This window comes from Aliivibrio kagoshimensis, from assembly GCF_050337105.1.
In the GTDB taxonomy this organism is placed as follows: Bacteria; Pseudomonadota; Gammaproteobacteria; order Enterobacterales; family Vibrionaceae; genus Aliivibrio_A; species Aliivibrio_A kagoshimensis.
In genome coordinates this window covers 1-57,671 of the sequence record NZ_JAKJSQ010000009.1, presented here as the reverse complement: position 1 = coordinate 57,671, position 57,671 = coordinate 1, and the positions used below count along the sequence as shown (strand labels likewise).

Here is a 57,671-nt window from a genome sequence, read left to right as displayed (position 1 = left end):
GCGAATTGGGGTTTAATTTTACCTTTGGTGCACAATATTTTGATGTTAGTGGGCACCTGTATATCAGTAATAATGGTAATGGTTACCTCTATCGGATCACTTTAGATGGAGCGGCATCAGTGGCACAATTTTTCTCTTATGGTCCCTCAAGTAACTCGAATGATGGCGCGCGTTGTGCTTTAGCGGCGATTGAAGTCAGTGATGATGTGGATTTTGGCGATGCACCAGACAGTTATGGCACCAGCATAGAGTCTTCAGGAGCTCGTCATGGGATCACCACTCTTTATTTAGGCTCGCACGTTGACCCTGAATCTACCAGTTATACCTACCCACTTTCGGATGATACTAGTGATGCAAGTAATGATGACGACGGCGTTAATTTCGCGACCGGATTGGAGGTGGGAGAGAGCGCCATTTTAAGCATTGAAGTCACCGGTTCAGGAGGGTATCTCAATGGATGGATTGACTGGGATCTAGACGGTGAGTTTGATAATGATGAACAAGTGATTACCGCATCTCAGGTCGCTAATGGCTACAGCACTTATTACATTACGGTACCTGCTTGGGCGACGGCGGGTGACAGTTGGTCGAGATTCAGAATCAGTAGCGTGCAAAACTTGGGGCCTACTGGCGGGGTGAGTGATGGTGAGGTGGAGGATTATCCGGTAACAATTACCGAATTAAATGTATCTCCGCGCTTCTATCCGTCGGCTTCTGAGTACACCACTTTTGCTTATGAAGATCTCTACCCTGAACTGGGTGACTTTGATATGAATGATGTTTTGATGAATGTGAAGTATACGGAATACGTTAAAGATGAAGAGGTCATCCGTCTTAAAATTGAAGGAAAGTTAGCGGCATTAGGAGCCAGTTACCATAATGGATTTGCGATTCGTTTACCGGGTATTTCAGCGTCAATGGTGAAAGGGGATTCAGTGATGTTAATCATTGATAATGTAGTACAGAATATTGCAGTTCTCGAAGCGAACCAATCTGATGCGGTGCTGATTATCAGTTCGGATCTGTGGCAGATGGTGCAAGCGGGTGAAGGGGAGTGTCAATATTTTCGTACTGAGGCGGATTGTGGTACCTCAAGTCGACCCGCTTGGAGTTTGATTGTGCCCTTTAGTAGCGCCATCCCATTAGCTATGATGCCTGCAATGCCGTATGACCCATTCATCTTTGCGGCGCCCGGTTCTTATCACGGTGATGCCACACAATCACTACTTGGAATTCATCCTGGAAGAAAACATGAAATCCACCTAAAGAACCGTGCTCATACCGATACCTTTGATACCCAACTGTTTGGCAGCTTTGATGATGATTCTGTTATTGGGTCAGAGCACTGTTTTCAAAACAGTAATGGATTGCCATGGGCGTTAGAGATCCCAACGGATTGGAAGCACCCCAAAGAGCGAGTCACTATCTTAGAAGCGTATCCTCAATTTGCAGGTTTTGCCCAAGACAGCAGTGGTGCAACCAATCCTAACTGGTATTTAAGCAGTAATGCTATCAGTGACAACCTATACAATGATTAGGAGAATGACGATGAAAATAGTTATTATGTTAATAATCATGCTGTTAAACGGATGTGGCGGAGGAGGCGGAGGATCGACAGCAGCAAGTCCAGCAACCCCTGCCGCCTCTTCTGAAAGCATTTATGATCTGGTGATTGCCGCTGAAAACAGTTTAGAAGCGGTATATACCTTAACTCTAGATATTGATGTATCGGCTCTATCGACTCAAAAATCGGTGGTTTCTATTTGTGATGACAGCAGCAGTCAGGGGGAATATCGAGAAATTAATTATCAAACTTGCCTGTTTCAAGCATCGTTCCATGATGGGGAAAAAGCGTTACAGCTACGTATTCCTAATCACGTTCAGCAATTGATCGCGGTAATATGGTTTCTAGATGGCAATCAAGAGCCAGTAGTTGCCCAGAGAGTGAATAACGAAGTGTATGGAAGTCACTGGAGCATCAGCTATTAATGTAAATAAATTGTTGATCAGTTGATAAATTCACCCTGAAGAGATAGGGTGAATTGTCGATTTATAAAAAGGTCAGTTATGGATTATCAACATATTAGACTCCCAGTTGGTGGGGAAAAAATAACGTTTGATGAGCAGGGTTCGCTTGATGTTCCTCTTTTTCCTATTATCTCTTTTATTGAGGGGGACGGGGTGGGTGTCGATATCACCCCTGTGATGCTTGATGTGGTGAATGCTGCGGTTGAAAAAGCGTATGGCAATAGCCGTAAAATTAAATGGATGGAAGTTTTTAATGGTGAAAAAGCGGCAGAAATGTACGACGGTGATTGGTTCCCACAAGAGACTCTTACCGCTGTGCGTGACCATGTTGTGGCGATTAAAGGGCCATTAACTACCCCCATTGGTGGTGGGTTTCGATCACTGAATGTGGCACTAAGACAAGAGATGGATCTCTATGTCAATATGAGACCAGTACGTTGGTTTACTGGCGTGCCATCACCACTTCGTGAGCCGGAAAAGACTGACATGGTGGTTTTTAGAGATAACTCCGAAGATGTCTATTCTGGTATTGAGTGGCGTGCTGATTCAGCTGACGCAGAGCGGATAATCGAATTTTTACAGCAAGAGATGGGAGTGACCCGGCTGCGTTTTGAAGAGAATTGTGCCATTGGGATCAAAAATATCTCTGAACAAGGGTCAAAAAGGCTGATTCGACAAGCCATCAAATACGCAATAGACAACCGTCGCTCTTCCGTCACTTTAGTTCACAAAGGCAACATCTTAAAGTTTACCGAAGGGGCATTTAAACAGTGGGGCTATCAGGTGGCCAAACAGGAGTTTAATGCGTTTGCGCACACGAATGGTCGATGGTTAGTGATTGAAGATAAGGCAAATGACCACCAAATTATTATCAAAGATATGATTGCCGATACGATGCTGCAACAGATCATATTAAAACCAGAAGCGTATGATGTGATTGCCACTATGAATCAAAATGGTGACTATCTTTCTGATGCGTTAGCAGCGCAAGTTGGGGGAGTTGGGATCGCACCGGGTGCAAACTTGAACGATGAAGTGGCTTTTTTTGAACCGACTCATGGAACCGCACCAAACCTAGCAGGTTTGGATAAAGTGAACCCAAGTTCGATCATTTTGTGTGCAGAGATGATGCTGCGTCATATTGGTTGGTTAGAGGCGGCAGAGAATATTAATAACGGAATGAAAGGGGCGTTTGAGAGTAAGCGCCTAACCTATGATTTTGCAGATAAAGTAGAGGGAGCAAGCGTTGTCAGCTGCTCCCAGTTTGGTGATATTGTAATAGATAATATGTGAGACTCGGTAATGGAACTCCGTAACTGAACCTTAAGCATAGTTAAGCTGTGGGGCGGCCACTATCTCGGTATCATGTTCAGTCAGAGCAATCTTTACAGTACCTGTTGGGATGTTTAATAACATCTCAATACGACGGAACAGTGATTGATAAAATGAAGACTCAACGGCACTGTGCATTTCTGGCGTTAGGTGATAAATACGATGAATAGCATGATTCGCCTTTGCTGAATGGTTTGACATGGTCGAGATGGTCGCAATCATCAAGGTGTCTAACAGTGTATCTGGAATTTCACAACAGTATTCATCCAGCACCGCCTCGGTAGTGGTATTGATGGTATTGATCCACTCGTCCGCTTCAAAATGGGCATCGTCCCCCGTTAACAGCTCTTTAGTAAATACGCGGCGGTATAACTCAAGTTTCTGGTTGGTGCTAGCTGTGCCGGAGATAGATTGCTGTTTTTGAGTCATCATTTTTCGATGTTTACCACCAAACTCAGCAATAATGGTTGATAACACTTCATAAAAGCTCTCAGCAGTAATTTGAGTTTTCGGTAACAGCTCGTCTTCAAAAAAATGCAACAGTGGCGTATCAATAAAAATAGTGTGGCGACGTTTGAAACCTTGGTCTGCGTTAATTTGTGGAGTCATAGTCTTATTCCTTTTCAGAGTCTAAATAGTGTTATCAGAGAGCGGTGTCTTTTTCGCTTCGCTCTGTCTACGTTTTTAATTTAGAGTGAATCAGAACATAAATGAAATAGTTGTTTTCTATTTTTGCTATTGATTAAATCAATAATGCTAGGTCAACTACTGAGTGACTAACGGTCTGCCACCGTTTTTGAGAACTCAATGAGTGCACGTCGCAGCCACTGGTGCGCTTTTGAGTGGTGTAAAAGAGGGCTCCAAATCATTTTGATCTCAATCGGAACAATCTGAAACGGTACGCGAACAGTGGTAAGGTTCGGCTCGTTTTTGTAGAGCATTGCTTGACGACGTGGAATGGTTGCGATCAACTGCGGCTGTGCTTGCAGTAACCCACTCATCATATAGTGGCGAGTAAACAAGCGAATATTTCGAGTTTGATCAAGTTGCCATAGCGCCTCATCGACCCAACCAAGCTTGTGGGATCCAGATTTATTGGAGACAGCAGTTTCAGCCCCCCAGCCCGCACGGTTGATCCATACGTGGTCAGACTCTAAATAGGTCTCTAAGTCTGTTTGAGTCACGTAGGGGTGCTCCTTGTGAGTGAGGCAGCAGAAGTTGTCACGCCATAAGGTGCTCTGGTGGAATGATTTCGGCATTGAAGTGAATCGGTTAATGGCCAAGTCAATGCTGCCCTTTTCCATGTCCTGTAATTTCACATCACCAGGAGGCAGAATATCAAAATTAATATTAGGGGCAGTGGATAGCATACTTTGAATAAACGGGATCAGTAGGGTTGCTTCCATGTAATCATTAGCCATAATGCGAAACGTTGCTTCACTGGTCTCAAAGTCAAAATCTTTGTCTGGTTGGGTGATCTGCTCCGCCATGGTGAGCAGTGAGACAATATCCGCTTTGAGTGAGTTCGCTTTGTCGGTTGGAGTCATGCCTTCACCCGTACGTACCAGTAATGGGTCATTAAACAGCTCACGTAATCGCTTTAAGGCATTACTCATTGCCGGTTGCGTCAGGGCCAATTTATTCGCCGCTTTGGATACGCTTTTCTCTTCGATAAGGACATTCAAATAGACTAATAAATTAAGGTCAACATTTCTAATATTCATATCATCAATACCCAGCAAAAAAATCATCAATTGTTTTTATTTAACTATGGATGATAGCTTGAGTAAATATTCAGAGTGTTTTAGTGTGAGATAAGTAACGCAACCGCTTACCGGAGTATATGCAGCAATGAGCAGTCTACAAAATGACCAGTTAAAAGCCATGATCGCCGCGAAACTAGCCCGTGCCATTTTAGCGGGCTTTGATTCGATGTTATCTGAGTTTTTATCCATTACCTTAAGTGCTCAATCTCGATTTGAACAAGCAGCATGGCACGATGTACATCAGGCTATGCGCGACCGTTTGAAGGTGTATGAAAAGAAAGTCGAGATAGCCAGCCAAACTGCACATCGCGTGGCTTATCATGAAATTGATGATATCCAACTTTGGCACTTGGCCAAGGATGCCTATGCCAATCTAGTGGTTGATCATGAAAATGCATTGATTGCGCAGACTTTTTTTAACTCGGTGTTTGGATCGATACGGGGCCACAAAAAGATTCGTGATGTACACCTATTTATTTTGCAAAAGCACTATATTCCACCTAGACGTGACACCAAAGAGATCCTTAACTTTATCGATAGCAAATCTGGACTGATCCCTGCTTTTTCTAAGCTGCTTAACTCATTTGTATTTCGTTTGCCTTATGAAGATCTAGAGCGTGATATCGCCTCTATTGACCGAGTGTTGCATAAAATTGACCCGGGCATGTTACAGATTGAAAAGTGTCATATTGAATTTGGGCGTTCGTTGTTTTTTCGTAATAAAGCGGCCTACATTATTGGTCGATTAATTGATGCCGAAACAGGAGTCAGTGCGCCGTTTGCAATTGCTCTGCTTAACAATGAAAAAGGGGCAATTTATGTCGATGCGATTGCCGTGGGAGAGGAGCAGCTGAGTATGTTGCTCGGTTTTGCCCGTTCCTATTTTATGGTTGATACCGATCAGCCCGTTCGTTATGTCGATTATCTCTGCGATTTATTGCCAAAAAAAGAGCGCTTTGAACTGTTTAACGCCATCGGTTTTATTAAACATGCGAAAACTGAGTTCTATCGCACAACGGTAGATGCGACAAGGCGAATGCCGAAAGAGGAGAAGTACATTGCCGCACCGGGAATTAAAGGCATGGTAATGTTGGTATTTACCACCGACTCTTCCGAGTATGTGTATAAGGTGATTAAAGACCGAGTGACGCCGCCCAAAGAGGCGTCTCGTGAAGATGTCATGGAGAAATACGATTATGTAAAAAATGCGGATCGTGTAGGCCGACTTGCCGATACGCATGAATTTCGATATCTGGCATTTGATCTTTCACGCTTCTCTGGTGAGCTTCTTAAGGAGATGAAACAGCAGGTAGGCGACAGCATTCGAATTTCAGGCAATGCATTGATTCTAAAGCACGTCTATGTAGAGCGAAAGATGACGCCATTGAACCTGTTTATTAAAGAAGCAGAGGACGCTCAATTACAACCGGTCATGGAAGAGTATGGAAATGCAATCAAACAGTTGGCAGCAGCAAATATATTCCCCGGTGATATGTTGATGAAGAATTTTGGCGTGACGCGTTGGGGCAGAGTGATTTTTTATGATTATGATGAGATCTGTCCGCTAGTTGATTGTCAATTCAGAGCGATACCTCAAGCAGAAGATGAGCTGGATGAGATGTCAGCTCAGCCATGGTTTGATGTCGAAGAGAATGACGTCTTCCCAGAGCAGTTTTCAGTCTTTTTTGCCGGCCACCGACAAGCTAGGTACTACTTTGAGCAGCAGCATCGTGATATCTACACGGTCGCGTACTGGAGACAGGCACAACAACAGATCAACGCAGGAGTGATTGCCGACGTCTTCCCCTATAAGCAGAAATGGCGTTTATAGACGTTTAACGCTATCTCTTATGACTAAGGTCGGTTCAAGTTGAATGACTCTATTTGACTCCTCTTTGGTCTGGATTCTTTCTAAGAGGGTATCTACTGCCATCTGGCCTAAACGGTGCTTAGGCTGATGAATAGTGGTGAGAGATGGTGTTATGAATTTGGCTATTTTGACATCATCATAACCGACGATAGAGAGGTCATCGGGTACATGAATGCCCTGTTTATGTGCTTGGTTAATCACACCCATGGCCATCATGTCATTGCTAATAAATAGCGCGGTTGGTAATCTACTTTGCAGCAAGGTTTTAAAGGCGCTGACGCCACCTTCACAATCGAAATCACCTTCACAAATCCACTCTTTATTAATGGTTAGTTCTGACTCCTCCATCGCTTGCACAAAACCAGACAGACGCTGCTGTGCGGGAAGTTTATCTAGGGGGCCAGTTAGGCAGCCTATTTCAGTATGGCCTTGCTCAATTAGGTGTTTAGTAGCCAGATAGCCGCCATGGTGTGAGTTATCTTGAATTTTATCACTTGAAAAGCCGATAGGGCCCCAATCCATCACCACTGTTGGGACTTGCTGGTGGCGAGCAAACAGGTCAAAGGACTCCTCTTTAAAGTCACTGCACATTAACAGTAATCCATCGACTCTCTTTTGCAATAAGGTATCGAGATTCGACTTCATTCTCTCAGAGTCACCCTCGGTATTACACAAAATCAGAGTATAGCCTTTCTCATAACAACGCCTTTCTACACCTTTTACCACTTCACCAAAAAAAGGGTTAGTAGAGGTCGTAACGAGCATGCCGAAAGTACGAGTGTGATTGACTTTTAAACTACGGGCTAGGGCAGAGGGAGCGTAGTTCAGTGACTGAGCAGCGGCATTAACCCTCTCGGTAATCTCGGGGCTGACAAATCGAGTTTTGTTGAGCACATGGCTGACCGTAGAGGTGGATGCTTTTGCCAGTTTTGCAATATCTTTTATGGTCGCCATGCGTGCCCTTTATTATTTAACTTGCTGTTATTATTAGTTAATTGATTGTATCTTGTTCATTGGTGTTTTTCAAAAATTGTTCCACTTCATGCAGGCTGGGAATTGAGGTTTGTGCGCCCATTCTTGTGACAGAAATAGCAGCGGCAGCGTGGGCAAATAGTATCGATGAGTGAGTGTCTTTGCCTGATTGAAGGGCGGTAATAAACGCCCCATTAAAAGTATCACCCGCAGCCGTAGTGTCGGTGGCTTTAACTTTAAAGCCTTTGATCTGTTCGCCATGACCACACTGACTTAACCAAACACCTTGACTGCCTAAGGTGATCAACACGGTATCGATCCCTTTTTGATGCAGTGAGGTAGCGGCGAGATTCGCTGAAGCCATGTCAGTGACAGCAATACCTGTTAACAGCTCCGCTTCAGTTTCGTTCGGGGTAATAATATTAACCAGTGAAAGCAGCGTATCAGAGAGTGGTTGAGCTGGTGCCGGATTAAGAACCACATTAGTCCCAGCTTGATGGGCAATCAACGCCGCAGCTTCAATGGTCTCTAGTGGGTTTTCGAGTTGCATCAATAAGGTATCGGCATTACGGATTAAATCATGATGGGGTAGTAGTTTCTCTGGAGTTAAGTGCCCATTCGCTTCAGCAGAAATACAGATACTATTTTCGCCGGTGTCGGCGACTTGGATCATCGCAATACCTGTTGGTGTCTCAGGCACAACCATGACTGCTTGGTTGTTGATCCCTTCAGCAGCGAAATTAGATTTAATATCGATACCAAAATGGTCATCCCCTACACAAGCGATGAAGGCGACATCTGCGTGTAAACGAGCTGCTGCGACGGCTTGGTTCGCGCCTTTACCACCAGGAATAATCTGGTAACTGTGGCCATGAAGCGTCTCTCCTGGGCGAGGAAATGAGGAAACTTGCAACACATGGTCGGCGTTAACACTACCAAGCACGACTAATTTATTCATAGGATATCCATTGAGTTAGATGAAAAGAGCATGCCCGAAAGGGAGACGGACATGCTAAGCTCAAACAGAAAAATGTGCGAGCATAAGTTTTTACTTTGTGACAACTTGTAGTGGAACTGGGATGTATTTCTCTACGCTATCGCCTTTAAGTACTTTAACCGCAGTTGCAACACCCAACGAACCAATTAATTCAGGCTGTTGAGCGACTGTTGCGCCCAGAAGGCCGCGCTCTACCGCTGCAAGTCCATCATCTGTGCCATCAAAGCCCACAATGAGGATCTCTTTGCCTGAAGCTTGTACTGCGCGAAGTGCACCCAATGCCATTTCATCATTTTGAGCAAAAACGGCTTGTACATCAGGGTTAGCTGCAAGCATGTTTTCCATGACATTAAGACCTTTTGCGCGATCGAAATCAGCAGGCTGGCTTGAAAGCAGTGTCATTGAGCTGGCATTAACGGCATTCATGAAACCTTCACCACGCTCACGCGCTGCAGACGTTCCAGGGATACCTTCTAGCTGCATAACCAATGCTTTTGCACCAACTTTCTCCATGATGAATTTACCAGCGGCTTCACCACCAGCAACATTATCAGAGGCGATGTGGCTGACAACATCGCCTCGGCTAGCGCCGCGGTCTAGAGTCAAAACAGGGATGTTCGAACGGTTAGCAATACGAATAGCATTAGAAACCGCATCTGAGTCAGTTGGGTTGATTAAGATAGCTTTTACACCACGGATAGTAAGGTCTTCAACATTTGAAAGCTCTTTACTTGGGTCATTTTGTGAGTCCAATACAATAAGCTCATAACCCAGCTCTTTGGCTTTAGCCTCTGCACCCTCTTTCATTGATACGAAGAAAGGGTTATTCAGGGTTGATACAACCATTGCGAGTGTATCTTGTGCGGCAGCCGCTCCTGCAAAAGAAGCAGACAAAACAGCAGCAGAAAGTAGTGTAGTAATCTTTTTCATCTCTATCGTCCTTTAAGTTTACGTTGCTCAATGTATTAAGAGCATTATTGTTGGTTTGTGTAGGGTTATTTGTTTTTGTTGTCCACTAATACTGCTAGTAAAATCACCACCGCTTTGGCAATCATTTGGTAGTAAGAGGAGACATCTAATAGGTTAAGTGCGTTATTTAAAAATCCGATGATCAGCGCACCGATTAAGGTACCCATAATACGACCACGGCCACCAGCTAAGCTTGTTCCACCGACCACGACAGCGGCAATGGCATCAAGCTCGTAACCCATACCGGCAGTCGGTTGTGCAGAGGAGAGTCTTGATGCGACGATGATGCCAGCAAGCGCAGCTAAAAATCCGCAGATGGCGTAAACACCGATTTTAACTTTATCGACATCAATGCCTGATAATCGGGTTGCGGATTCATTTCCACCAAGCGCATAGACGTAACGACCAAAGCGAGTGTGATTGAGCATGTACCAAGCGGCAATGAAGACAACTGCCATAATCCAAACGGGAACTGGGATGCCGAATAGGTAACCCGTACCGAACCAAGCAAAGGCATCGGCGGTATCGGTAAAGCCGGTAGAGATAGGGCGCCCATCGGTGTATACCATGGTGACGCCACGCAGTAGAGTCATGGTGACTAAGGTGGCGATAAAGGCTTGGACTTTCCCCTTGGCAATAATGATTCCTGTTAACCCACCTAATACCGCACCGGCAATGAGCGAGGTAGGAACGGCGACCATTACTGGAACTTCAAGACCAACCATAGTGGCTGCAAAGGCGCCACATAGGGCTAGAATGGAACCGACACTAAGATCGATACCAGCAGTTAATATGACCAATGTCATGCCAACAGCAATGATCGCATTGACTGAAGTTTGACGTAAAATGTTTAAGATGTTGTCGACGGTAAAAAAGTTAGCGTTTAAAAAAGAGACAACGGTGATCAAAAGAATCAAAGCAATCAACGACTTTTGATCAATCAGCCACTCTTTAGTGAATAATTTTTTACTGGTTAAGGTACTCATGCTGCTTCCTCATTGACTTGTTTACCGACTGCGCAAGCCATTAGTTTCTCTTGGTTGGCATCTTTAATGTTAAATTCGCCACTGATGTGACCCTCATGCATGACAATAATTCGATCGCTCATACCAAGAACCTCGGGCATCTCAGAAGAGACAAGAATGATGCTCATCCCCTCTTGTTTGAATTGGTTAATCAGTTGGTAAATCTCTTTTTTAGCACCTACGTCAACACCACGGGTTGGTTCATCAAGGATCAATACCTTTGGTCGAGTCATTAGCCCTTTTGCAATTGCCACTTTCTGCTGGTTGCCACCGGATAAATTGCCAATCAGTTGCTCGCGGCTTGGTGTTTTTATGTTAAACAGGTTAATAAAGTCATCAACAGCAAGGGTTTCTGCCGTGCTGTCAATAGTGCCACTCGGATGACTGAACATCTGTAGCGCACACAGCGACATGTTCTCTTTGACGGATAAGCCTAAAATAAGCCCATCGCCTTTGCGATCTTCAGAGATATAGGCAATGCCATTTGCCAGACCATCTTGAGGGGAGAGTGGATTGATGGTTTTACCGTTGATTTTAATGTCACCCGAGTCACGGTGAAGTGCACCATAAATGATCTTCATTAGTTCAGTTCGACCGGCTCCCATTAATCCTGACACCCCTAGTATTTCGCCTTTGGTGAGACTAAAACTCACATTCTGTATTCCAGAGCCCGTTAAATTATTAACTTCCAGGCAAGTCTCTCCATGGTCCACATTAACGCGGGGATACTGCTCATCCAGTTTTCGACCTACCATCATCTCAATCAGGGAGTCTTCCACCAGTTCGGAGACGGGGCTTTCAGCAATAAACTGTCCGTCGCGCAGCACGGTAACGTCATCACAAATTTCAAAAATCTCTTTCAAACGATGGGAGATGTACACTACGCCACAGCCTTGGGCTCTTAATTCGTTAATAACGGCAAACAGCGATTGAGTCTCAGTATCTGTGAGCGCATCGGTAGGCTCATCCATGACAATCACTTTTGATTCAAAAGAGAGGGCTTTTGCAATTTCGACCATCTGTTGCTCGCCAATGCTTAACTCTCCAAGTAACTGACGAGAAGAGTGCTTTACATTTAGACGATGAAGCAGAGCGTCAGCATTATCAAACATGGTTGACCATGCGATCGCACCAAAACGGCTGGTGGTTTCACGGCCCAAGTAGATATTTTCAGCAATACTCAGCTCTGGAATTAGATTAAGCTCTTGATGGATGATGCTAATGCCTGCCTCTTGGGAGTGCTTAGGGCCATTGAACGTAGCAGCACTCCCTTGATAGTTAATATCACCTGCGTCACGCTGATAGATTCCTGTCAGTACTTTCATTAAGGTTGATTTTCCCGCACCATTTTCACCAACCAGTGCCATAACTTGTCCGGGATAGACATTTAAACTGGCATGGTCCAGTGCCTTCACTCCAGGAAAGGACTTATCAATATCTTTTAACTGTAAAATTGGTTGCTTCATATCGAGCCTCAAACTGTTAAAAAACCACGCCTGATTGGAATATCACATTGGCATAAGGGGTGAACTCGCCAGTGCGTACAACGACTTTACTGTTCGACGTCATCGGCTTGAAGTGCTCATGACTCACGTAAGTGATGGTAACTTTTTTGTTGGTTAGAGCCTCTTGGTGACAGAGTTCATTAATCAATGCTTGGTGAAGGTCTGGACTCACCTGCGAGAACTCTTCAGCAATCACAACGCCTTGAATCTGCATTTCAGACAGTACAGCTTTGACGGTATCGATAAACGATGGGATACCGGGAACTAATGCGAGGTCAATACGAATCGTAGAGCTAGGAATAGGCAGTCCAGCATCACAAATAGTTACCTCATCGGTGTGGCCCAATTTGGCTATCACATAGGAAAGCTCAGAATTTAATAGTGAATTTTTTTTCATAATGTTCCCTTGTGAACGATGAACCAATCGCCATCGAAACGTTTCGATGAGAATTTAGACCTGATTAAATCGGATTGCACACCACATGAGCTAAAAGTGTGAATAAGATCAAAAATAGATATTTCTTTGTTGATTAGAAAGTGAGGTGTTTCACAATAAATCTATATTGGGGCGGGGGCTATTTTAGGGCTAAATGTCAGGAAACTTTACATAACCACTCTGATAATGTGGTTATTATTCGTGTAAATCTTTATTAAACAGTGACTTAAAATTGTGGCTTGATGGTTGCTAACATGAAGAGGTAAAAATATTTCTATCAAATAAATCAATGTATTGAGGTAAAGGAATGAAACAATTTACTGCTCTGATTTTTGCTGTTTTTTTTACATTTTCAACCAATGCGCTAGAGATAAAAGGGGAATTTTCTGGCGCAGTTAATACTTTTTTTCCAAGCTCATTTGAAGTGGGTGAGATGGTCACAGGAAATATTTCTATCAACTTGGATAACGCACCTATCCCACAAGTAGGGTTTGGGAAGATATCTATGACAAGTAGAACTATTAATTGGATAGATATGAGCATTAATGTTGGTAAGGAGCTATTTGATTTTTCTTTAGATCCTACTGAGTATTTTTCAGATTCAATTACACTGAATAATCCTATGATACCTAGTCTAGAAGAGAGTATCGTTATTGAAGCTGCTGGAGGGGAGTTTTTTAAAGATATGGAAAGAGCTTCACTAGTATTAACGAATTGGTCTGATTATTTATTTGGTCCAAACGGAATGACATGCACCTCAGATTGTGGTGTTGGTGGCCTAATGAAGGGTAAATTTGCGTCATTTAATATTAACAATTTCACGATAGGACCTGTTAATCCAATTCCAGAGCCAAGCACATTACTGATGTTTGCCTTTGGTGTTTTGGGGTTGACTCGCTTAAGAAAACAGCGGTAGTAGAGATAAAAAACCTGCTCACTGAGCAGGTTTTTTAAAATATTGATAGGGAGTCTATACTCAGGCTTCACTCAACGTTTGTGAGTAACGCGCTAAACCTTGTTCTAAATCAGCAATCAATTCATCCACATTTTCTAAGCCAATATGCACCCGAATCAGTGTGCCAGAAAAGTTAGGGTTGGCTACGGTTCGTAAACTGTTAAAACTGCGAGGTTCGTTGGCCAGAATGAGACTTTCAAACCCTCCCCAAGAGTAGCCCATACTAAAGTGTTTCATCCCATCTAACAGGGCAGTGGTCGCTGCATTATCACTCTGTTTTAGGACAAATGAGAATAATCCGTTGCACCCTGTAAAATCTCGTTGGTAAAATTCATGGCCGGGGCAACTTGGTAATGCAGGGTGGCGTACGTGATCAACCAACGGATGCTGTGCTAACCAGTTTGCGACTTTTATACTGCTCTCTTGGTGTTGCTTTAAACGAACCCCCATGGTGCGTAGACCGCGCATGGCGAGGTAGACGTCGTCAGGAGAGACACACTGTCCCATCAAATAACTCTGTTCTTGCAATTGTGGCCAACATTTTTTATTGGCAACAGCGGTACCAAGCATGACATCAGAGTGCCCAACAATGTATTTTGTTGCCGCTTGAATGGAGATATCCACACCAAAGTCAAACGGTGAGAAGTTAACACCCGCCGCCCACGTATTGTCGAGCATCACCACGATATCCTGTTCATGGGCAATGCGAGCTAATGTAGGAACATCTTGCACTTCCATCGTAATAGAGCACGGCGACTCTGTGAAAAGAACAGTCGTATTGGGCTGAATAAGTTCTCTAATACCGTCACCAATGCTCGGATCATAATAGGTGGTCTCTACACCCATCTTTTTCAAAATCACATCACAAAAGTCACGAGTCGGTTCATAACAGGCATCCACCATTAAAATATGATCGCCGGTTTTGACAAAAGAGAGAATCGCATTACTGATAGCTGCCGTTCCGCATGGGTATAGTGCACAACCTACTCCGCCTTCAATCTCCACCATGGCATCTTGAAAAGCAAAATGGGTTTGAGTACCGCGACGGCCATAAAAGAGTGTTTTGCCTTTACGATCCATTGTGGCGTTGTTTTTCTCTTTCACACTATTAAATACAACGGTTGAAGCGCGTTGAACTGATGGGTTAACAACACCATTGGTCCATTTCTTAGCTCTGCCAGCGGTGACCAGTGTGGTCTCTAATTGCTGTTTGGTGTTCTTGCTCATCCATTCCATCCCTATGATATTGATTGTCACTATGCACTTATATAAACCATGTGTGGCGGGCTAAGGCAAGGGAGATAAGTAAAAAAAAGAAATTACGTCGTAAATAATTGCTAGAATGTCGCCATATTATCCAAGTAGGTTATGAAGTATGTTGAAAGATCAGTTTGAAGCGTTAGTACAGTCACTCAGTAAATTGGAGAATTTGCCGCAGGTGTTAGAAGCACTGAAAGCATCTGACAATCCAGAGGTTGTCGAAGCGGCTGAGTCACTGGCAGGTCAGTTCAGTTTAGCTCAGGTGGAAGGCGAAAAACGTATCTACCATGTTACGACACAATATTCAGAAGAGAATGGGTCGAGCGAAGAGTTTGCAGAATGGATCATGAACGAAGGTGATGATGTGATTAAGTTTATTGCTTGGTTTTTCTACGTCATGTTTGATGTCAAAGATAAAGAGAGTTATAAAGCGGCGGGTAAAACCTATACGCAACCTAAAAAGCGATAAGACAAACAGCCTAAGCAGATAACTTAGGCTGTTTTTGTTTAAAGAAGTGGGCTGAACATATAGAAAACGCGTTCAATGAAACGGTTAAGAATGGAGCGTTCCTGCCACAGTTCAGACTCTACTCGGGTTGAATGCTTGAGGTAATCTTGTTGTACCCAACTGAGTTCTCGGGTGAATTCGAGATCATCTATGGCCAGAGTGAGTTCAAAATTGAGCCACAAGCTTCTCATGTCGAGGTTTACCGTCCCAATCAAACAAAATTGCTCATCAATAACCACAGACTTGGTATGTAACAACCCACCAGTAAAGCGATAAATATTGACCCCAGCTTCAAGAAGATCACTAAAAAATGAACGAGAAGCCCAATCCACCATGATGGAATCATTTTTGGCTGGGATAATCAAATCCACCTTGATGCCACGGTATGCGGTCATTTTTATGGTTTGTAGAAGGTGTTCACTGGGAACAAAATAGGGAGTGGTAATACAAATACTCTGTTTCGCTTGGTTAAACGCAGTAATAAGCGTTTGTTGAATGATATCCTCCGGCATTCCTGGTCCGGAGGGAATCACTTGAACAGAACTTAGTACCTCCGCAGAATTATCGATGTCACAAAGGGGGAGTTGAGTGATGTTTCTATCGCCAGTTTCCACCTCCCAATCCCAAGAATGAATGGTATCTAAGACTGCGGCACTCGGCCCTGTAAGACGGACCATCACATCCACCCACTGCCCAACTCCTGCGTTTTGTTTGAAGTGCTGAGGATCGACCAAATTCATCGACCCCGTATAAGCAACATGGTTATCGATAATCACCAGTTTTCGGTGTTGGCGGAGATCGAGTCGCCTGAAGAACATTCTGATAGGGGAAACCGCTAAACCTTCAATTAACTCAATGCCTGCCGTTTGTAACATATCGGGCCAATGGCTCTTAAAAAAGCGCATGCTACCTGCAGAGTCAAGTTGGACTTTGACCTTAACCCCTCGCTTGGCTGCTTTTATTAGAGCGGTGCCTACCGAATCAGCCAATCCACCTGGATGCCAAATATAAAACTCAAGGTGAACAAAGTGCTGGGCATTAGAGATATCGTCAACCATAGAACGTAGAATTTCATGGGGCGAGTTTTGTAGTGAGAGAGTGTCACCGCACAAGGCTGGAATGCTTGAACGGTTTAAACAAAGATCATGAATAGGTGTTAAATGGGACGAGATGTGTTGAGGTTGATGCGCCGGGCAATCGTGCAGTTGATTAAACCAACGCTCATAAGGCTGAAACATCTCTTTGGCACGTGCCGCTCTTTTTTTTCCTAAGTTGAGTTCACCAAATAGGAAATAAAAAATAACACCCACAATGGGTAGAATATAGATAATCAGTAGCCAGGCTAGTGATACGCCAACAGCGCGACGTTTAAACACCACTCTTAACGTTACACCAACAACCATCACCCAGTAGGCAAGTAATGCTGCAAATGCAAAAGCTTGGTAGAGTTTATCCATATAAAGTTGTTATACCTTTTAAACGAAGACGTAATTACGAGTCATTATATTAGCGATATTGTTTAGATTAGCTACATTAATCGATGAGAATTGAATACAAAATCAACTGCGAACTTTATGCGCTTATTGTGCATAAGATTATTAATTCTCTTTTTTTATCATTAACGAACGAAAACACTTTTTTATTTGCCCCCTTATCACGAAAAGAATGATTAATTATGTACATTTATTGAGTTTTATTATTACTATTATGTTAATAGTTTGTTTTTCTCAATATTGATTCGTCATCTCTAGATGGGTGTTTTTTTAGATGAGCTCTCTGTTTCTCACGCAGTAATTGAATAAAAGCGTTAAAAAGGTGGTAGTTATGAGATTGAATTTTAGATGGAAGTGGAAGTTTACAATTAATCTGCAAAAGAAGTTGTATGCCTCTTTTTCTGTCATCATTCTGCTAATGAGTTTAACGGTTTTGACCAGTTGGTGGATCTTAAACCAGACATTGGTGCTATCTGAAAAAATTGAACATAAGAATGTACCAAGTACTGTGCTGTACCTGAGCTTGATCGATAAGCAAGGTGACATGATGCTCAATATCTATAAATTCCTCTCCGGTGGTTTAGAAAAAGCGGGAGCAGAGCAGAAGGATAACTTTCAAAAAAACTACAAAGAGTTTACTCAAATCCTCGATGAGTTAATTCCTCTCGAATCAGACAACGCAGTTGATAAGCAGCGTATGAACTTAATCAAAGCGACGGTAACGGAGTTTTATGATTTGGTTGATCTTGATGTGTTCAGTTTGATTGAAGATGGCGTCTATTATGAAGAGGATATTCCCTATGCTTATGAGAGTTTAGAATATATTGAAGATAGCCTGCTTAATACATTAGAAAAAGAACTCAATGAAGCTGCAGCAGAAGAAGTTGAGGGAGCAACCCTAGCATTGACAAAACTTCACAGTAAGTTAACCATGCTGAAAAAAACCTTGATTGGGTTAACCATTGTGGCTTCAATTTTGAGCTTACTTATCGCTTACCGCCTTTCAACTACCATCACACGACGTGTTTCTGCCGTCGCCAGTTTGGCTGAAAAAGTGGCTAGTGGTGATCTCTCATCACAACCGATAGAAGATAAGAGCAGTGATGAGTTAGCGGCACTGGCGGTATCGGTGAATACTATGCAGGTCTCATTACAAACGTTGCTATCATCTATCTCCTCGGTGAGTGATGAAGTGAAACAAGTGTCGGTTGAACTTGATAACTCCACAGAAAAAATGTTGGATGGTGCTCAACAGCAAGCCTCAAAAGCCAGTATGATTGCCACGGCTTCTGAAGAGCTAACACTGACGATTAACGAAGTCGCACAGCAAAGTGTACTGACCTCTGATATTGCGCAAGAAGCGGGTCAATCTGCTCAAGAAGGCGGAATGGTCATCAACGAGATGGTAACCAGTACTCAAGAAGTATCTCAGCAGATGAACAGTATGTCAGACAACATGCAGACGTTAGATCAGCGCAGTGATGAAATTGGTAGTGTTATTAAGGTGATCGGTAGTATCGCCGATCAAACCAACTTATTAGCATTAAATGCGGCAATCGAAGCGGCAAGGGCAGGAGAGTATGGACGAGGCTTTGCTGTGGTTGCCGATGAAGTCCGTGCATTAGCAGCCAGAACCAGTGATGCGACGAAAGAGGTGACAGATTTAGTGAACGCGATTCAGACAGGCACCTCAGATGTGATGGCTCAATCTCAAGCCAGTGCCTCTTTAGTGCAAGATGGCGTTTCATTGAGTGAGAATGCAGGCAATGCCCTTAAAGAGATAGTGTCGAGCTCAAACAATGTACAGTCAATGATTCAAACTATTGCCACAGCGACCGAAGAGCAAACGGCGGTGACGAAAGAGATCGCCCAAGATATTGCCATCATCAATGATATTGCGGCTCACTCTGTGACGTTAACGGAAAACAGTTCAGAACGGTCGCATGAGTTACGAGACAAAGTGACACAGCTTGAAGCCTTACTGGCTAAATTCAAATTAGCCTAATCACATAAAGCCACAGACCACTTCTGTTTTTGCCATAGAGTAGCTATACTCTGCGGCAAATACAGGAGCTTACATGTTTGACATCCTTCATCAAAATTCCGACTTCATTATTATCAACAAACACCCCAATGTGAGTGTTCATAAAGATGATGGTGAAACCTCTTTACTTCTTGAATTGGCCAAAGAGAGTGGAGATAAACAGCTCTATCTAGTGCATCGTTTAGACAAAATGACATCGGGTATATTGTTGATTGCTCGACATCAGTCGGCGGCTAGTGAGTTGTCTCAGGCGTTTGCTGAGCGTTTGGTGCAAAAATTTTATCTGGCTATTGGCACCAAAAAGCCTAAGAAAAAACAAGGTACAGTGATTGGCGATATGCAGCGCTCCCGTCGTTCCTCTTGGAAATTACTGAATAGCAAAGAGAATCCAGCGATTACCCAGTTTTTCTCTTTACCCGCTGGTGTTTCAACGGGTGATGGCAAAGCGCAACGACTTTTTCTATGTAAGCCTCATACGGGGAAAACCCATCAAATTCGAGTGGCTCTCAAAAGTGTCGGTTCGGCGATTTTAGGTGATCCTATTTATGGTGATCAGAGTGAAGCCGATCGTGGGTACCTGCACGCCTATCAACTGACGTTTGAGTATCAACATGAGACACATACCTTCCGCTGCTTGCCTGAGCAGGGTACAGAGTGGCTGCGAGACGAGGTACAACTAGGTCTTGAGCAGTGGCAACAGCCATTATCTTTGCCATGGCCAACCCTGTAATCTGAATGGCCCCTACACATAAAGAACCAATAGAGACGATGGAAACCATGGAAACAGTAGATAACCCAAACCGTGATGCTGAAGTGATGTCCCCTCAAGCCCTACCCATATTTTTTGAACACTTAACGCACGCTTTTGCGCATCGCCCTGATGAACTTCGTCGACTGTTTCATGGGCGAGGTCGCTGCTTCCCAGGCTTAGAGCAGCTCACAGCAGATTGGCTGCAGGGACAGTTACTGATCGGCTTATTTAAAGAGCCTAGTGATGAATTTTTACAAGTGTTAATTGCAGGGCTACAGGCTTTTGCTGACACCCCATTATGGCAAGAGTCTGAAGGGCAGTCGATTGTGATTCAGCACCGCACACGGGATCGCTCGCCAGTCGATGTGATCGTGGGTCAGCTTAATGATTTTCCCGTAGCGCAAGAGAGTGGCTTGAAGTATCAGTTAGACCTTGGAAAAAATCAGAACATGGGGCTGTTTTTAGACATGCGCTATGGCCGTCAGTGGGTTGAACAACACAGTGAAGGAAAGCGGGTGTTAAACCTGTTCGCTTACACGTGCGGTTTCTCGGTGGCTGCCATTGCGGGTGGCGCTGAGCATGTTGTGAATCTTGATATGGCCAAATCAGTATTAAGCCGAGGCCGTGATAACCACCGTTTAAATGAGCATGATTTACGTAAAGTGACTTTCTTAGGTCATGAACTCTTTAAGTCGTGGGGTAAGGTGAAAAAATTGGGTCAGTATGATCTGATTATTATCGACCCACCCTCTTTTCAAAAAGGGAGCTTTGCGTTAACCAAAGATTATCAGAAAATTCTACGTCGTCTGCCTGAGTTATTATCTGAAGAAGGGCAGGTGGTGGCCTGTGTCAATGATCCTTCGGTGACCTCAGACTTTCTTATTGAAGGCATGGCAGCCGATGCCCCAGAGCTAACCTTTATTAGACGTTTAGATAATGCCCCAGAATTTAACGATGTGGAGCAAGAGAGCGCACTAAAAGTGCTGTTGTTTGGTAGAGAATAAAAAGGGCTTTATAGCCCTTTCGCGATACAAGTCTGCTCACTGATATAGTGGTCAACTTTGAGTTGGCCGCGATTACTGCGCACCACAATTCGATAGTTCATCCCTTGGCTAAGGAGCGGCCTAATCTCACTGTCATTGCAATAGGTGGTTTCACTGTTATCCACCAGTTGTTGCAGTGAGAGAATCCCGTCGCTTGCTTCTAAGAAGTGCAGCTCAACCGTTTGCTGTTTAGATTTAGCCTGAATCATGGTGATCGGGCCCATCTCAATAGGCAGATCACTGGCCAAAATCCCAGCACGATATTTTGCTAAGGCTTCAAGGTGGTTGCGTTTCTCGGCATCAGCAGAGGCGCAGCCAATCAAGGTGGTGAGCAGTGAGGTGACGATAATCGCTTTTTTAAACACTAAGGCAATACCTTTTTAAAGGGTTTTACGGTGACGTTAGCGTAAACACCTGCAGCAATGTAAGGGTCGGCATCGGCCCAGGCTTGAGCGTCTTGCAGTGAGGCGAACTCAGCAATGACGGTAGAACCAGTAAAACCAGCCTCACCAGGGTTTTCTGAATCGATAGCGGGCATAGGGCCTGCAACCAGAAGACGGCCTTGATCTTTTAGCTCATTAAGACGAGCAAGGTGATGTTCACGAACGCTCATGCGTTTTTCTAAACTGTTTTCAACATCCTGCGAAAATATGACATACCACATAGGGACAAGTTCCTTTTTTTAATGCGAGATTATCGCGTTGATGTATCTGAGTTTTATATCATACAAAAAAGCCCTAGTGATCAACTAGGGCTTTTTTAAATTATTGCGTACAAACGCTATTAATCGTGCATTTTGATAGGGCGAGGCCTGCCTTCAGCATTGATCGCAACATAATTGAAGGTTGCTTCACATACTTGGAAGCGGCTGCGTACACCATCGACTTTGACGGGTTTAACCCAGACTTGTAGATTAATCGACATAGAGGATCGACCGATTTTTGTGCATTCGCCATAACAGCAAACCACATCACCTACCTTAACGGGCTTTTTAAACTCAATACTAGAAACCGATACCGTAACGATACGGCCACCTGAAATCTCTTTAGCTAAAATACCACCCGCTAAATCGAGCTGCGACATGATCCAGCCACCAAAAATATCACCATTGGCATTACAGTCGCTTGGCATGGAGAGGGTGCGGGTTAAAAGTTGACCATTAGGAATATCTGACATACAAATCTACTCAGCACTCTCTTTAGGCATCTTCTTATAAATATAGATGCCAGTAAGAAGGGTATAAGCAAACGTTAAGCCTAATAGGCCAAATACTTTAAAGTTAACCCATACATCTAAAGGCATACTGAAAGCCACATAGACATTCACTATCGCGCAGGCGATAAAGAAGAGTACCCAAGCGAGGTTGACCCGATTCCATACTGAATCTGGCAAAGTGATCTCTTTGCCTAACATCGTTTTAATCAATGGTTTTTTCATGAATTGGCTAACAAGAAGGCCAACCGCAAACAGACCGTAGATAAACGTCACTTTCCATTTAATAAAATTATCGTCATGGAAGAAAAGAGTCATGCCACCAAATACTGCAACCATAACAAAAGTCACTAATTGCATCTTCTCTACTTTTTTGTATAAGAAGTAAGTGACAATAATTTGAACCGCAGTAGCGGCGATCAATGCGGCGGTACCGACATAGATGTCATACATTTTATATAGAGCAAAGAATATGATCAGTGGAATAAAGTCTAAAATCTGTTTCATGAATACTACTAATTAAGTAAAAAGTGGTTAGCAGTTTAACCAAATCTGGCGGGCGGGTAAACGTTACAATACCTTTCGTTACAAAAAGCGTTATTTAGATAAAAAAAACCAACACATGGGGTGTTGGTTTTTAACCGGTTTGGCGATGTTACTTAATGGTGGCTGCTTTCATATTACGTACAAAGTCAGCTAAATTATCCAACATTTTAGGGGGGGCATCTAGATTTGTCTCAATGATTTTCACCACCGCCGAACCTGAGATAGCACCGGCAGCACCTGCTTGAATCGCCTCTTTTACTTGTGCAGGTTCAGAGATGCCAAAGCCCAACAAAGAAGGTGCCGCATCATGTTTGTTGAGACGTTCCAGCAGTTGACTGACTGGCATGCTTGCTTTGGTTTCAGCCCCAGTCACACCTGCACGCGATAGTAGGTAGGTGTAACCTCCCCCTAAACGAGCGACATCGGATAAAGTCTGATCGTCACCATTAGGTGGTGCGATGAAGATCTGATGCAGTCCATGCTTCTTAGCCGCTTGATTAAAATCGGCACTTTCCTCGGTAGGGACATCAGCAATTAAGATAGAGTCGACCCCAGCTTTCTGACATTTAGCATAGAAGTTATCAATACCGTTAGAGAAGACTAGGTTGGCGTATAACAACAGCCCAATTGGAATTTCCGGGTATTTTGCACGAATTTGGGTAAGCAGTTCAAAACAGCTATCTGGAGTGGCACCCGCGTCAAGGGCTCGAATATTAGCGCCTTGGATAGTTGGACCATCTGCCAACGGATCAGAAAACGGAATACCGAGTTCGAGCGCATCTGCACCCGCTTCAATCAAAGTCTCCATGATGGCCAGTGATTGCTGTGGATTTGGATCACCTATGGTAACAAAAGGGACAAAAGCACCCTGTTGTTGATCATTAAGCTTTTGAAACAGTGTTTGATAGCGATCCATTATATCACTCCTTTTTCGCTAAGAATGTCATGAACAGTGAAAATATCTTTATCACCACGACCGGATAGGTTAACCACCAATAGCTGCTCTTTTTCTGGGTTCTCTTCAATCATTTTCAGTGCGTGAGCAAGGGCGTGAGCGGATTCTAGAGCAGGAATGATCCCCTCTTTACGAGCCAATATTTGAAAAGCTTCTAGTGCTTCATCATCGGTAACAGAGTCGTACACTGCTCGTCCAGTTGAGGCTAAATATGCGTGTTGAGGGCCAACTGACGGGAAGTCGAGTCCAGCAGATACGGAATAGGACTCTTGAACTTGACCTTCAGCATTTTGCATCAATGGAGCTTTCATTCCAAAGAAGATGCCTGGTCTGCCATGTTTTAATGGAGCACCATGCATATCGGTGTCGATGCCTTTCCCTGCGGGTTCTACCCCAATCAGGCCTACACTTAAATCATCAATAAAATCTGCAAACATGCCAATGGCGTTTGAACCACCACCCACACAGGCGATTACTGCATCGGGTAAGCGACCTTCGCGGGCTAAAATTTGCATTTTAGTCTCTTCACTAATAATGCGCTGGAATTCACGTACGATGGTTGGGAACGGGTGAGGGCCCGCTGCTGTACCGAGCAGGTAGTGAGCAGTTTCATAGTTGGCAGACCAGTCACGCATCGCTTCATTACAGGCGTCTTTTAAGGTTGATGATCCCGAGTGTACAGGAATCACTTCAGCCCCCATTAATTTCATGCGAAAAACGTTAGGGCTTTGACGCTCCATATCTTTCGCGCCCATGTATACGCGGCATTTTAGGTTAAGGAGAGCACACGCTAATGCCGTGGCAACACCGTGTTGACCAGCGCCCGTTTCTGCGATGATCTCTTTTTTACCCATGCGCTTAGCCAATAGTGCTTGACCAATAACTTGGTTGGTTTTGTGCGCCCCGCCATGCAGCAGATCTTCTCGCTTTAGGTACAGTTTGGTTTTTGTGCCCGTTGTTAGGTTCTGGCACAAGGTTAAGGCCGTTGGGCGCCCCGCGTACTCCTGCAGTAGAGACATAAACTCGGCACGAAACTCAGGGTCTGCTTGTGCATCGATATAAGCATCTTCAAGTTGGTCAAGTGCTGGGACTAATATCTGTGGGACAAATTGCCCACCGAAATCTCCGAAATATGCGTCTAATTTTGCCATGATAATTCCTTAATAATCTCTAAGCGCTGTGAAAGCGGCCTGTAATTTCTGAATGTCCTTCTTACCCGGTGCAGACTCTACACCTGAGTTGAAATCAAGCCCAAGACAACCCAATTGACTGGCTTGTTGAGCGTTGTCAGGGGTAAGACCGCCCGCTAACATGATGTTCTTTTCATTATTGAGTAGATCAGAGATAACTCGCCAATCAAAGGTCTTCCCAGTGCCGCCTGATTGAGAGCCTACTTTAGCATCCAATAAGTGACGATCGATGTGAGTGTTATTGAGCTCAGGAATGGCCGAAGGCTCGCTGCTAGAGACGCCATAAGCATTCCAGATAGCACACTGTTCTGGCAGTGCGCGGCGAAGTTGCTCAATATAGTGCTGATCTTCGTCCCCATGCAGCTGAATCGAATTGAGCTTTAGAGCATTCGCTGTGGCCACAACCTGCTCAAGTGAGTGATTTTGAAATACACCCACATAGAGAAGTGGTGCGCCGCTCATGACGATTCTTGCTTGTTCAATATCCACAAAGCGGGGGGATTTTTCAACAAATATTAACCCGCCGTAAACCGATCCTGCCTGATAAACTGAGGCTGAATCTTCTGGGTGTGTTAACCCACATACCTTGTTTTCACCTAGAATCACTTTTCTTGCCGCGAGTTCAATATTATCTTCTGCCATTAGTGAACTACCAATTAAGAAGCCGTTAGCATATTGAGACAATACTTTTACTTGTTGGTGATTGTAGATACCCGATTCAGAAATAATGACCGTTCCTTTAGGAAGCTTCGGCGCGAGCTGTTTGGTTCTATCCAGGTCAATACTTAAATCGCGTAGGTTACGATTATTAATGCCGACGACTTTAGCGTTTAACGCAATGGCACGTTCTAACTCTTGCTCATTACTGACCTCGGTTAGTACACCGAGTTGTAGAGTGCCCGCGACTTCAGCCAGTTGTCGATACTCTTCATCATTCAATACAGAGAGCATCAGCAGAATCGCATCCGCTTGAAAGTGACGCGCCAGATAGACTTGATAAGGGTCTACCATAAAATCTTTACACAATATTGGTTGGCTTACTTGATTGCGTACCTGTGGAAGAAAATCAAAACTTCCTTGGAAATATTTCTCATCGGTCAGCACTGAGATGGCACTGGCGTGATTGTTATAGACGCTGGCAATGTAATCCAAATCAAAATCATCACGGATCAGTCCTTTCGATGGCGAGGCTTTTTTACACTCAAGAATAAAGGCTGTTTTATCGCTTGAGAGTGCCGCATAAAAATCACGGTCACTGTCGGTCAACGCATGTTGAAATGTGTCGAGAGGTTGAGCCTGTTTGCGTGCTTCAATCCAGAGGCGTTTGTCTGCAACAATTTTCGCTAATACCGTTTCCATCTTATCCTCTTTGTGCCAGTTGTTTTAATCGTTCAAAGGCTTGGCCTGAATTCATTACATCGATTGCTTGTTGAGTGTTTGCTTTGAGATCCTCATTACCAAATAACTTAAGCAGTAATGCGACATTGACGGCAACAGCTCCCACTTGAGCATCACTGCCTTTACCGGTCAAAATATTTTCAATGATGGTGCGATTCTCTTCCGGATCGCCCCCTTTAATGGCGGTTAACGGATAGGTTTCTAGGCCAAAATCTGCTGGCGTAAGGGTATATTCCGTAATGTTCCCCTCAATGATCTCTGCAACTGTGGTCTCACCGTGAATGGCTACTTCATCTAAGCCAGAGCCGTGCACAACAGCCGCACGTTTCATGCCCATGTTCGCCATCGCTTCAGCAATAGGACGTACTAGGGCCTTGTCATACACCCCCATAAGCTCGATGTTGGGTCTGGCTGGGTTGATCAGTGGACCTAACACATTAAAGATGGTGCGTGTTTTCATGGTTTGGCGAACCGGGCCAGCATGTTTAAATCCGCTGTGGTATTCCGGCGCAAAGAGAAAACATAAGTTGAGGTCATCCAATGCTGCACGCGCCGCTTCAGGGCTCATGGCGAGATTGATACCAAATGCAGCCAGCAGATCGGACGATCCCGATTTGCTTGAGACGCTTCGATTGCCATGCTTAGCCACTTTCACACCGCACGCTGAAGCAACAAAGGCGGCCGTGGTGGAGATGTTGATGGTATCAGCACCGTCTCCACCTGTTCCGACAATGTCCGCGAAGTCATAATCGGGACGAGGGAAAGGCTTAGCGTTCTCCCTTAATGCAGTAGCGGCACCTGCAATCTCTTCTGGTGTTTCACCTTTTAGTTTCAATGCAGTTAATGCACTACCGAGTAGTACTGGGTCTAACTCACCTTTGATGATGGTATCAAACAGGGTGTGACTCTCCTCTTTTGTGAGTGAGAGCGACTGATAAAGTTTGGTGAACACATTGGCTATTTTCTCATTCATATAACCGTTCCTTCTGTTTGATGAGTGACGTCGTTATGGTTGGTTGCCATGGCCCAGTTGAGTGTGTTGACTAAAAGCTGAGCACCTTGTGTCGTTAAGATAGACTCTGGATGAAATTGGAAACCGCAAACACGATCCGTTTGATTCATCACAGCCATGGTTAATCCCTCTACGTCTGCTATGCAGGCTAAAGTATCAGGAACCTGAGTGGCAACCAGAGAGTGATATCGGGCTATGGAGACCGGGTTGGGTAGCGCGTTGAAAATAGGATGATTGTTATGGTTCATCATTGAGGCTTTACCATGCACAATTTCGCCAGCAATTTCGACGGTACCACCATAAGCTTCAACAATAGCTTGATGACCAAGACAGATACCAATAATGGGGATTTTACCTTTCAAGTTCTGTATTAACTGTGGCATACAACCCGCGTCTGAAGGAGCACCTGGGCCTGGTGACAGTACCACTACTGGATTGCTGAGTTCGCTTAACGACTGCTCAATCACTTGAGGTGAAATACTGTTACGATATATTGTGACCGGGTAACCTAGTGAGCGAAACTGATCCACTAAGTTATAGGTAAAGGAGTCAAAGTTATCTATTAAAACGATATGAGCCATTATACGTTCTCCTTCGCAGATTGAGAGGTCAAATGAGCGGTTTGAATCGCACTGATGACGGCTTGGGCTTTTCCACGGGTCTCATCAGCTTCAGCTTGCGGAATAGAATCATAAACGACGCCAGCGCCAGCTTGAACTTGTGCTACTCCATCTTCGACATAAGCAGAGCGGATAACAATACAGGTATCCATGTCGCCTTGACCGGTTAAGTAACCAACAGCCCCGCCATAACTTCCGCGACGAGTCTTCTCAACATCACGTATTAACTGCATGGCTCTGATTTTTGGCGCTCCCGTTAAGGTGCCCATATTCATACATGCTTGGTAGGCATGCAGTGCATCAAGATCGTCTCGTAACTGACCGACCACTCGAGAAACCAGGTGCATTACGTGGCTGTAACGGTCCACTTTTAATAGGTCAGCGACATGACGAGTGCCGGCTTGGCTAATTCGAGCAACATCATTACGCGCCAGATCCACCAACATCATGTGTTCGGCTTGCTCTTTAACGTCGCAACGAAGGTCGAGTTCTAAGCGGCCATCAAGATCCTTATTGATTGAACCATCACTGTTTTTACCTCTATGGCGAGTACCTGCAATAGGGTATATCTCAACTTGATTGGTGTTCACGCCATATTTAAGCGCACTCTCTGGCGAGGCGCCAAATAGGCTAAATTCGCTGTCTTTTAGGTAGAACATGTAAGGACTAGGGTTGCCAATCTTGAGTGCTTTATAAGCGGCAAGTGGGGAGGGACAAGGCAACGTAAAGCGACGAGAAGGCACGACTTGGAAAATGTCACCGCTGACAACGTATTTTTTGAGGTCAACAACGGTTTGACAAAAGTCACTGTCACTGACACTGGCCACTGGCTCACAAGCGCTCAGTTGTTCTGCAGCAGGTAAGCTTAGTGGAGTCATGCAGGACTCTTTAATCTCTTGCAGTCGTTGACACAGTTGAGCGTAATTATCCGCGTAATTATCCCCACCAAACAGGGTTCCTTGCAGATGGCCTTGCTCTTTCTGGTGGTCAATCACCAGTAGTGTTTCAGCAATATAGAATAGGTAGTCAGGGCAGCGATTAGTTGCTTGCGCGTCACCTAAATTCTCAAAACCAGCCACTAAGTCATAAGCAAATAAACCACCGAAAAAGAGCGCTTCATTGGGAAGACCAGACACATCGAATGCGCGTTGAATCATCCGCAATGCGTCAAAGGTGCTTGGCTGTTTAAGACGGCTGTCTTCATCTAACTCTTGATTAATTTCAGGGAAAACCAGCGTGAGAGTGTCTGCTGTTTCTCGGTAACTTAATGGCTCGATAATCTGTGGTTTAATGGTGTCGAGAACATGCTGACCATTACTGGTTAACGCTTCTAATGTCACACTCTTATCAAAACAGACGATTCGAACAGCGGCATCAACGAGCATCCAACTCTGTAGGTTCTGTTTTGATTCTACTTCTGCAGACTCAAGTAATAGGCTATAGGGTTTCTCGCCACACACCGTATGATAGAGATCGGTGGGATCGGAGACATAAGGAACTTCTAGGCTATGAACTTCAAGTTGGCCAATATCTAATTTTGCACTCTTCACAACGTTCCTCGATACATATTGTTGTTAATTAAACACAGATTTCCATATAAAAATAATCGCATATTCTGTTTGTTGAGCCTAAGATTTCGATTATCTGCTTCGTTGTAATGTGTTGTTACGACGAAGTTGTTGGTTTTTTGTACGACTTATTTCAATCATAAAAAAACCCGCAAAGTAAGCGGGCTTGAGTTTATGCGGTATATTACAATCACACTAACCCAAGCGGCAGTGCCACCAACGAATTACAGAGATAATATCATTAAGAGCAATAGTTGCGTGTTGTTGTTTCAGTAGTGTTAACATACAGTATCCTCAAAATATTATCCGTTGATTTATGTACTAGTAAACTGATACGCGGAGTGAAAGTCAAGAAAAATTATGAAAATTGATCTACATAGCCACACAACCGCCTCTGATGGCAGACTTTCTCCACAGCAGTTGGTTGAGAGAGCGGTTGAATTTGATATTGATATTTTAGCAATTACGGACCATGACACGATTAATGGATTAGCCGCTGCGCGCCAAGAAATAGTGGATAAGGACTATTCGCTTGAATTGATTAATGGCATCGAACTCTCCACGCTATGGAGCAATAAAGATATTCATATCGTTGGTTTGAATATTGACCCTGAGCATCCGGCCTTAGTTCAGCTGATTGATGCACAAAATGAGAAGCGTAGAGCGCGTGCCGAATTGATGGCTCAGAGATTAGAAAAAGCAGGTTGTGAGGGAGCATTGGCGGGAGCGTTGACGGTGGCTAATGGCGCTTCGATCACTCGGGCTCACTTTGCTAAGTGGCTAGTTGATCAAGGGTATGCGAAAACCATACAGGCGGTTTTTAAGAACTATCTAACCCGTAACAACCCAGGCTACGTGCCACCAATGTGGTGCTCGATGAGTGAGGCTGTATCGGCAATACACCAAGCAGGTGGACAAGCGGTACTCGCGCACCCAGGACGTTATCAATTAACCGCAAAATGGATAAAGCGATTAATTGCTGCTTTTGTAGAAGCGAAAGGGGATGCCATGGAGATTGCGCTGCCGCAACAATCTCAGCAAGAGAGGCGAACCCTAGCGGATTATGCGATATACTATCAATTACTTGTTTCACAAGGCTCTGATTTTCATTATCCATCTCCATGGACAGAACTTGGCAGGAACTTATGGCTACCATCTGGTGTAGAACCGGTATGGAAAGAGTGGCCACTATCCCAATTAAATACAGAGTTAGCTGAGTCTTAACTGAAGGGTTACCTTTGTCGTCACAGGAGGACGAATGAGCCAATTTTTTTACGTACACCCGGAAAACCCTCAAGCGCGGTTAATTAATCAAGCGGTTGCCATAATTCGTAATGGAGGAGTGGTTATCTATCCAACTGATTCTGGTTATGCTTTAGGTTGTCAGTTAGAGAACAAACAAGCGTTAGAGCGTATTTGTCGTATCCGTAAGTTAGATGAAAAACATAACTTTACTTTACTGTGCCGAGATCTTTCTGAAATAGCCGTTTACGCCCGTGTAGATAATAGTGCTTTCCGACTGTTGAAGCAGAATACGCCAGGGCCATACACCTTTATCTTTAAAGGGACCAAAGAGGTGCCGCGTCGTTTAATGAATCCAAAGCGTAAAACCATTGGCTTTCGTGTACCCGATAACCGTATTGCATTAGATTTACTCGAAGCGATGGGCGAGCCTTTGATGTCCACCACTCTGATCCTTCCTAATAATGAGATGGCAGAGTCCGACCCAGAAGTGATTCGAGATGAGCTTGAACATGCTGTTGATGTGATTTTAAACGGCGGGTATTTAGGTGAACAACCGACCACAGTGATTGATTTTAGTGATGATGAAGTGGTCGTACGTCGTGTCGGTTCTGGTGACCCGGCTCCTTTTGAATAAATCATGAAAATAAGTATTCATTTCGGCTACTTTTTGCGATAATTAGCGGCTGCTCTTGATTTTGTAACTCTACAATCAATGGCATTTCAATATTCTATATATCGTGCCAAGTGCACCCGACGCCTGTGAAGGCGACAAAGGAAAAAAATGAGCGAAAAGTTACAGAAAGTTTTAGCGAGAGCGGGTCACGGTTCTCGTCGTGAATTAGAAGGTTTAATTCAAGCCAAGCGAATCAGTGTTAATGGTCAAGTCGCTACATTAGGTGACCGCTTTGAAGACCTGAATGCAGTGATTCGTATTGATGGCCACACTGTTTCTGTAAAAGCCTCTGAAGAGGTTGTCTGTCGAGTTCTGGCATACCATAAACCTGAAGGTGAATTATGTACTCGTCATGACCCTGAAGGTCGTCGTACGGTATTTGATCGACTACCAAAAGTGAATGATTCGCGTTGGGTTTCTGTGGGTCGTCTAGATGCCAATACAGCGGGCCTACTGTTATTTACTACCGATGGTGAATTAGCAAACCGTTTAATGCACCCGAGCCGTATGGTTCAACGTGAATATATGGTTCGCGTATTTGGTGAAATTAACGAGCAGATGATTCGTAACGTCACTCAAGGTGTTAAGCTTGAAGATGGTATGGCACGTTTTGAAGACGTTGTTTATGCTGGTGGTGAAGGGATGAATCACACCTTCTATGTTGTGATTAATGAAGGCCGTAACCGTGAAGTTAGACGTTTATGGGAATCACAAGATGTCGTGGTTAGCCGTTTAAAGCGTGTACGTTATGGTGAAATCTATCTAGAGAAAAAACTGCCTCGTGGCGGTTGGATGGAGCTGGAACTTAAAGAAGTTAACTATCTACGTGAATTGGTAGAGTTGGCCCCAGAAAAAGAGACCATGATCGCTTTGGATGCAGAATCAAGAAAACGTGAAAAAGCGCGTGGTCAGAAGATTCGTCGTGCAGTTAAACGTCACGAAGATCGTGTTGCGGAAGACAGTAAAGGTCGTCGTGGCCGTAATCGTCGTAGTACTGCGGGCAACTTGGTTGCTAAAGGTAAGAAACCAGGTACCTCGGCATCTGGAAAGCCTGCAGCAGGAAAACCAAGCGGTTCTCGTGGTAAATCCTCCGCAGGGAAGCCTACGAATAAGCGCAGTTCTGGTGTGACTAAAACACGTCAACGTTAATATTGTGTTTTAAGCATTAAAAAAAAGAGCGCTTAGGCGCTCTTTTTTATGTTTAGAATTTAATTACTTTGGTTGGGCATCAATACATTCGCCATTAACCGCAATGCCTTCCGGTGCCATTAAATAGACATAGAGTGGCATGATATCCGCCGCACTTTTTAATTGACGTGCATCTTCTGCTGGAAAAGCTTGAGCTCGCATTCTAGTGCGGGTACCACCAGGATTAATTGCATTCACCCTTACCTTGCTATTACTCAGCTCATCAGCAAGAATCTGCATCATGCCTTCAGTGGCGAATTTAGACATGGAGTATGCCCCCCAAAATGCACGCCCTTGATGTCCCACACCAGAAGAGGTGAAAATAAGACGGGCATCATCAGACTTATGAAGAACAGGAAGCAGTGCTTGTGTCATCAAAAATTGTGCTTTGACATTAATTTGCATCACTTCATCAAACATGTTTTCTTCGAGTTGGTCAAAAGGACTGATAATGCCCAGTGCACCTGCGTTGTGTAGTAGCCCATCTAGCTTGCCAAATTGACCTTCGATAGTTTCGGCCATATCGATGTAGTTCTTCTTGGTTGCCCCTTTTAAATCCAAAGGTACGATAGCAGGTTCAGGGTAACCCGCTGCAACGATCTCGTCATATACTGTTTCTAGTTTTGATACCGTTCGACCAAGTAAGATAACTGTTGCACCGTGCTGTGCGTAGCTGATCGCAGCTTGTTTACCAATACCATCACCTGCGCCGGTGACTAAAATAGTGCGATCTTTGAGTGTATTTGTGGCAACTTGATAATCCACTTAACATTTCCTTGTAAATATTTATTAGAATAACAACCGAATTGGGTACAATACACTAATTCGAGTAATAGAGGATACGACATTGGAATTTTTGTTTGATTACGGTCTCTTTTTGGCCAAGGTAGCAACGGTAGTTATCGCTATCGTCGCAGTGTTGGTTTTGGCAAAATTGGCAAATGGGAAAGGCGGCGCAGCAAAGGGTGAGTTAGAAGTCACCGATTTGAGTGTGCAGTACAAAGAGACGGTGTCGCAATTCGAAACTCATCTGTTTGATGAGTCGTTATTAAAAGCCAAACATAAATCTGAGAAAAAAGCGGCGAAAGAGAAAGAGAAAGCGAATCAAAAAGCGCTGAAGAAATCGCTTAAGGCTGGCAACAAAATTGAAACCAAACGAGAGCCTAGACTGTTTGTGTTGGACTTCAATGGTAGCATTGATGCTAAAGAGGTAGCCTCTCTACGTGAAGAGGTAACTGCCATCTTAGCGATCGCTGTTGATGGCGATGAAATTCTACTGAGATTGGAAACTGGCGGTGGCATGGTACACGGTTATGGACTGGCCTCCTCACAGCTAGATCGCATCAAAGCTGCAGGAATTAAACTGACTATTTCCGTGGACAAAGTCGCGGCCAGTGGCGGTTACATGATGGCTTGTATTGCTGACGCCATTATTGCAGCACCTTTCGCTATTGTCGGTTCTATTGGGGTGGTGGCTCAACTGCCAAATTTCAATAAACTATTGAAAAATAATCATATTGAATTTGAACAGTTAACGGCAGGCGAATACAAGCGCACCTTAACCATGTTTGGTGAAAACAGCGATAAAGCCCGAGAAAAGTTTCAGCAGGAGCTTGAAGAGACCCATGGATTGTTCAAAGACTTTATCCATGAGCGTCGCCCTGAACTTGATTTGGAAAAAGTGGCAACGGGTGAACACTGGTTCGGAAAACAAGCGTTAGAGTTAGGCTTGATTGACTGCATCAGTACCAGTGATGAGTATGTAACAAATGCTTGTAAGAATAGAGAAGTCTTGGCAGTTCATTACGTTAAAAAGAAAAAACTGTCGGATAAATTGGCGGGTGCCGCTGCGCAATCGGCGGACAGTGTGTTGATGAAGATGATCAGTCGTGGTCAACGACCGATTGTATAATCGTTCCGTATACAATGATGAAAAGGTCGCTTTTGATGCGGCCTTTTTTGCACTTAAAATACAATGAGGTTGATAATGATTCGTGTTTGATTTATTGTTATGTTAATTCATTTTAATGGTTGAACGACTATGTACGTGTGTATTTGTCATGCTGTTACTGACAAAAATATTGAAAATGCGGTAGATAATGGTGCAGTAACCATGAAACAACTAACCAAAGAGCTTAAAGTCGGTTCGCAGTGCGGTCAGTGCTGTTCATGCGTTAAGACACGATTAAGTAAACGTCTGTATCAAATTGCAGAAGCTCAACCGGCTGTGGCATAAACCGTCGCTAAATACCTTCCACAGAATTACTACCTATACCTTGTTGCTTTATTCAACGCCGACTACCTTTAATGAGACTACAGTCTGATAATAAGGATAAGGAATGAAAGGCAAGACAAGGGTACTCACCGCGTTAAATCAAATACTCATGTTAGAGTTAACCTCAATAAATCAATTTTTCCTACATGCTCGGATGTTTAAAAACTGGGCTTTACAAAGACTTGACGAAAAAGCCTACAAAAAATCTATTAAAGACATGAAACAAGCCGATAAAATAATTGAAAGAATACTGTTTCTTGAAGGGTTACCAAACTTACAGCAGTTGGGACGATTACGTATCGGCGAGCATACCGCAGAGATGCTTGAATGTGATTTAGACTTTGAAACAGAGCAAGTTGCAGCGCTTCGAGCGGCAATTGCGTTATGTGAAAGCGAAGAAGATTATGTGAGCCGCGACCTGTTAGAAAAAATTCTTATCGTAGAAGAGGATCATATTGATTGGATTGAAGCCCAACAGTACCTTATCGCAAATACCGGTATTGAGAATTATCAGCAATCGATGATGGAGAGTTAACATGCAAGGCAAACAATTGGTGATAGATAAATTGAACAAGCAGTTGACGTTAGAGTTAACCTCCATGGATCAATACCTTGCTCACTCTAAAATGTATGAAGATTGGGGAATTGAAAAGCTGCATGAAAAGTTAGCACATGAATATGAAGAGGAACTCGACCACGCAAAGCGTCTAGTTGAAAGAATTCTTTTTTTAGAAGGTAAGGCTGATACCGTCTCACGAGCAGATGTTCATGTTGGTGATAATGTGAAACAGATGCTTGAAAATGATCTCAATGCTGAACGTATTGTCGCAGCCAGTTTGAGAGAGATCATTGGCATCTGTGAACAAGAGAAAGACTACGTAAGTAGAGGGATTCTTGAAGATTTATTAGATGACACTGAAATGGATCACATCTATTGGCTAGAGCAGCATTTAGGCTTGATTGATAGGGTTGGGTTGCAAAACTATATTCAATCGCAGATGGGGACTAAATAAGACTGTTCTTTAAAGCAAGCCAGTTAGTGCTAACTGGCTTGCTGTTGATTAGTCTAGCGTAAACTCTTTAGATAAGTGGTGAGCTAAGTATTTAAACATATTAAAAACGGCGGTGGTTTTTTCTGTAGGTATCCCTTGTTCGGATAGAAAATAATCCCCTTTAAAAATCAAAACATCATCTCGCTCTTCAACACTGGTTGCGCGCATTCCTTCTAAATAGTTCTCATGCTCTTGTATGATTTGATTAGCGACCATAAGAAGGTCGAATTCCGATATGTTTTTTTTAGTCGTCATGGTAGCTTCATTCTTTAATAGGATGTCTGTTAGCGATGAGTGTAAACAGGCGAGTGCGCAACTTCAAACAGATTTGCTGTTTTTAAAAGCAAAAAGCCATCAAAAATCAAAAATAGTGTGATGGAATGCAAAGTTCATACACATTTAGTGGTTTAGCGACTATTGCCGTGACTAAGATACCGCTCTATTTTAATCAATTATTAGCCTAAATATGTTGCATTTCGGTTAATGAAGCAGTTAAAAGCTATTCTATTTATCTCTTTTCTTGAAAAATTAGTTGATCTTGAGTTAGAGTCGCACGATATTGAATTAAGGTTACTGCGTCATTCAGACGGCAGTAAAGAAATTATTGCGTTGTTGAAAGCACGAGGACGTCAGCGAATTTATGGGTAAATCTCTAGTTATAGTGGAGTCACCAGCCAAGGCAAAAACAATTAATAAATACTTGGGCAAGGACTTCATTGTTAAATCCAGTGTCGGTCATGTTCGTGATTTACCGGTTGGTGCAAGTAATAATGGAAAGAAAGCGACGCCAATCTCTACCAAAGGGATGAGCCCTGAAGAGAAGGCTAAAATAAAAGCCAAGAAAGATCGTAAATCACTTATCAATAAAATGGGTGTAGACCCATACAATAGCTGGGAAGCGAATTACCAAATTCTTCCAGGCAAAGAGAAAGTGGTTGCCGAGCTACAAAAATTGGCCAAAGACGCAGATTATGTCTATCTCGCAACCGATTTGGACCGCGAAGGGGAAGCCATTGCTTGGCACCTGCGGGAGATCATTGGTGGTGATGAGCAGAGATACAAACGAGTTGTTTTTAATGAAATTACCCAAAATGCTATCCAACAAGCATTTGAAACACCGGGTGAGTTAAATATCGATGGTGTAAATGCGCAGCAAGCACGACGTTTCTTAGACCGAGTTGTTGGTTTCATGGTCTCTCCACTGCTGTGGAAAAAAGTGGCACGCGGTCTTTCTGCTGGACGAGTTCAATCTGTAGCAGTAAAAGTATTGGTAGAGCGCGAGCGCCAAATCAATGCATTTATTCCAGAAGAGTTCTGGGATATTCATGCAGATACACTCACCGCTGGTAAAGAGAACTTCCGAATTCAGGTTGCTCAAAAAGAGGGCTTACCATTTAAGCCGCTTAACCAAACTGAAGCGGATAGTGCGGTATCGGTGCTTGAGAATGCCCAATATGAAGTGTGTAAGCGTGAAGACCGCCCAACCAAGAGCAAACCGTCTGCACCGTACATCACATCGACTCTTCAACAAGCAGCAAGTACTAGACTAGGTTATGGCGTTAAGAAGACCATGATGCTTGCACAGCGTTTATATGAAGGTGGTTACATTACCTACATGCGTACTGACTCAACGAACTTGAGCAAAGACGCTGTAGAAGCTGCGCGTGAATTTATCAGTAGCGAGTATGGAGAGAACTATCTTCCTCCTGCAGCGATTACTTATAGCAGCAAGGGTAATGCCCAAGAGGCTCACGAAGCGATCAGACCTTCAAGTGTTGAGGTCAAATCTGATGACCTTCAGAATATGGACCCAGATGCCCATAAATTGTACAGCTTAATTTGGAATCAGTTTGTTGCTTGTCAGATGGTACCGGCTCAATATGACTCGACCACGGTCAGCGTGAAAGCGGATGAGTATACCTTAAAGGCAAAAGGGCGAATCTTACGTTTTGATGGTTGGACTCGTGTGCAACGCCCAATGGGAAAAAACGAAGATCAAATTCTTCCTGCAATCAAGGTAGGCGATACATTGTCACTATCTAGCCTTGACCCTAAGCAGCATTTCACTAAGCCGCCAGCGCGCTTTACAGAAGCTGCATTGGTTAAAGAATTAGAGAAGAAAGGGATTGGCCGACCTTCAACATACGCATCAATTATATCAACCATTCAAGATCGTGGTTATGTGCGTGTTGAACAGCGCCGTTTCTATGCTGAAAAAATGGGTGAAATCGTGACTGACCGTTTGGACCAGAGTTTCTCTGAGCTAATGGATTATGATTTTACTGCCCATATGGAAGGGGATCTTGACCAAATTGCTGAAGGTCATGAAAACTGGAAAGTCGTGCTGGATAAGTTTTTCTCTAACTTTACCGATAAGCTTAAAACAGCCGAGCTGGATGAAGAAGAAGGTGGGATGCTGCCAAATAATATCGTAGAAACCGATATTAAGTGTCCAACCTGTGAACGTCATATGGGCATTCGTACTGCTTCGACTGGAGTATTTCTTGGGTGTTCAGGTTATGCTTTACCGCCAAAAGAGCGTTGTAAGAAAACCATTAACCTTGGTGATGAAGAAGGCGTAATAAACGTACTCGAAGAGGATGTTGAAACCGCAGCATTACGCGCCAAAAAGCGTTGCCCGAAATGTGAAACGGCAATGGATGCTTATCTGATTGACCAAGACCGTAAATTGCATGTATGTGGTAATAACCCGAACTGTGATGGTTATGTGGTTGAACACGGTGAGTTTAAGGTTAAAGGCTATGATGGCCCCGTTGTTGAGTGTGACAAATGTGGCTCAGATATGGAGCTGAAAAACGGTCGTTTCGGTAAGTACATGGATTGCACATCTGAAGAGTGTAAAAACACTCGTAAAATCCTTAAAAATGGGGATGTTGCTCCCCCTAAAGAGGACCCAGTACATTTACCTGAGTTGACTTGCGAAAAATCAGACGCGTATTTCGTGCTTCGTGATGGCGCATCTGGTCTGTTCTTAGCGGCAAGCACATTCCCGAAATCTCGTGAAACTCGTGCACCGTTAGTGTCTGAGTTAGTTCGTTTTAAAGATCGAATTTCTGACAAGTTTGTTTATTTAACAACCGCGCCTCAGAAAGATCCTGATGGTCTACCTGCAGTTGTTCGTTTTAGTCGTAAATCGAAAGAGAACTACATACGCACTGAAGTCGATGGAAAACCGACGGGGTGGACAGGGCTGTATATCGATGGAAAATGGGCAATTACAGATAAACGTAAAAAGCCCAAAAAAGCAGAAAAGAAGAAGTAATTCACAGCGTGAATAATTGAAAAGAGCAACCTTAGGGTTGCTCTTTTTTTGTTTTGAAATTGACCACATAAATTGAGCATTTTTAACAATAAATACCGGAGTTATTGTATAAATAGAACTAGAATTAGTGAGAAAGAATAAGATAACGCTCCGCTCTTTTGCAAGCGTTGTACCTAGGTTGATTACAAGAGCAATCAAATATGCGAAATATAGTTTGGCTTTCTGTCTGTGTATCAATAGCAATGAGTGGCTCAGTGTGGGCTGAAGAGCATGTTGGAACGAAAAGCTCAAAACTTGGCTGGAGTGCACTTATTGGGGTAGCAAACACCAAAATTGAGTATGAAGAGCACGATTCTAAAATTGAGGAACCGGCTTTGCATATTGGTTTAGGCTATCGAATGAATCCGTTTTTTGCGCTGGACATCGATCTGAACTGGATTGATGCGGAAGAGAACAAATCAGACATATTATTAACCCAAACCTCTTTGTCGGCTCGCGGGGTTTGGCCAGTAACGGACTCATTTGAAGCATGGGCTAAAATAGGGCTTGTTTATGGAGAGTACAAAGTCACTCATGATATTAACCCAACAGCAAAAGGCAGCGCTACCTCACTGGTTTCAGCCATTGGTGGGGACTATTATGTCACCCCATCAATTTTCGTACGGGCTCAATACACAAGCCATCACTACGAAGATATTTCTGGGGATGCAGTTGGAGTGAGTCTGGGTTATCTCTTCTAAATAGTCAGCTTAGAGTGGAAGACCACTGTGAAAGCGAAACTCACTGTCAGGGCGATTAACCAGTTCAGCTTCTGCGCTCGCCAGTGCCTCTACTCGCTCAGAGATGTCACTCGTTCCCGCGACATCTTGAGCCAGCTGTAAATAGTCTTGATAGTGTCGAGCTTCAGAACGCAGCAGAGAGATATAAAACTGCTTTAGCTCATCATCTAAGTGTGGCGCTAATTTTGCAAATCGTTCGCAAGATCGGGCTTCAATCAATGCACCAATGATCAATTTATCAATCAAAGTTGCAGGTTCATAGGTTCTCACTTGCTTCATGAGCCCTTTCGCATAGGTACCAGCGGACAAACTGTAATAGTCGATATCCCGATCCTTCATAATATCAAGTACTTGCTCAAAGTGGTGAAACTCTTCCTTGATTAAACGAACCATTTTTTCAATTAAGTCTTGTCCGTACACTACCTCTTCTTTGACGGTTAATGCTGCACTTTGCATGCGTTTTTTTTCAGGAAATACGGTATCAAATTGTTTGCGATAAACATAATCTTCGTAGGGTTTGGACCACTCTAACAGGGTTAGGCCACTCTCTTTATCAACGGCATATTTTCGGATCAACCACATAGCCGTCTGGCTTGCTTTAAGTTCACAGTTACAGTGGTCTACAAGAAGCGTGGTTAAGTTTTCTGGTTGCTTAGCTAATGTTATCCATGAATCTGGAGTTTCACAATGTAAGAAGCTGTGAACGGGAGCGAGGAGATCGGCAATCATTTGGGATTCTGTATTCATTTAGGTTCATTTAACCGCAAAATTGAAACAGGCTGCAATAAGCAGCCTGTTAGGAATAATTGAAAGGAATTTACCATTTTTTCTTTGGCTGGAACAGCGCGTCAATATCATCCTCTTTTTCTTCTTCAATGATGGCATCATCACGCTCTTTTTTTGATTTGTTATTGAGTTCATCAAGCATCGACTCTAAGTGTGCTCTTGCCTTATTTGAGTAAGAGTCATTTTTTACTGTTAATGCGTCAATACCTTTTTTGAGTAACTGTTTTGCGGTGCCTGATTGACCTCGCGCGATCGCATCTTTAGAGCGCTTAATAACATTTTCAATATTAATACGAATTTGGAAGGTTTCCAGTCGCGCATTCTCAGTCACAAACACTTGTGTATTGACACGACCTTTTTTATGCTCAGCGCGCAAAATCTCTCTTAATCGTTTAACAAGCTTTAGCATATTGATGGCTTGCTGATCATTGGTCGGTGATTTAAAAGAGGTGCTATCACCACCAGCGTAGTTATTTTGCAGTTGGTCAAATTGACTTTGCATATTAATCATACGCTGCTCATACGATTTATTTGTCGGTGCCAGGTCCGAAATCGCTTTTAACGCGTCAAGAATTCTCTGGTTTAATGAGAGAAGCAGTTCTTTACTAAATGGAAATTGATGCGCATGACCAATCAACTCTTCCGTGGTCTCAATGATGGCATTGTATTTTGCAATTTCATGTTTGGCTGCAGATTCAATACGCGTGCGATATTGAACAATAATATTGTAACCAATGATTAGCGCAAAAAGCAGGCCGAATAATCCAAGTAATAAAGCTATATTCATATGAAACGTCTACATCCCATGCAGTTAGTGCAATATGTTAGAATACACTAACAAGTATATACGCGGTAGCAGATAATGATGATTTAGATAACGTCTTGAAGGATTAGTGATAACTATTTCAACTAATCTTGATATTCAATCCAAATAAATGTTTGAATATGAGATGGAAATAGTCCTTAGTGTCTAGAATAACCAAGAAAACTGAGTGGATTTTTGTTAGTTTAGTTAGATAGGTCAGTTTTGATGACGTTCATCAATGAAGGATGATGGGGTAAAAATGAAATTACAGCAGCTTAGATACATAGTAGAAGTTGTTAACCATAATTTGAATGTATCCTCAACCGCTGAGAATCTTTATACCTCTCAACCAGGGATCAGTAAACAAGTTCGACTCTTGGAAGATGAACTTGGGGTACAAATCTTCGAACGTAGTGGAAAACATCTTACCAAGGTCACGCCGGCAGGCCTTGATATTGTACGTATTTCTAGGGAGATTTTGTTTCGCGTAGAAAGTATTAAATCGGTGGCCAGCGAGCATACTCATCCTGATCTTGGTACGTTAAATATCTCTACTACTCATACGCAAGCTCGCTATGCACTTCCTGATGTGATTAAAGGATTCACTGCAAGATACCCTCGTGTCAGTTTAAATATGCATCAAGGCACACCAAGTCAAATGTCGGATGCTGTTGCAAAAGGAACCGCAGATTTTGCGATTGCTACTGAGGCCTTGCATCTTTACCATGATGCGATCATGCTTCCTTGTTATCATTGGAATCGTTCTATTGTTGTGCCAAAAGATCACCCATTAGCACAACTTGAAAGCGTCTCTTTAGAAGAGTTGGCGACATACTCCTTAGTGACTTACGTATTTGGCTTTACTGGTCGCTCAGAATTGGATGATGCTTTTGATAAATCAGGACTGACTCCTAAGATAGTATTTACTGCGACAGATGCTGATGTAATTAAAACCTACGTTCGATTAGGTATTGGTGTCGGGGTTATTGCCAGCATGGCGATTGATCCGGTGATGGACGCCGATCTGGTTGCGATTGATGCCAGTCATATTTTTAATGCCAGCACCACGAATATTGGTTTTAGAAAAGGAACCTTTTTACGTAGCTATATGTATGACTTTATGGAGCGTTTCGCACCGCACCTGACTAGACCGGTGGTTGAACAGGCTGTTGCTTTAAAGAATAACGACGAAATCGTTGAGATGTTCAAAGAGATGGTACTTCCTGTCCGATAAATGTGATTAACTTTCAATGAAAAACCTCTACAATAGCGCAGCATTGTATGAGGTTTTTTTTATGCTTAATCATTTCCACTCATTAGATTCCATTCTCTTTAAGCACCGCACTTTATGGCAGTTATCTCTTTACAGTCATTTAGACTATCCTTGGCGTGACACCTTACCCCAGCTGTGTGATTGGCTTGATGAGATGAGTGATGAGCAGTTAAATCAGTATAAAAATGATCCTCAGCGATTATCGAGCGCGATCACACCGTGGATCACTGAAGCCGACGCTTTGTACCGACTGACACAAGTGCCATCTGCCGCACTGCATCCTGTTGCTACGCCGCGGGGAATTGATTGCGGTATTCCAGGACGAAAATGGCAGCAGATTGAAGCGTTTGTAGCGGCAGTCGATAACCAATCTGAACACTGGTTAGAGTGGTGTGCTGGAAAAGGGTATTTAGGCCGATTACTCAGTGCGCAGCATCCCCGTCGCAAGGTGACCAGTGTCGAGTGGCAATCGACGCTTTGCGCTGATGGCCAAACTTATGCGGATTTACATCAACTGAATATGCAATTTGTTCAGGCCGATGCGTTAAAAAAAGAGACCCAACAGTACATTATACAAGATCAACACGCAGTCGCTCTGCATGCTTGCGGCGAGTTGCACACTCAGTTGTTGCAGTCCGTGGTGGTGACTGAGGCTAAGCAAGTCTCTATCTCACCTTGTTGTTACCATCTGATATCCCATGAACACTACTGTGGACTCTCTACGGCAGCACAAGAGACCCAGTTAACCTTAACCAAACGAGATTTGCGTCTGCCTCTGCAAGAGACAGTGACCGCAGGCAAGCGAACGCAACGTCACCGTATTACTGAAGTGACATATCGACTCGGCTTTGACGCTTTGCAGCGCACACTGTTTGAACCTTCAGAATACATGCCTGTACCCAGTATTAAGAAGTCGTTATTGGCTAATGGCTTTGAGGCTTTTTGCTACTGGGCGGCGAAGCAAAAAGGGTTAACCCTACCCAGTGATATTGATTTTAACTATTGGTTAGTTCAGGGAACAGGACGATTAAAGTTGGTCGATAGAATGGATCTGGTGCAGCTCGTTTTTAAACGTCCTTTAGAAATGTGGTTGGTGCTGGATAGAGCGCTCTATCTGCAAGAGTCTGGTTATGATGTCAAGGTAGCGACTTTTTGTCAGCGGCAATTTACCCCACGGAATATTATTATATCTGCAAAGAGGAGTGATTAAAGATGGAACTCAGTGTGTTGATCGCCATGGCATTGATTTTTTTAGGCTCTTTTATTCAGAGTTCTATCGGTTTTGGCTTAGCCATTGTTGCTGCGCCAATACTGTATCAAATCTCTCCTGATTATGTACCTGCACCGATAACGATTGTTGCTCTGTTTTTATCGATAATTAATGCTTATAAAAACAGATCCAACATCTCATTAGACGGGCTTTGGATGGCGATTGTAGGCCGAGTACCTGGGACACTAGCCGGGGGGGCTTTGTTGCTGTTTATTGATACGAAAACATTGTCATTATGGCTGGGAAGTACGGTGTTAATTGCGGTGGCAATCAGTCTATTACCTGTTAGAATCGCACCGACACCAAAAAAGATGATGGTGGCAGGTTTCTTCTCAGGATTCATGGGAACCAGTTCAGGAATTGGAGGACCTCCGATGGCGTTATTATTGCAGCATCAGGAAGGCAATTTAGTTAGAGCCAATCTCTCGGCTTTTTTTGTGGTGAGCTCAGTGTTATCCCTATTAGTTCAGGCGCCCATAGGGTATATGACGATGTACCACTTTATGTTGTCATTACCACTGTTGCCTGCTTCCCTGTTAGGGTATGTAGTGGCAATGTTCTACGTGGATAGGCTGTCTAAAGAGAAAATTCGAATCGCTTCATTGCTTATCTGCAGTCTCTCAGGGTTGACGGCAATTTTAACGGTATTGATATAGATATAGTCGAAAAAAAAGAGCTTCACGAGCTCTTTTTTGCAATTTAGAATTTCAGCTTAACTTGCATACCGACAAACTGATTGTCATAAGGAGCCCCGGCATCTAAAGCATAACTGGCGGCTTCTTGATTGTTAAACCATGGGGAGTAACTCATATTAACCTCTGTCTCTTCTCCCCACATCCCAGTAATCCAATAGTGAATATGGCCAACAGGGTTAAGAAAGAATAAGCTGACATCGCCCATCGTTTCGGAACCCATCACTTCGCCACCATCTGCCACAATATCTTGTTCAGTTCGGAACATCACTTCACCGACAACGGCACCAAAGAAAGGGGTGACAAATAGATCTTGTATTGAAGGAACTTCAGCAAACGCTTCTACTCCATACTCCCAAAAGAAAGTCGACATGGTGGCAGAGTATAAAAATGACTCAAACTCATTAAAACCAGAGTGTCTTGCCGCGGTATAATAAACGCCACCAAAATAGGGATGCATCACATAGTTTAAGAAATGCTCATCTTTATCCCATACAGGGCCTGCGGAAACATTATCTTTCCACTTCTGGCCTAATTTGCTTAGATCCCGATCATCTTCATCCCACTTGGTGATACTTTCAGGCAATAAAGTCATTAATCCCACAGTGGCAACACTTAAGCCTAAAATAGTATATGACTGCTCAAGTAGATAATCCCAATCTTTGCCATCGGAAATCTCAAGGTAACGAGGAATATTATTGGTATCAATATTCGGTGTTGGAGGAGGTGGCTTAGAACCGTCAAAATAGGTGTTGGAATTTTCCGAATATTTTGTGCAATAACTGCTGTAAATATCCCCTGTGCAATCGACTTGATAGGAGAATTCAATGTGACTGCTACCGGATGCGGATGCGGACGTTGAGAGAGTACACCCCAGTAGTAGTGCCGTAAGTCTTTTCTTACTCACAAGTTTTGCCCCTAATCGAAATATTTTAAGCTGAATAGCTGATCTGGTTCACAATTRTCCACTAATTGATGGACGATGTAAAAATATATATTTTTATAAATAGTTCTAATCGCTTTGGTGCAGGCACCATTTATTAACGCCTTGAAGAGCGTAGGTAACATTTTGCAAAATAACAAAAAAGCCGTGTCTGAGTTATGATAAATTATACTAATACCAAAGGTTCATACCAATAGGGGAGTTGTATGCTGAAGATTGCAATGATTAGCACAGGTGAAGAGGTTCTCTACGGAGATATTGTGGATACCAATGCAGCTTGGTTATCGAGAGTTTTTTATCAGCATGGCTTCGCGATTACGCATCGTTCAACTATTGGTGACAATATAGAAGCAATCCAGCAGGAGATCGCCCATTTAAGCCACGGCTATGATATTGTTATTGTCAACGGTGGTTTAGGGCCGACGACGGATGATTTAAGTACCACCGCTGCAGCGAAAGCGGCGGGGGTTGGGTTGATTCTTTCTCCTCTTTGGCTCGAGAGAATGCAGTTACGATATCGTGAACTGGGTCGAGAGATGCCTGAGTCAAACCTAAAGCAAGCGATGTTACCTGAAGGGGCAAATCTAGTCGATAACCCTATTGGAACGGCTTGTGGTTACTATATGACACTCAATCGAGCCACTCTGTTTTTTACTCCTGGAGTGCCGAAAGAGTTTAAGATGATGGTAGAAGATCAGATTATTCCTAGACTTCAGCAGTGGAATGAGAACATTGCGGCTAGAGAGTGCAGTCGATTATTTACTTTTGGTCTGTCAGAATCAGGTATTAATGACCAACTGGCTGAAATTCAACTTCCTTCTGACTATGAGATTGGGTATCGCTCCTCACTGCCTTTCATTGAGGTGAAGTTATTTGGCCCCAAGGGAGATGATGTCAGGATCAGAATACTTGAATCAATGTACAGCAAACTGAGTGAGAATGTCGTCAGTGTTAATGAACCCATGTTGGATAACACGGCCGAGCTTCTGTCCGATTTAGCGTTGAAAATTACTATCGCTGAACAAGCAACGGGGGGGTGGTTAACTAATTGGGTACATGAAAATGAAAAATTCAGAGCAGCATTAAAGCAGGGCTGGGTATTGTCGACACAAGTAGAGCAAAATTTGGCTGACCAAGACCCATTAGCAGCAGCCCTTGCCTTAGCGGCGGCGACAAGAGAACGTACACAGACGGACATCGGTCTATCTTCTGGATTGATAATTGATGGTGAGGTCGCAGTGGCGCTATCAACGGAGTATGGAGAGTGGGGGCAGCTGGTATCATTACGACGTGATTACGACTACAACGATATGCGCAGTGTCGTTTCTGCATTGATGCTAGATATGTTGAGGCGTTGTTTAGAAAGAAAGCCGTTGTTTGGCCAGTATGAGTCGATTAAGCGTCTGTCGGAGATATATGTCCCTCCGACGAAATTTAAGCTAATATTTTAACCACTTCATATTTTACATTATCGATTACGAGGTCGGTGTTTGCTTTGCATGAGCAGGGCAAAATCTCCCCTTGATTTAAGAAGGCGAGAGGAGCCTGAAGGTACTCGACCTCTCCTGAAATCAAGGTACAACGACAGGCTCCGCAGTGACCATCTCGACAATGATACTCTGCTTGAATACCATTCGCCTCCATGGTCTCTAACAGAGTCTTATGTTCACTGCGAGTATGCAGAGTCGTAATACGGTTAATGTGAAGCTGCATTAGAGTTCAAAGTCCTCGAGATCGTCCATACTGACTTCATTATCAATCTGACCAACTAAATATGAACTGATTTCAGCTTCTTGAGGGGCAACTTGAACATTATCAGAAGATAACCAAGTATTGATCCATGGAATTGGATTCTGAGTTGCCTCTGGGTAAGCGGTAGAAAGTCCAACAGCTTGCATACGTAGGTTAGTAATATACTCAACGTACTGACATAAGATCTCTTTATTTAATCCGATCATTGACCCATCTTTAAATAGGTAATCTGCCCACTCTTTTTCTTGTTCTGCTGCAGCTTTAAACAGATCAAAACAATCTTGTTCACACTCTTTAGCGATTTCAACAAACTCGGGGTCGTCTTGGCCTGTACGAAGCAGGTTGAGCATGTGTTGAGTGCTGGTTAAATGTAGCGCTTCATCACGAGCGATAAGTTTAATGATCTTAGCATTACCTTCCATCAATTTGCGTTCGGCAAAAGCAAAAGAGCAAGCAAAACTAACATAGAAACGAATCGCTTCGAGTGCATTCACTGACATTAAACAGAGGTATAGTTTCTTTTTCAACTCACGAAGTTTTACCGTGACGGTTTGCCCATTAACGGTATGCTCACCTTCACCTAAGCGGTGGTAATCGCTAGTCGCATGGATAAGGTCATCATAATAATGTGCGATATCACCCGCACGTTTTAATATCTCTTCATTTTCAACGATGTCATCAAAAACCGTGGCTGGATCGTTCATGATATTGCGAATAATATGCGTGTATGAGCGAGAGTGGACGGTTTCAGAGAATGACCAAGTTTCAATCCAAGTCTCAATTTCTGGTAGCGATACCAGAGGTAATAGAGCAACATTGGGGCTGCGTCCTTGAATCGAATCAAGCAGGGTTTGGTACTTTAAATTACTGATGAAGATGTGCTGCTCGTGGGCAGGAAGGTTATGGTAATCGATCCGATCCGATGACACATCAACTTCTTCAGGGCGCCAGAAAAACGAAAGCTGCTTCTCGATTAACTTTTCAAATATTTCGAATTTCTGTTGGTCGTAACGTGCCACATTGACAGACTGGCCGAGAAACATCGGTTCTTTAAGTTGGTCATTTTTTGTTTGGCAAAAAGTGCTATAAGCCATGGTAACCTCAATAACATAAGGGAGCCTAATGGTGCTCCCTTTTACAATTAATTAAATCTTACAAGATTCGCAATCGTCTGCTGCGGCAGTAATGTCGCCTTGCGCGTCACTGGCACCATCACGAGTGTTATGGTAATAAAGCGTTTTGAGCCCCATTTTATAGGCAGAAAGCAGATCTTTTAACAGCAACTTCATTGGTACTTTGCCGTTTGGCTGGACACTTGGGTCATAATTGGTGTTCGCTGAAATCGCTTGGTCGACAAATTTCTGCATTAAACCAACTAACTGTATATAACCGTCATTTGAACCGATGTTCCACAGCAACTCATACTCATTTTTCAAGTTGAGGAAATCAGGAACCACCTGTTTCAAAATGCCATCTTTTGATGCTTTTACCGACACAAAACCGCGTGGAGGCTCAATGCCATTTGTGGCGTTTGAGATTTGTGATGACGTTTCTGATGGCATTAATGCGGACAGTGTTGAGTTACGCAGGCCGTAGGTCTGAATATCACTACGCAATGTCTCCCAATCAAGATGCAGTGGCTCATCACAGATCTTATCAAGCTCCGCTTTATAGGTATCGATAGGCAAGATGCCTTTTGAGTAGGTAGTCTCTTTAAATAGAGGACAAGCACCTTGCTCTTTGGCCAGGTTGACTGACGCTTTTAGTAGATAGAACTGAATCGCTTCAAACGTCTTATGCGTTAGACCGTTCGCGCTGCCGTCTGAGTATTTCACCCCATTTTTCGCTAGGTAGTAAGCGTAGTTAATGACACCAACCCCTAACGTTCGGCGATTCATGGTCGCTTTACGAGCCGCAGGCAGAGGGTAGTCTTGATAATCAAGCAGAGCATCCAGTGCACGGACCGTCAACTCAGCCAACTCTTCGAGTTCATCTAATGAATCAATGGCACCTAAGTTGAATGCAGATAGAGTACACAATGCAATTTCACCGTTATCATCTTCAACATTACTCAATGGTTTCGTTGGAAGTGCAATTTCCAAACATAAATTCGATTGACGAATTGGTGCAACAGCAGGGTCGAATGGACTGTGCGTATTACAATGGTCAACATTTTGAATGTAGATACGGCCAGTTGATGCTCGCTCTTGCATTAAGAGAGAGAATAGGTCAATCGCTTTAATGGTTTTACGTTTGATTGAACTGTCTTGTTCGTAGGCTAGGTATAAACGCTCGAATTCATCTTGATCAGCAAAGAAAGCGTCGTATAAGCCAGGGACATCCGATGGTGAAAATAAGCTGATTTCTCCACCTTTAATTAGGCGAGTGTACATAAGCTTATTGATTTGAACACCGTAATCCATATGACGAACACGGTTCTCTTCTACACCACGGTTGTTCTTGAGTACTAATAGAGATTCAACTTCACCGTGCCAAATTGGGTAGAACAGAGTAGCTGCACCACCACGTACGCCACCTTGAGAGCAACACTTAACCGCGGTTTGGAAGTATTTGTAAAATGGAATACACCCAGTATGGAACGCCTCGCCGCCACGAATTTCGGAACCCAGAGCACGAATACGGCCTGCATTGATGCCGATACCTGCGCGTTGAGATACGTAACGGACAATTGAGCTGGCAGTGGCATTAATAGAGTCTAAGCTGTCGTCACACTCGATAAGAACACATGAGCTGAACTGACGCGTTGGAGTGCGCACACCAGCCATAATAGGCGTAGGTAGTGATATTTTGAAGAGTGAAGCCGCGTCATAGAAGCGCTTAATATAGTCTAAGCGACTCTCTTTTGGGTATTTAGCAAATAGACAGGCAGCAATCAATATATAGAGGAACTGAGCACTTTCAAAGATTTCACCCGAGACTCGGTTTTGAACAAAGTACTTTCCTTCCAGCTGTTTTACCGCAGCGTAAGAGAAGTTCATATCACGATTGTGATCAATAAATGAGTCTAATAAAGCAAACTCTTCCGATGAATAATCTTCAAGTAGATGACGATCATATTTACCCATCTCAACCAATTTTGTCACATGGTTAAGGAGCGTTGGCGCTTCAAATTGACCGTAAGCTTTTTTACGCAGATGAAATATAGATAAACGTGCAGCGAGATATTGATAATCAGGCGTCTCTTCAGAGATAAGATCAGCGGCAGATTTGATGATAGTTTCATGGATATCAGAGGTATTCATACCGTCGTAAAATTGAATGTGGGACTTCAATTCAACTTGAGAGACAGAGACATTATTCAGTCCTTCTGCTGCCCAATCGATAACACGGTGGATCTTCTCAAGATCAATGTTCTCTTTTTTTCCATTGCGCTTAGTAACGGTAAGCTGTTGGTTCATTTTTGTGTTTCCCTAACGTAACTGCGTACGGCCATATTGTTGTAAGTTTATGTATTATTGGCTACGAAAATGTGAACTACTTCACCATAATTGTAGTAGAAGAAAAATCTCTAAAACACTACATGTAGGGGTAGCTCATCAAGTTGGTTACAAGATAGAGGTAAAGTTGATATTTATCAAGTAACAGAATTATGTAAAAGTTGTGGATAAAAATTTTTTTCAAAGGGAAGTAAGTAGACGCTACTCGGTACAATTCAGAGATTACTTGATGTCGTGGGATGTGACACTTTTTATCGTACAGTATTAGGAAGGAGTAAAAAAATATTTTGCTTGATCTTTACATTTGAAGCGGGATCAAAAGTTGAATCTTATCGATAAGATTATTGCCAATTATTTGACCTGAAACCGAATAAAAAGGGGATCAAATAATTGACAGTGGAATGCGAATATGGCTGTTGATATTAAGCTATTTATTCGTATGAACAATATAATTTACATCAACACTGTGACCTAATTTATAGGTGTCAGTTAACGGATTATAATGAAGGCCGGTGATCGCTTGTTCTGATAGAGGTGTGGCATCGATCATTTTAAGCATTTCTGAAGGACGGATAAACTTCTGATGATCGTGAGTACCTTCAGGCACTAACTTAAGTAGCTTCTCTGCACCGACAATGGCAAACAGGTAGGATTTTACATTTCGATTGAGCGTAGAAAAGAAGACGTGTCCGCCGGGTTTAACCATATTGGCACAAGCAGCAATGACCGAAGCGGGATCAGGAACGTGCTCTAGCATCTCCATGCAAGTAATGACATCGTACTGTTCAGGATTCTGTTGAGCATGCTCCTCAGCAGTCGATTGTATATAGTCTAAAATCGTGCCTGTCTCTAAAGCGTGTAGTCTAGCGACTGTTAATGGCTCTTTTCCCATATCCAACCCGGTGACAACAGCACCATGTTTAGCCATGCTTTCTGCAAGGATGCCACCACCACAACCCACATCAAGTACTTTTTTACCGAATAGGCCGTTGGCGCGCTCTAATACAAAATTTAGCCGGAGTGGATTAATTTGATGCAAAGGTTTAAATTCACCTTCAAAGTCCCACCAGCGCGATGCCATGTCTTCAAATTTCTTAATTTCAGCGGGATCGACATTCAACGGCTTATTCATAAATTATTTCCTATGTAATTATCACGGTATTATAACTAAAGTGGTGCAAAAATCAGCTAACAATATGAGCAAAAAATAATTTATGCTGATGAAAAAGAGTGGCTAATTTTCAAACAATTAACTGCGTAATATCGCTTTTTAACCAATTTGAGTGTGATTTGAGCCATATTTCAATGAATAATTGAGATTAGAAAGCCAAAAGTACATGAAAGAGCTGCGGAGTGATAGAGAGGTGTGGTATATTCCCCCTCCTTGCACGTATTATTTTATACGACAGAATGATTGAGGGATATTGGCTCTATGAGCGATCTTGCTAGAGATATCACGCCCGTTAATATAGAAGACGAGCTTAAAGGTTCTTACCTAGACTACGCGATGTCAGTCATCGTGGGTCGTGCCCTTCCAGACGTACGTGATGGCCTAAAACCAGTACACCGTCGCGTGTTATTCGCGATGAACGTATTAGGCAATGATTGGAACAAACCATATAAAAAATCGGCACGTGTTGTTGGCGATGTTATCGGTAAATATCACCCCCATGGTGATAGTGCGGTTTACGATACTATTGTACGTATGGCACAGCCTTTCTCACTTCGCTATATGCTTGTTGATGGCCAAGGAAACTTCGGTTCCGTTGATGGCGATTCAGCAGCGGCAATGCGTTATACCGAAATTCGCATGGCAAAAGTAGCGCATGAGCTACTGGCCGATCTTGATAAAGAGACGGTGGATTACGTACCTAACTATGATGGTACTGAACTGATCCCTGAAGTCATGCCAACCAAAATACCTAATCTGCTAGTGAATGGTGCATCTGGTATTGCTGTGGGTATGGCGACAAATATTCCACCCCATAATTTAGGTGAAGTCGTCAATGGCTGTTTAGCTTTTATTGATAATGAAGAGATCACTATCGAAGAGCTAATGGAATTCATTCCAGGCCCTGACTTCCCAACAGCTGCATTAATCAGTGGCCGTAAAGGCATTATTGACGCCTATAACACTGGGCGCGGTAAAGTCTACATGCGCTCAAAAGCTGAGATTGAAATGGACAAGAAAGGTCGTGAGACCATTATTGTTCATGAGATCCCGTATCAGGTGAACAAAGCTCGTCTGATCGAAAAAATTGCGGATCTCATTAAAGACAAAAAAATCGAAGGCATCAGTGCACTTCGAGATGAGTCTGATAAAGATGGAATGCGTATTGTTATTGAATGTAAGCGTGATGCAGTTGGTGAAGTGGTTCTAAATAACCTCTATTCACAAACTCAACTGCAAACGACATTCGGCATCAATATGGTGGCGTTAGATCATGGCCAGCCAAAACTGTTCAACCTAAAAGAGATGTTGAAATGTTTTGTCAATCACCGCCGTGAAGTTGTGACTCGTCGTACCATTTTTGAATTGCGTAAAGCGCGTGACCGTGCACATATCCTTGAGGCATTGGCGTTAGCATTAGCAAATATCGATGACATCATCGAGCTGATTCGAAATGCTGCAACTCCTGCAGATGCTAAAGCAGGTTTGATTGCTAGAGGTTGGAATTTAGGAAATGTTGCTGCCATGCTTGAACGTGCTGGTGATGATGCAGCACGTCCAGACTGGTTACAGCCTGAATATGGTATTCGTGAAGGTCAATACTTCTTAACTGAACAGCAAGCTCAAGCGATTCTTGAGCTTCGTCTACACCGTTTAACCGGTTTAGAGCATGAGAAGATTGTTGATGAGTATAAAGAACTGCTAGAAGAAATTGCAGAATTACTGCGTATTTTAGGAAGTTCAGAGCGTTTAATGGAAGTTATTCGTGAAGAGTTAGAGTTAGTGAAAACCAACTTTAATGATGCTCGTCGTACTGAAATTACAGCGGCAACCCACGATATTGACTTGGAAGATCTGATCAACCAAGAAGATGTTGTTGTGACGCTTTCTCACGAAGGCTATGTTAAATACCAAGTACTAAGTGACTATGAAGCTCAGCGTCGTGGTGGTAAAGGTAAAGCAGCGACTCGAATGAAAGAAGAAGATTACATTGAGAAGTTGTTGGTAGCGAATACCCATGACTCAATTTTGTGCTTCTCGACTCGTGGCCGCATGTACTGGCTGAAAGTGTATCAACTTCCATTAGCCAGCCGAACTGCTCGAGGCAAGCCAATTGTCAACCTGTTACCTTTAGAAGAGGGTGAGCGTATTACTGCAATCCTGCCAGTTAAAGAGTACACAGAGGATAAATTCGTATTCATGGCAACCGCTGATGGTACGGTTAAGAAAACACCACTGACGGACTTCAGCCGTCCTCGTAGCGCAGGTATTATTGCCGTGAACTTACGCGACGGTGACTCCCTAATTGGTGTTAATATTACCACTGGTAATGATGACATTATGTTGTTCTCTAAAGCAGGTAAAGTTGTACGCTTTGTCGAAGAACAAGTTCGTGGTATGGGTCGAACCGCTGCAGGTGTACGTGGAATCAAGTTGAAAGATGACGATAAAGTGGTCTCTCTAATTGTTCCTCAAACCGACGGTGATATCTTAACTGTGACTGAAAACGGTTACGGTAAACGTACTATTCAATCTGAATACCCAGCGAAGAGTCGAGCGACTCAAGGTGTGGTATCCATTAAAGTTTCTGAGCGAAACGGAAGCGTAGTGGGTGCGGTTCAGGTTGATGAAGGCGACGAATTTATGATGATCACCAATGGCGGTACGCTAGTAAGAACGCGTGTCTCTGAGGTCAGTCAAGTCGGTCGAAATACTCAAGGTGTGACACTGATTCGTACAACAGAAGGTGAACTGGTTGTTGGTCTTCAACGTATTGAAGAGCTGGAAGAGGAATTACTACCTGACAATATCGACGGAGAAGGTGATGCTAGCCTCAACGCTGATATTGAAGAGATGAATGACTCTGAAATTGACCCAGAAACGCCAACGGAAGAGTAGTTGAGCAGTTATTCGTAACTGTAAAATCTTCTTATAAAACGCAGCCTTACTAGGCTGCGTTTTTTATTGCCGCAGCATCGCACATTTAGTGTAATAAAAAAGAATAAAGCTGTGATCTCGATTCAAGGAAAAAAAGGGAGCTAAAAAAAGCCAAAATTCAGATGATAAAATCTTTTGTGTCAGTTAACTGTTAATTCTAGGCGTGATGCTTAAAAATGATATAAGCAACACTCGTCAGGGGTGCTTAATGAAAGGTGAAAAACCAATGCAAAACTTGGACTTAATTGTTAACCAATGGAAAGAAGACTTTCGAAATAAAGTACGCCAAACAGAAGAGAGAGGTATTCGCTCAGTTCTAACGGCAGAAGAGTTCACTGAACTTGAGAATGCATGGGTAGCTTTAAAGGTCTGGAAAAACCGAAATCAGCATTAAACCCTCTCCTTTTTGAACTGCCACACCTGATATCACCCATTTCATACCCATACCGTACTGCTTTATTGAGTATGGTTTTCATTTTTCTTTGCTTGTTGCTGCTTGCCTAGGTATCCTAGAGCCAAATTATTATTATTAAAAACAGTTTTATTAACAAGGTTGAACTGCAGTTGTGTTGTACTGTTTTTATTAAGGAAAAGAAGTAATCATGGTGAAAGTTAGAGCTCGAATTGAGCTTAAAGTTGGCCAGAATAGCAATATCCCTGCCGAAATGTTGTCATTCAAAGGCTTATCTACAGAGAAAGAACACGTTGCACTCGTTTTTAAACAAGCCGATCAACAGGAAACCATTCCGATTGTACGAATGCACTCTGAGTGTTTAACCGGTGACGTTTTTCACTCCTCCCGCTGTGATTGTGGTGAGCAGCTGGAAGAGACGATAGAGAAGATGGCTATTGAAGGTGGCGTCTTACTGTATCTCCGTCAAGAAGGTCGCGGTATTGGTCTCTACAACAAGTTAGATGCTTACAAGCTACAAAGTGAGGGTATGAATACCTATGAAGCCAATAATCATCTTGGCTTTGGTGACGATCTTCGTGACTTTAAAGAAGCGGCTGAAATGCTGAATGCGCTTAAGATTGATAAAGTTCGCCTGATTACTAATAATCCTAAGAAGATCACCGATATTCAAAACTATGGTATTGATGTTATTGAAGTCATCAATACTCATGTGCATGTGAAATCTGGTAACGAGAGTTATCTTGAAAGTAAAAAATCACATGGGAAACATCAACTGAACCTCCGTAAGCCAACGAATTAATTATTGAATAACCAGCCGAGCCTATTATGAGTTTACAGTGCAAAATCACTCCGGTAACGTCCTATCAACAGAACTGCTCTATTGTCTGGTGTGACGAGACAATGGATGGCGTTATTATCGACCCAGGTGGCGATGTGGCGCTTCTTTTAGAAACTATTGGTTCATTGGGTATTAATCTACGCCAGATCGTTCTTACCCATGGTCATCTTGATCATGTGGGCGGTACGATTCCTTTAAAAGAGGCGTTAAATGTTGACGTGTTCGGGCCTCATCAAGATGATCAGTTTTGGTTAGATTCGATGGAAGAGCAGAGCCGTCAGTTTGGCTTTGCTAAAACCGAGGCTTTTTTACCGACCCGCTGGCTTAAAGAGGGGGACATCATTACTTTCGGAAATCAAAAGCTTGATGTGTTTCATACTCCTGGGCATACCCCTGGTCACGTTATTTTGTTTAACCAACAGAGTAAACTGGCTTTTGTCGGTGATGTCCTATTTAAAGGTGGGGTAGGTCGCTCAGATTTTCCTTTAGGGGATCATCAACAGTTAATTACCTCGATCAAAACCAAGTTGTGGCCACTGGGTAATGATGTTCAATTTATTCCAGGACATGGTCCGGACTCAACATTTGGACATGAAAGATTGACCAATCCATTTGTTGCCGACGAGATGCCAATTTACTGATATTGATCTTAAAGTTAGAAAAAATGTAGGTATTGACTCAGTTTTGAGCTTAAGAGCTGAGTGAGACTACAAAAAGGTTCAAAAATTTGTTATAAAACGCTCTTACTTTTCCACCGCTGGATGGTGGAGTCTAGAGTAGTGCTATGGAGTTAGAAAATTAATGAGACTTACTCACAAACGTAAAGTTCAATCTAAATTAAACAAACGCTTTAAAGCGACATCAGTTACGGCGAAGGTCGCAAAACCTGTTGTAAAAAAAGCAGTGGCACCTAAGGCAAAAGAGACGGTTAAACCCGTTGCTAAAAAAACCGTAGAAGCGTCAAGTGTTTCTCTTACGCCTAAACAACAATCAGTGCTTGATATTGTTAGTCAGCATTCTGATGGTATCAATCCAAAAGGGATTGGCCTAGCTGCTGGACAAGAAGATGCGAAAGCGGCATCTTGGGCAACAGGTGGCTTGAAAAAGTTAGTTGAAGAAGGTCTCGTTGAAAAAATTCAACTTGAAGGCAATAAAGTCGCTTATAAAGCACTTTAATCGTCCAGAGTACTTTACTCGCGTAGAGAACTAGGCCGGTATAATGCTCAGACAAAAAAGGCGATAATTATTATCGCCTTTTTTATTACCTATGTCTCGTCCTGAAATGTGTTTACACATTGAGGACTTTAAAATGAACAATCCAACACCCAACCGAGCTCGACGCTCACAAAGAGATTACTCATTAGGCTTTAAATTGGCAGTA

General features: G+C 43.2%; 56 protein-coding genes and 1 pseudogene (1 of these 57 running past the window's edge). 28 read left to right on the top strand and 29 right to left on the bottom strand.

Translation table 11 applies throughout. The features are described 5' to 3' along the window. The 3 genes from L4C32_RS05215 to icd all read left to right on the top strand — a co-directional run. Nucleotides 1-1,538, top strand: partial view of an LruC domain-containing protein gene (locus L4C32_RS05215; protein ID WP_428195799.1) — the 3' portion only. 610 nt of this gene lie to the left of the window's left edge; only the last 1,538 of its 2,148 coding nucleotides appear in the window; its start codon lies beyond the left edge, outside the window; it ends in the stop codon at nucleotides 1,536-1,538. A 10-nt stretch (nucleotides 1,539-1,548) separates the two neighbouring features. Then, nucleotides 1,549-1,989 carry a hypothetical protein gene (locus tag L4C32_RS05210; RefSeq protein ID WP_428195798.1) on the top strand — a complete coding sequence of 147 codons (441 nt, stop codon included), beginning with the start codon at nucleotides 1,549-1,551 and terminating at the stop codon, nucleotides 1,987-1,989. A 78-nt stretch (nucleotides 1,990-2,067) separates the two neighbouring features. Continuing rightward, the gene (icd, locus tag L4C32_RS05205; RefSeq protein WP_428195797.1) at nucleotides 2,068-3,321 is read left to right on the top strand and encodes an NADP-dependent isocitrate dehydrogenase; all 1,254 of its coding nucleotides are present in this window, start codon (nucleotides 2,068-2,070) and stop codon (nucleotides 3,319-3,321) included. Nucleotides 3,322-3,351: 30 nt separating this feature from the next. On the opposite strand, the gene L4C32_RS05200 is transcribed toward icd, so the two are convergent. After that, nucleotides 3,352-3,969, bottom strand: a complete 618-nt coding sequence (locus L4C32_RS05200) for a hypothetical protein (protein WP_428195796.1) — start codon at nucleotides 3,967-3,969, stop codon at nucleotides 3,352-3,354. Between the two features lie 167 nt (nucleotides 3,970-4,136). After that, nucleotides 4,137-5,084: a LysR family transcriptional regulator gene (locus L4C32_RS05195; protein WP_428195795.1), complete on the bottom strand. Its 948-nt coding sequence runs from the start codon at nucleotides 5,082-5,084 to the stop codon at nucleotides 4,137-4,139. Between the two features lie 127 nt (nucleotides 5,085-5,211). On the opposite strand from L4C32_RS05195, the gene aceK reads away from it, so the two are divergent. Then, entirely contained in the window at nucleotides 5,212-6,957 is a 1,746-nt protein-coding gene (gene aceK / locus L4C32_RS05190; RefSeq protein WP_428195794.1) for a bifunctional isocitrate dehydrogenase kinase/phosphatase, read from the top strand. Here aceK and L4C32_RS05185 read toward each other — a convergent pair. From L4C32_RS05185 to rbsD, 6 genes are all read right to left on the bottom strand, one after another. Then, on the bottom strand, nucleotides 6,952-7,950 hold the full coding sequence (locus L4C32_RS05185; RefSeq protein ID WP_428195793.1) for a substrate-binding domain-containing protein: 999 nt from the start codon (nucleotides 7,948-7,950) through the stop codon (nucleotides 6,952-6,954). The genes aceK and L4C32_RS05185 overlap by 6 nt on opposite strands. A gap of 37 nt (nucleotides 7,951-7,987) precedes the next feature. Next, nucleotides 7,988-8,926, bottom strand: coding sequence for a ribokinase (gene rbsK / locus L4C32_RS05180; RefSeq protein ID WP_428195792.1), 939 nt, complete (start codon nucleotides 8,924-8,926; stop codon nucleotides 7,988-7,990). Nucleotides 8,927-9,016: 90 nt separating this feature from the next. Next, a complete protein-coding gene (gene rbsB / locus L4C32_RS05175) occupies nucleotides 9,017-9,895 on the bottom strand; it encodes a ribose ABC transporter substrate-binding protein RbsB (protein WP_428195791.1) in 879 nt (292 codons plus the stop codon). A gap of 65 nt (nucleotides 9,896-9,960) precedes the next feature. Continuing rightward, the gene (gene rbsC / locus L4C32_RS05170) at nucleotides 9,961-10,920 is read right to left on the bottom strand and encodes a ribose ABC transporter permease (RefSeq protein ID WP_428195790.1); all 960 of its coding nucleotides are present in this window, start codon (nucleotides 10,918-10,920) and stop codon (nucleotides 9,961-9,963) included. After that, nucleotides 10,917-12,425: a ribose ABC transporter ATP-binding protein RbsA gene (gene rbsA / locus L4C32_RS05165; RefSeq protein WP_428195789.1), complete on the bottom strand. Its 1,509-nt coding sequence runs from the start codon at nucleotides 12,423-12,425 to the stop codon at nucleotides 10,917-10,919. Before rbsA ends, rbsC begins: the two co-directional genes overlap by 4 nt. Before the next feature lie 16 nt (nucleotides 12,426-12,441). Continuing rightward, a complete protein-coding gene (gene rbsD, locus L4C32_RS05160; protein WP_428195788.1) occupies nucleotides 12,442-12,861 on the bottom strand; it encodes a D-ribose pyranase in 420 nt (139 codons plus the stop codon). A 346-nt stretch (nucleotides 12,862-13,207) separates the two neighbouring features. On the opposite strand from rbsD, the gene L4C32_RS05155 reads away from it, so the two are divergent. Beyond that, nucleotides 13,208-13,816, top strand: coding sequence for a PEP-CTERM sorting domain-containing protein (locus L4C32_RS05155; RefSeq protein ID WP_428195787.1), 609 nt, complete (start codon nucleotides 13,208-13,210; stop codon nucleotides 13,814-13,816). Nucleotides 13,817-13,876: 60 nt separating this feature from the next. Here the strand turns inward: L4C32_RS05155 and L4C32_RS05150 are convergent, their stop codons facing one another. Further along, nucleotides 13,877-15,082 (bottom strand): cystathionine beta-lyase, encoded by a 1,206-nt coding sequence (locus L4C32_RS05150; RefSeq protein ID WP_428195786.1) that lies wholly within the window; start codon nucleotides 15,080-15,082, stop codon nucleotides 13,877-13,879. 148 nt (nucleotides 15,083-15,230) lie between these two features. Here L4C32_RS05150 and L4C32_RS05145 point away from each other — a divergent pair, with 148 nt between their 5' ends. Beyond that, nucleotides 15,231-15,584, top strand: coding sequence for a hypothetical protein (locus L4C32_RS05145; RefSeq protein WP_428195785.1), 354 nt, complete (start codon nucleotides 15,231-15,233; stop codon nucleotides 15,582-15,584). Between the two features lie 38 nt (nucleotides 15,585-15,622). Here L4C32_RS05145 and cls read toward each other — a convergent pair whose 3' ends face one another. After that, complete coding sequence (cls, locus tag L4C32_RS05140; protein WP_428195784.1) at nucleotides 15,623-17,080, bottom strand: cardiolipin synthase; 1,458 nt, start codon at nucleotides 17,078-17,080, stop codon at nucleotides 15,623-15,625. Between the two features lie 367 nt (nucleotides 17,081-17,447). Between cls and L4C32_RS05135 the strand changes: the two genes are divergently transcribed. From L4C32_RS05135 to L4C32_RS05125, 3 genes are all read left to right on the top strand, one after another. Beyond that, a complete protein-coding gene (locus L4C32_RS05135; protein ID WP_428195783.1) occupies nucleotides 17,448-19,121 on the top strand; it encodes a methyl-accepting chemotaxis protein in 1,674 nt (557 codons plus the stop codon). A 73-nt stretch (nucleotides 19,122-19,194) separates the two neighbouring features. Continuing rightward, nucleotides 19,195-19,890, top strand: a complete 696-nt coding sequence (locus L4C32_RS05130) for a TIGR01621 family pseudouridine synthase (protein WP_428195782.1) — start codon at nucleotides 19,195-19,197, stop codon at nucleotides 19,888-19,890. A gap of 86 nt (nucleotides 19,891-19,976) precedes the next feature. Further along, nucleotides 19,977-20,915: a class I SAM-dependent methyltransferase gene (locus L4C32_RS05125; RefSeq protein ID WP_428195819.1), complete on the top strand. Its 939-nt coding sequence runs from the start codon at nucleotides 19,977-19,979 to the stop codon at nucleotides 20,913-20,915. 8 nt (nucleotides 20,916-20,923) lie between these two features. Here the strand turns inward: L4C32_RS05125 and gspS2 are convergent, their stop codons facing one another. From gspS2 to L4C32_RS05075, 10 genes are all read right to left on the bottom strand, one after another. Then, a complete protein-coding gene (gene gspS2 / locus L4C32_RS05120) occupies nucleotides 20,924-21,319 on the bottom strand; it encodes a type II secretion system pilot lipoprotein GspS-beta (RefSeq protein WP_428195781.1) in 396 nt (131 codons plus the stop codon). After that, nucleotides 21,319-21,618: a YciI family protein gene (locus L4C32_RS05115; RefSeq protein ID WP_428195780.1), complete on the bottom strand. Its 300-nt coding sequence runs from the start codon at nucleotides 21,616-21,618 to the stop codon at nucleotides 21,319-21,321. The genes gspS2 and L4C32_RS05115 overlap by 1 nt, the downstream gene beginning before the upstream one ends. Before the next feature lie 119 nt (nucleotides 21,619-21,737). Then, on the bottom strand, nucleotides 21,738-22,130 hold the full coding sequence (gene yciA / locus L4C32_RS05110; RefSeq protein ID WP_428195779.1) for an acyl-CoA thioester hydrolase YciA: 393 nt from the start codon (nucleotides 22,128-22,130) through the stop codon (nucleotides 21,738-21,740). 6 nt (nucleotides 22,131-22,136) lie between these two features. Then, nucleotides 22,137-22,673: a septation protein A gene (locus tag L4C32_RS05105; RefSeq protein ID WP_428195778.1), complete on the bottom strand. Its 537-nt coding sequence runs from the start codon at nucleotides 22,671-22,673 to the stop codon at nucleotides 22,137-22,139. A 148-nt stretch (nucleotides 22,674-22,821) separates the two neighbouring features. Then, on the bottom strand, nucleotides 22,822-23,628 hold the full coding sequence (trpA, locus tag L4C32_RS05100) for a tryptophan synthase subunit alpha (RefSeq protein WP_428195777.1): 807 nt from the start codon (nucleotides 23,626-23,628) through the stop codon (nucleotides 22,822-22,824). Beyond that, nucleotides 23,628-24,818 carry a tryptophan synthase subunit beta gene (gene trpB, locus L4C32_RS05095; RefSeq protein ID WP_428195776.1) on the bottom strand — a complete coding sequence of 397 codons (1,191 nt, stop codon included), beginning with the start codon at nucleotides 24,816-24,818 and terminating at the stop codon, nucleotides 23,628-23,630. The genes trpA and trpB overlap by 1 nt, the downstream gene beginning before the upstream one ends. Nucleotides 24,819-24,827: 9 nt before the next feature. Then, nucleotides 24,828-26,216: a bifunctional indole-3-glycerol-phosphate synthase TrpC/phosphoribosylanthranilate isomerase TrpF gene (gene trpCF, locus L4C32_RS05090; protein WP_428195775.1), complete on the bottom strand. Its 1,389-nt coding sequence runs from the start codon at nucleotides 26,214-26,216 to the stop codon at nucleotides 24,828-24,830. 1 nt (nucleotide 26,217) lies between these two features. Next, nucleotides 26,218-27,228, bottom strand: coding sequence for an anthranilate phosphoribosyltransferase (gene trpD / locus L4C32_RS05085; RefSeq protein ID WP_428195774.1), 1,011 nt, complete (start codon nucleotides 27,226-27,228; stop codon nucleotides 26,218-26,220). Continuing rightward, nucleotides 27,225-27,848, bottom strand: a complete 624-nt coding sequence (locus tag L4C32_RS05080; RefSeq protein ID WP_428195773.1) for an aminodeoxychorismate/anthranilate synthase component II — start codon at nucleotides 27,846-27,848, stop codon at nucleotides 27,225-27,227. Before L4C32_RS05080 ends, trpD begins: the two co-directional genes overlap by 4 nt. Continuing rightward, nucleotides 27,848-29,437 (bottom strand): anthranilate synthase component 1, encoded by a 1,590-nt coding sequence (locus tag L4C32_RS05075; RefSeq protein WP_428195772.1) that lies wholly within the window; start codon nucleotides 29,435-29,437, stop codon nucleotides 27,848-27,850. Before L4C32_RS05075 ends, L4C32_RS05080 begins: the two co-directional genes overlap by 1 nt. 378 nt (nucleotides 29,438-29,815) lie before the next feature. Here L4C32_RS05075 and rnm point away from each other — a divergent pair, with 378 nt between their 5' ends. The 3 genes and pseudogenes from rnm to rluB all read left to right on the top strand — a co-directional run. Further along, nucleotides 29,816-30,679 carry an RNase RNM gene (gene rnm, locus L4C32_RS05070; protein WP_428195771.1) on the top strand — a complete coding sequence of 288 codons (864 nt, stop codon included), beginning with the start codon at nucleotides 29,816-29,818 and terminating at the stop codon, nucleotides 30,677-30,679. Between the two features lie 34 nt (nucleotides 30,680-30,713). Beyond that, entirely contained in the window at nucleotides 30,714-31,334 is a 621-nt protein-coding gene (locus L4C32_RS05065; protein ID WP_428195770.1) for an L-threonylcarbamoyladenylate synthase, read from the top strand. A gap of 147 nt (nucleotides 31,335-31,481) precedes the next feature. Next, nucleotides 31,482-32,345: pseudogene (gene rluB, locus L4C32_RS05060) on the top strand (23S rRNA pseudouridine(2605) synthase RluB); the annotation flags it as partial. 240 nt (nucleotides 32,346-32,585) lie between these two features. Here rluB and L4C32_RS05055 read toward each other — a convergent pair. Continuing rightward, on the bottom strand, nucleotides 32,586-33,326 hold the full coding sequence (locus L4C32_RS05055) for a YciK family oxidoreductase (protein ID WP_428195769.1): 741 nt from the start codon (nucleotides 33,324-33,326) through the stop codon (nucleotides 32,586-32,588). Between the two features lie 82 nt (nucleotides 33,327-33,408). Here L4C32_RS05055 and sohB point away from each other — a divergent pair, with 82 nt between their 5' ends. The 4 genes from sohB to bfr (L4C32_RS05035) all read left to right on the top strand — a co-directional run bounded on the left by sohB (nucleotide 33,409) and on the right by bfr (L4C32_RS05035) (nucleotide 35,849). Next, entirely contained in the window at nucleotides 33,409-34,473 is a 1,065-nt protein-coding gene (gene sohB / locus L4C32_RS05050; protein ID WP_428195768.1) for a protease SohB, read from the top strand. A 129-nt stretch (nucleotides 34,474-34,602) separates the two neighbouring features. Beyond that, entirely contained in the window at nucleotides 34,603-34,797 is a 195-nt protein-coding gene (locus tag L4C32_RS05045; protein WP_428195767.1) for a (2Fe-2S)-binding protein, read from the top strand. Between the two features lie 103 nt (nucleotides 34,798-34,900). Then, a complete protein-coding gene (gene bfr / locus L4C32_RS05040; RefSeq protein ID WP_428195766.1) occupies nucleotides 34,901-35,371 on the top strand; it encodes a bacterioferritin in 471 nt (156 codons plus the stop codon). 1 nt (nucleotide 35,372) lies between these two features. After that, a complete protein-coding gene (gene bfr, locus L4C32_RS05035; RefSeq protein WP_428195765.1) occupies nucleotides 35,373-35,849 on the top strand; it encodes a bacterioferritin in 477 nt (158 codons plus the stop codon). A gap of 48 nt (nucleotides 35,850-35,897) precedes the next feature. On the opposite strand, the gene L4C32_RS05030 is transcribed toward bfr (L4C32_RS05035), so the two are convergent. Continuing rightward, the gene (locus L4C32_RS05030) at nucleotides 35,898-36,143 is read right to left on the bottom strand and encodes a YciN family protein (RefSeq protein ID WP_428195764.1); all 246 of its coding nucleotides are present in this window, start codon (nucleotides 36,141-36,143) and stop codon (nucleotides 35,898-35,900) included. Nucleotides 36,144-36,371: 228 nt separating this feature from the next. Here L4C32_RS05030 and L4C32_RS05025 point away from each other — a divergent pair, with 228 nt between their 5' ends. The 3 genes from L4C32_RS05025 (at nucleotide 36,372) to L4C32_RS05015 (ending at nucleotide 39,911) form a co-directional block, all read left to right on the top strand. Next, a complete protein-coding gene (locus L4C32_RS05025) occupies nucleotides 36,372-36,536 on the top strand; it encodes a hypothetical protein (protein ID WP_428195763.1) in 165 nt (54 codons plus the stop codon). Then, nucleotides 36,529-39,171, top strand: a complete 2,643-nt coding sequence (gene topA / locus L4C32_RS05020; protein ID WP_428195762.1) for a type I DNA topoisomerase — start codon at nucleotides 36,529-36,531, stop codon at nucleotides 39,169-39,171. The genes L4C32_RS05025 and topA overlap by 8 nt, the downstream gene beginning before the upstream one ends. Before the next feature lie 200 nt (nucleotides 39,172-39,371). Next, nucleotides 39,372-39,911: an outer membrane beta-barrel protein gene (locus L4C32_RS05015; RefSeq protein WP_428195761.1), complete on the top strand. Its 540-nt coding sequence runs from the start codon at nucleotides 39,372-39,374 to the stop codon at nucleotides 39,909-39,911. A 9-nt stretch (nucleotides 39,912-39,920) separates the two neighbouring features. Here L4C32_RS05015 and miaE read toward each other — a convergent pair whose 3' ends face one another. Both miaE and L4C32_RS05005 read right to left on the bottom strand, forming a co-directional pair. Beyond that, nucleotides 39,921-40,697 (bottom strand): tRNA isopentenyl-2-thiomethyl-A-37 hydroxylase MiaE, encoded by a 777-nt coding sequence (miaE, locus tag L4C32_RS05010; RefSeq protein ID WP_428195760.1) that lies wholly within the window; start codon nucleotides 40,695-40,697, stop codon nucleotides 39,921-39,923. A 70-nt stretch (nucleotides 40,698-40,767) separates the two neighbouring features. Continuing rightward, complete coding sequence (locus L4C32_RS05005; RefSeq protein ID WP_428195759.1) at nucleotides 40,768-41,523, bottom strand: DNA repair protein; 756 nt, start codon at nucleotides 41,521-41,523, stop codon at nucleotides 40,768-40,770. 277 nt (nucleotides 41,524-41,800) lie between these two features. On the opposite strand from L4C32_RS05005, the gene cysB reads away from it, so the two are divergent. From cysB to L4C32_RS04990, 3 genes are all read left to right on the top strand, one after another. Beyond that, complete coding sequence (gene cysB / locus L4C32_RS05000) at nucleotides 41,801-42,775, top strand: HTH-type transcriptional regulator CysB (protein WP_428195758.1); 975 nt, start codon at nucleotides 41,801-41,803, stop codon at nucleotides 42,773-42,775. Nucleotides 42,776-42,836: 61 nt separating this feature from the next. After that, nucleotides 42,837-44,024 (top strand): methyltransferase, encoded by a 1,188-nt coding sequence (locus L4C32_RS04995; RefSeq protein ID WP_428195757.1) that lies wholly within the window; start codon nucleotides 42,837-42,839, stop codon nucleotides 44,022-44,024. 26 nt (nucleotides 44,025-44,050) lie between these two features. Further along, on the top strand, nucleotides 44,051-44,740 hold the full coding sequence (locus L4C32_RS04990) for a sulfite exporter TauE/SafE family protein (RefSeq protein WP_428195818.1): 690 nt from the start codon (nucleotides 44,051-44,053) through the stop codon (nucleotides 44,738-44,740). A 43-nt stretch (nucleotides 44,741-44,783) separates the two neighbouring features. Here L4C32_RS04990 and L4C32_RS04985 read toward each other — a convergent pair whose 3' ends face one another. Then, complete coding sequence (locus tag L4C32_RS04985; RefSeq protein WP_428195756.1) at nucleotides 44,784-45,683, bottom strand: DUF3943 domain-containing protein; 900 nt, start codon at nucleotides 45,681-45,683, stop codon at nucleotides 44,784-44,786. A gap of 242 nt (nucleotides 45,684-45,925) precedes the next feature. Between L4C32_RS04985 and L4C32_RS04980 the strand changes: the two genes are divergently transcribed. Further along, nucleotides 45,926-47,170, top strand: coding sequence for a molybdopterin-binding protein (locus L4C32_RS04980; protein WP_428195755.1), 1,245 nt, complete (start codon nucleotides 45,926-45,928; stop codon nucleotides 47,168-47,170). Here the strand turns inward: L4C32_RS04980 and yfaE are convergent. The 4 genes from yfaE to ubiG all read right to left on the bottom strand — a co-directional run bounded on the left by yfaE (nucleotide 47,154) and on the right by ubiG (nucleotide 52,061). Next, nucleotides 47,154-47,432: a class I ribonucleotide reductase maintenance protein YfaE gene (gene yfaE, locus L4C32_RS04975; protein ID WP_428195754.1), complete on the bottom strand. Its 279-nt coding sequence runs from the start codon at nucleotides 47,430-47,432 to the stop codon at nucleotides 47,154-47,156. The genes L4C32_RS04980 and yfaE overlap by 17 nt on opposite strands. Beyond that, nucleotides 47,432-48,565, bottom strand: coding sequence for a class Ia ribonucleoside-diphosphate reductase subunit beta (nrdB, locus tag L4C32_RS04970; RefSeq protein ID WP_428195753.1), 1,134 nt, complete (start codon nucleotides 48,563-48,565; stop codon nucleotides 47,432-47,434). Before nrdB ends, yfaE begins: the two co-directional genes overlap by 1 nt. A 51-nt stretch (nucleotides 48,566-48,616) precedes the next feature. Then, nucleotides 48,617-50,890, bottom strand: coding sequence for a class 1a ribonucleoside-diphosphate reductase subunit alpha (nrdA, locus tag L4C32_RS04965; RefSeq protein WP_428195752.1), 2,274 nt, complete (start codon nucleotides 50,888-50,890; stop codon nucleotides 48,617-48,619). A gap of 466 nt (nucleotides 50,891-51,356) precedes the next feature. Next, complete coding sequence (gene ubiG, locus L4C32_RS04960; protein ID WP_428195751.1) at nucleotides 51,357-52,061, bottom strand: bifunctional 2-polyprenyl-6-hydroxyphenol methylase/3-demethylubiquinol 3-O-methyltransferase UbiG; 705 nt, start codon at nucleotides 52,059-52,061, stop codon at nucleotides 51,357-51,359. Between the two features lie 300 nt (nucleotides 52,062-52,361). Here ubiG and gyrA point away from each other — a divergent pair, with 300 nt between their 5' ends. The 5 genes from gyrA (at nucleotide 52,362) to L4C32_RS04935 (ending at nucleotide 57,466) form a co-directional block, all read left to right on the top strand. After that, nucleotides 52,362-54,998, top strand: a complete 2,637-nt coding sequence (gene gyrA / locus L4C32_RS04955) for a DNA topoisomerase (ATP-hydrolyzing) subunit A (RefSeq protein WP_428195750.1) — start codon at nucleotides 52,362-52,364, stop codon at nucleotides 54,996-54,998. A gap of 247 nt (nucleotides 54,999-55,245) precedes the next feature. Continuing rightward, complete coding sequence (locus tag L4C32_RS04950) at nucleotides 55,246-55,431, top strand: hypothetical protein (protein ID WP_428195749.1); 186 nt, start codon at nucleotides 55,246-55,248, stop codon at nucleotides 55,429-55,431. A gap of 208 nt (nucleotides 55,432-55,639) precedes the next feature. Beyond that, nucleotides 55,640-56,251 (top strand): GTP cyclohydrolase II, encoded by a 612-nt coding sequence (locus L4C32_RS04945; RefSeq protein ID WP_428195748.1) that lies wholly within the window; start codon nucleotides 55,640-55,642, stop codon nucleotides 56,249-56,251. Between the two features lie 26 nt (nucleotides 56,252-56,277). Next, the gene (locus L4C32_RS04940; RefSeq protein WP_428195747.1) at nucleotides 56,278-56,931 is read left to right on the top strand and encodes an MBL fold metallo-hydrolase; all 654 of its coding nucleotides are present in this window, start codon (nucleotides 56,278-56,280) and stop codon (nucleotides 56,929-56,931) included. A gap of 160 nt (nucleotides 56,932-57,091) precedes the next feature. Beyond that, nucleotides 57,092-57,466: a MarR family transcriptional regulator gene (locus L4C32_RS04935; RefSeq protein ID WP_428195746.1), complete on the top strand. Its 375-nt coding sequence runs from the start codon at nucleotides 57,092-57,094 to the stop codon at nucleotides 57,464-57,466. Nucleotides 57,467-57,671 lie beyond the last annotated feature (205 nt).

Bases quoted from the DNA above. Each gene is read 5' to 3' on its own strand.
- L4C32_RS05125 (WP_428195819.1), top strand. From the start codon at position 19,977: ATGTCCCCTCAAGCCCTACCCATATTTTTTGAACACTTAACGCACGCT.
- L4C32_RS05130 (WP_428195782.1), top strand. From the start codon at position 19,195: ATGTTTGACATCCTTCATCAAAATTCCGACTTCATTATTATCAACAAA.
- L4C32_RS05045 (WP_428195767.1), top strand. From the start codon at position 34,603: ATGTACGTGTGTATTTGTCATGCTGTTACTGACAAAAATATTGAAAAT.
- yfaE (WP_428195754.1), bottom strand. From the start codon at position 47,432: ATGCAGCTTCACATTAACCGTATTACGACTCTGCATACTCGCAGTGAA.
- L4C32_RS05200 (WP_428195796.1), bottom strand. From the start codon at position 3,969: ATGACTCCACAAATTAACGCAGACCAAGGTTTCAAACGTCGCCACACT.
- L4C32_RS05105 (WP_428195778.1), bottom strand. From the start codon at position 22,673: ATGAAACAGATTTTAGACTTTATTCCACTGATCATATTCTTTGCTCTA.
- L4C32_RS05145 (WP_428195785.1), top strand. From the start codon at position 15,231: ATGTTGAAAGATCAGTTTGAAGCGTTAGTACAGTCACTCAGTAAATTG.
- topA (WP_428195762.1), top strand. From the start codon at position 36,529: ATGGGTAAATCTCTAGTTATAGTGGAGTCACCAGCCAAGGCAAAAACA.
- L4C32_RS05150 (WP_428195786.1), bottom strand. From the start codon at position 15,082: ATGAGCAAGAACACCAAACAGCAATTAGAGACCACACTGGTCACCGCT.
- trpA (WP_428195777.1), bottom strand. From the start codon at position 23,628: ATGGATCGCTATCAAACACTGTTTCAAAAGCTTAATGATCAACAACAG.
- L4C32_RS04950 (WP_428195749.1), top strand. From the start codon at position 55,246: ATGAAAGGTGAAAAACCAATGCAAAACTTGGACTTAATTGTTAACCAA.
- bfr (WP_428195766.1), top strand. From the start codon at position 34,901: ATGAAAGGCAAGACAAGGGTACTCACCGCGTTAAATCAAATACTCATG.
- rbsA (WP_428195789.1), bottom strand. From the start codon at position 12,425: ATGAAGCAACCAATTTTACAGTTAAAAGATATTGATAAGTCCTTTCCT.
- L4C32_RS04990 (WP_428195818.1), top strand. From the start codon at position 44,051: ATGGCATTGATTTTTTTAGGCTCTTTTATTCAGAGTTCTATCGGTTTT.
- rbsD (WP_428195788.1), bottom strand. From the start codon at position 12,861: ATGAAAAAAAATTCACTATTAAATTCTGAGCTTTCCTATGTGATAGCC.
- L4C32_RS05080 (WP_428195773.1), bottom strand. From the start codon at position 27,848: ATGGCTCATATCGTTTTAATAGATAACTTTGACTCCTTTACCTATAAC.
- rbsB (WP_428195791.1), bottom strand. From the start codon at position 9,895: ATGAAAAAGATTACTACACTACTTTCTGCTGCTGTTTTGTCTGCTTCT.
- gyrA (WP_428195750.1), top strand. From the start codon at position 52,362: ATGAGCGATCTTGCTAGAGATATCACGCCCGTTAATATAGAAGACGAG.
- L4C32_RS04980 (WP_428195755.1), top strand. From the start codon at position 45,926: ATGCTGAAGATTGCAATGATTAGCACAGGTGAAGAGGTTCTCTACGGA.
- ubiG (WP_428195751.1), bottom strand. From the start codon at position 52,061: ATGAATAAGCCGTTGAATGTCGATCCCGCTGAAATTAAGAAATTTGAA.
- L4C32_RS04935 (WP_428195746.1), top strand. From the start codon at position 57,092: ATGAGACTTACTCACAAACGTAAAGTTCAATCTAAATTAAACAAACGC.
- bfr (WP_428195765.1), top strand. From the start codon at position 35,373: ATGCAAGGCAAACAATTGGTGATAGATAAATTGAACAAGCAGTTGACG.
- trpD (WP_428195774.1), bottom strand. From the start codon at position 27,228: ATGAATGAGAAAATAGCCAATGTGTTCACCAAACTTTATCAGTCGCTC.
- L4C32_RS05030 (WP_428195764.1), bottom strand. From the start codon at position 36,143: ATGACGACTAAAAAAAACATATCGGAATTCGACCTTCTTATGGTCGCT.
- L4C32_RS05015 (WP_428195761.1), top strand. From the start codon at position 39,372: ATGCGAAATATAGTTTGGCTTTCTGTCTGTGTATCAATAGCAATGAGT.
- L4C32_RS05135 (WP_428195783.1), top strand. From the start codon at position 17,448: ATGAGATTGAATTTTAGATGGAAGTGGAAGTTTACAATTAATCTGCAA.
- L4C32_RS05185 (WP_428195793.1), bottom strand. From the start codon at position 7,950: ATGGCGACCATAAAAGATATTGCAAAACTGGCAAAAGCATCCACCTCT.
- L4C32_RS04995 (WP_428195757.1), top strand. From the start codon at position 42,837: ATGCTTAATCATTTCCACTCATTAGATTCCATTCTCTTTAAGCACCGC.
- trpB (WP_428195776.1), bottom strand. From the start codon at position 24,818: ATGGCAAAATTAGACGCATATTTCGGAGATTTCGGTGGGCAATTTGTC.
- rnm (WP_428195771.1), top strand. From the start codon at position 29,816: ATGAAAATTGATCTACATAGCCACACAACCGCCTCTGATGGCAGACTT.
- aceK (WP_428195794.1), top strand. From the start codon at position 5,212: ATGAGCAGTCTACAAAATGACCAGTTAAAAGCCATGATCGCCGCGAAA.
- L4C32_RS05115 (WP_428195780.1), bottom strand. From the start codon at position 21,618: ATGTGGTATGTCATATTTTCGCAGGATGTTGAAAACAGTTTAGAAAAA.
- rbsC (WP_428195790.1), bottom strand. From the start codon at position 10,920: ATGAGTACCTTAACCAGTAAAAAATTATTCACTAAAGAGTGGCTGATT.
- yciA (WP_428195779.1), bottom strand. From the start codon at position 22,130: ATGTCAGATATTCCTAATGGTCAACTTTTAACCCGCACCCTCTCCATG.
- trpCF (WP_428195775.1), bottom strand. From the start codon at position 26,216: ATGGAAACGGTATTAGCGAAAATTGTTGCAGACAAACGCCTCTGGATT.
- L4C32_RS05005 (WP_428195759.1), bottom strand. From the start codon at position 41,523: ATGAATATAGCTTTATTACTTGGATTATTCGGCCTGCTTTTTGCGCTA.
- nrdB (WP_428195753.1), bottom strand. From the start codon at position 48,565: ATGGCTTATAGCACTTTTTGCCAAACAAAAAATGACCAACTTAAAGAA.
- L4C32_RS05155 (WP_428195787.1), top strand. From the start codon at position 13,208: ATGAAACAATTTACTGCTCTGATTTTTGCTGTTTTTTTTACATTTTCA.
- nrdA (WP_428195752.1), bottom strand. From the start codon at position 50,890: ATGAACCAACAGCTTACCGTTACTAAGCGCAATGGAAAAAAAGAGAAC.
- L4C32_RS05195 (WP_428195795.1), bottom strand. From the start codon at position 5,084: ATGAATATTAGAAATGTTGACCTTAATTTATTAGTCTATTTGAATGTC.
- rbsK (WP_428195792.1), bottom strand. From the start codon at position 8,926: ATGAATAAATTAGTCGTGCTTGGTAGTGTTAACGCCGACCATGTGTTG.
- miaE (WP_428195760.1), bottom strand. From the start codon at position 40,697: ATGAATACAGAATCCCAAATGATTGCCGATCTCCTCGCTCCCGTTCAC.
- L4C32_RS04940 (WP_428195747.1), top strand. From the start codon at position 56,278: ATGAGTTTACAGTGCAAAATCACTCCGGTAACGTCCTATCAACAGAAC.
- L4C32_RS05025 (WP_428195763.1), top strand. From the start codon at position 36,372: ATGAAGCAGTTAAAAGCTATTCTATTTATCTCTTTTCTTGAAAAATTA.
- L4C32_RS05065 (WP_428195770.1), top strand. From the start codon at position 30,714: ATGAGCCAATTTTTTTACGTACACCCGGAAAACCCTCAAGCGCGGTTA.
- cysB (WP_428195758.1), top strand. From the start codon at position 41,801: ATGAAATTACAGCAGCTTAGATACATAGTAGAAGTTGTTAACCATAAT.
- L4C32_RS05210 (WP_428195798.1), top strand. From the start codon at position 1,549: ATGAAAATAGTTATTATGTTAATAATCATGCTGTTAAACGGATGTGGC.
- L4C32_RS04945 (WP_428195748.1), top strand. From the start codon at position 55,640: ATGGTGAAAGTTAGAGCTCGAATTGAGCTTAAAGTTGGCCAGAATAGC.
- cls (WP_428195784.1), bottom strand. From the start codon at position 17,080: ATGGATAAACTCTACCAAGCTTTTGCATTTGCAGCATTACTTGCCTAC.
- icd (WP_428195797.1), top strand. From the start codon at position 2,068: ATGGATTATCAACATATTAGACTCCCAGTTGGTGGGGAAAAAATAACG.